Genomic DNA, 57,483 nt, shown 5'->3' on the forward strand with positions numbered 1-57,483 from the left:
CGCTGTTCTATCGGCAATTGATTCACCACTCGTGCGAGAGATTGCCGGCCGGCGATTCCGCACAGACCTCGGGCCGTCAGCAGTTTTCGCCCATTGGCTGATCATCACCAGACCGCGCATTATCGGCGTAAGCCCGCGCAGCGCGTGATTGTCAGCCCGTGATTCAGCGCTATTTTGACCAACTGCGCATCTCGCCACGCGGACATGACTCTGAACATTGCGCTTCAGGTAACCATTCGCCCAGGGCTTGCCGTGCCTAGCGGATCAGCCGGTGCTGAATCACGATTCGTGCGAGATTGCCGGCCGGCGAACCGCACAGACTAGGACCGTCAGCACCATGTCGTCCAGGCGCGAACCGCCAGCAATTCTTAGTTCAGACTCGGGCCGTCAGCATTAAGCGCCCAATTCAAGTCAGTTGCGTTGGCCCGCTTTCTTGCAAGAAGCGCGCCACACCGGGAACGCGGAGACGTCCGCCAACCTGGTGCCACCGGTGGCAGCATGCACCGCCGGCCACGCGACACGTGATGCAGGGTCATGACCTGACTCACGTGAATGACTTGAAAAATAGTTTGGCCCGTAGCGGAGAGTTTTTCCGTTACGGGCCATTTTTTGTGTGGCTGGGAAGGCGGCAGGCGTGAGTGCGATTGTTGCGGTGAGGTTGGCGGTGGCAGGTGTAAACTGTGGCTAGCAGGATTGTGGATGGAGGAGATTAATAATGACCAAGCCGTTGCAGGAAATGAGTCTTGAGGAATTATGGCAATTGTTTCCCATTGAGTTGAAGGCGCCGGATCAAAAATATGCGGCGTGGTATGAAGCAGCAAAGCAGAACTTGTTGGCGTTGCTGCAGGATTTTCACATCACGCGGATCAGCCATATTGGGAGTACGGCGGTACCGGGATTGATTGCCAAGCCCATTGTCGATATTTTGTTGGAGCTACCGGCTGGCTATGAGCAGGCCGCGTTGACCGAGCGCTTGACTGCTGCGGGGTGGTTATTGATGAATCAGCAGGCTGATGAGGAGCTGTTGGATTTTAATCGGGGGTATACGCCGGCGGGTTTTGCCGAGAAGGTGTTTCATTTGCACGTGAAGCCTGCCGGGGATTGGGGCGAGTTGTATTTCCGCGATTATTTGATTGCTCATCCGGATGTGGCCCAGGATTACGCGGCGCTGAAGAAGCGATTGAAGCGGGAGTTTGAGCATGATCGGGATGCTTATACCGATGGAAAAGGGGAGTTTGTGCGGCGGGTGACTGAGTTGGGGAGAGAGGAGTTTGCGGGGAGGTACCGGAACTAAGAAAAAGGGGCGTAATTAGTTGTAGATTGGAGCCTGAGGCAGTATGAGCTAGTATCAATTGAGCTTTGTTAGGTCTTACAAATTAAGATAAATGATGCTCCAGAAAAAATTGTCGCCGTGGCTCAAATCCAATGGTTGACGAGAGATAATATTTTGGATTAGCACTAGGAATTAAGTCGGGGAAAGTATTAAATAGAGCACAAAATTGGCAGGAAGCCCGGAATCCGGGCTTTTAATTTGCTTAAGAACCCAGTCATGCTTCATACTCCGTTTGTTTAAAGTGAGAAGATTTAGCTATTCACTTCGCAATAATTGGCCAATAATGGTAGATTTTGCCCACCGATTTTCCCGCTTTTTTGTATTATCGTGGAATAGTTAGTTGTTAACCATTCGTTGGAAGTAGATTGAACACAAGTGGCTGATCATAGTTTATTCGATAATTCATTTCACCCATTTCTACTTCTGAGCAATGTCTGATTATTTATCTTCATTAAAAAACTCCAGCATGGAAGAAGTATAAAGTTGATATGGAAGCGGCTTTGTCTATCTAAACTATTGATTCATGGTAAGATAGTGTCAATTATTGGCTAGAGAAATTAGGAGGTAACAGCTTGAATTCAGAACGAAAATCTGTACTTGAAATGACCGCAAGCGAGGCGCGATCGTTTTTCTCGAAGCCTCAAAGCTATGTGCCTATGTTGCTTCCTGAGTATTTTAACTTTGAACCCGTTCTAGATTATGCGAAAAGCGAACTTACAAAACATCAACTATCATCAATGATTGACAAAGACTGTTTGTTAACGGATGAGAAAGTTAATCACACTGTATTGTTAAATAAGGACGCTCGTTATGACTGGCGACCTGTCCAAATTATTCATCCGTTCTTGTATATCAACCTAGTGAACTTACTCACCGAGGAACAGAACTGGTCTGAGATTATTAGTCGATTCCAAGTATTTCAAACAGATAAGCATATTGAATGTATCAGCCTTCCTGTGGAGTCAGTTGGTGAAAACAATGATACTGCAGAAACAATTTTACATTGGTGGGAGGAAATGGAGCAGAACTCTATTGTCAAATCCTTAATGTATAAGTATTGCATAAGAACTGATATCACAAATTGCTACGGGTCTATTTATACACATTCGATTGATTGGGCAATTAGGGGTAAGGCGAAAGCTAAGGATGGCAGGAGAAATAACAAGGCACTTGGATTCAGGATTGATCGAGCAATTGAACAGATTCAGTGCGGACAGACTAATGGAATTCCTCAAGGCGGTGTGCTATTTAATTTTATCGCCGAGATTGTGTTGGGTTATTCGGACATGTTGTTAGCTTCGAGGATTAACAAAATTGGTAATCTTGAAGACTGGCATATTATTAGATATCGTGATGATTATCGAGTGTTTTCTAATAGTAAGGAGACCGCAGAGCAAGTTGTGAAGACGTTGTCTGATGTGTTGGTGGATTTAAACATGCATTTCAACAGCAAGAAGACTGGCATCACATCGGAAATAATTGAGTCTGCAATAAAACCAGATAAAATTTATTGGAATTCCAAAATCCCTGTGATTATGCCAATTATCTTCGATGGCAAACGTAAGAATGTCCAATATCAGTTGACCCTACAGAAACATTTGCTGGAAATTCTCTGGTTGTCAAAAAAATACCCGAACTCAGGTAGCATTACGAAGGCTCTTACCGCGTTCGCAAGACGATTGGATGGAATGGATAGTATCAATGATCAAGTTCTTCCCTTGATTAGCATCATAGCCGATATTGTTAGTCACAATCCCAGTGCTATTTCCTCAGGAATAGGCGTCTTAAGCAAGCTGATTTCAAAAACGCAGAATGACCCTGTAGCAGTTAGCCAGATAACGGATTTGATTATTAATAAGCTTCAGAATACGCCTAATCTTAACTATCTTGATGTATGGCTTCAGCGATTAACTATACTCAGTGATAAGACTAAAAATTTTTCAGAAAAATTGTGTGTGACTGTAACAAATCCCGATACTTCGATTTGGAGTTCTGCATTCTTCAGTGACAAAAGAATTTGTCTGCCACCTATAGTAGATATGGATGAAGTTAAATCAATCAAAGCTGAAATTGCAACAAATGTATTTGATGTATTTAGCGATTATGATTGAGTAAAATTATGTTGTGTTACTTGCTGTATCGGGTTAAACTTGGGCGCTTTGGCGATTCCCGCTTTGATTACTGACAAGAAATCAAGGCGGCGCGCAGTATTCTCATTCATAAGTCGATTTGCTGTTACAAGAGGGATAATTATTTAATGGATCAAACCCATACATGAAAAATCACTGAAAGTTATCTAAACATATCTTCGATTTTGAGCAATCATATGCGTTGGGCTCAAAAAGCTTTTACATAGTTGAATTTTTACAGGAGGAATAATGAAAATCTCTGAACTAACGTTGGAAGGGTTTGGCCGGCACTTGAAAACAACAATTAATTTTGGTGATGCAACATACTTAATTGGAGAAAACAATGTTGGTAAAAGTACGGTTCTACGTGCTTTAAAGATAATGCTATCAGCTACTAAGAGCTTGGATTTGGCGGATTATTTCTCATATAATAACGGAGACTCTGACGGATTGAATCATGTTCAACAAGTCAGAATGACGATGAGGATCGATGACCTACCCGCAGAAGCGAGTTCATGGCGAGGATTTAGAGGACGCGTGTTTGAAGAGAATAAACAAAGTGGGCACACTCACTTTATTGTCTATCGTAAAACATTTCCAATCGGTCAGTCTGTAGTTGTCGAGATGAAATCTAGACGATTTAGTTATGTGGGAGGTGTATCGGGTAAAGAAAAGAGCCTCGCTGACTTTGCAGGATATGCTGCGTTAGACAAAGAAGATCAAGCTAGATTGCTATCTGAACTCAGTAGCATTGATCCTAAACTGGTGAAAATCACAAATAAGTCAAGAGATGAAATAGAGGAGATTATTGACTCTTATTTCCCTGTTCGAAACTATAGTGATCAAGTTGAGTGGGATAAGAATCCTGGCGGATTTCAAAGTAATGTTGTTTCGAGATTACCAAGCTATTTATACATACCTGCTGCTGATGGAGAAGATGATCTTTCGCAAAAAGGTGCTTTGCAAAATTTACTAAATGAGATGTTCAGGGAAGTCAGAGATAAATCTAAAAATTTTGCGGAAGCTCAGATAGCTTTGGATAAGCTAGCGGATGAACTTAGCCCAGAAAATAAAAATTCTGATTTTGCTGATCTGATGAGTGCTCTGCAGGGAGTGGTTACTGAAGTATTCAGCGATGTTACTATCAATATTGCTGCTGAACTTTCGCAGCCAGATAATGCTATTAAACCGAGTTTTGATGTAAAGATTGGTAGCAATATTCAAACAGACAGTAAGCATCAAGGTACCGGAATTGTCAGATCAATTGTATTTGCTTTTCTCAGGTACAATGCTCGTCGCAGGCTCAACAATGAACGGCCAATTCTAGTAGGATTTGAGGAGCCGGAGCTGTTTTTGCATCCTAATGCAGTAAATCAGATGCGTTCTGTTATATATGATTTGGCTGAAAAAGAGGGTAATCAGATTATCTGTACAACTCATTCCCCATTAATGATTGACTTAACCCGTAAACCTAATCAGGTGTTGAATCATTTGACCTTGATTCATATAAAGCCGGATGATGTTGATATGAACGATCCAGAGGAAATTAAGCTGATTTGCAAGAATTCCAAAGTAAGGTCTCAAGTCATTAACGCAAGTTCTGCATTTCGGATGATATCGCAGAATGATCAACAATACGTTAAGATGCTATTAAAGATGGACGACTATATTAACCGGGCATTTTTTGCCAAAAAAGTGCTAATTGTTGAAGGAGATACTGAGGATATAATTCTACGTCTGAGTATCGATGATATGCCTGAAAATATGCGTATGAATGTACTTCAAAACTGGCAAATTGTGAAAGCCCGGGGGAAGGCTGCAATCATCTCCTTAGTGAGGTATTTTGAAGCCTTAGGCATCCATCCATACGTGCTGCATGATCTTGATGCTGAGACTCCGGCGGCAGAGAAATATAATCAGCCTATACTTGAGGCTCTGAAGAATGATGAATCGCATCGCTTTACAGATGATAACGACATTGAGGATGTTTTAGGTTTCGAACACCCACAACAAAACAAACCGTTCAAGGCTTTCGAAGAGTATGAGAATCTACCAATAATTTCGAACTCCCTTGGTTGGCAACGAGAACTACCAGAGCCCTGGGTGAATCTATTGGCGAAGATATTCGTATAGGATATTCGTTCTTTTGGGAATACTTTGTAGCCTAACTTGATGGAGAAATCAACATGGAAAATCATTTATTGTTTGCTGATGAGAAGGGACCACAGGAGCATATAAAAACGCAGGTATCCGAAAAATCTTCACGAAAGCTTGATGATCCAATGCGTCGTTTTGCAATGGGCAGCGACATGATGACTAACTATGTGATGGCGGTGGTTGATATTCCGGAAGCACAGTTAGGGGAAGTAGAGGATGAGTTTCTACGTAATGAGAAAAAATACCGCAAAGCTAGTCACAATTTCCAAGGAGAAATCAAAGGAGAAAGATTACTTAAAGGAAAACTATTTGAGACAGGTTTTACAAGTATGCGTGACAGAGAATTGAACTTTTATTTGCAAACTATGCAAATTCTAAAAGAACACAATGCAAAGGTTTGTATAGTTACTCAAAATAAGGTTTCGTCGATAATAACTCAGCGCCTCCATGATTGGATTCTTATATCCTGCAAACGAATGCATGTATCGTTTGCAATTTTTACTTATATTCTGGCCAAATACTTCACTTTAGAAGCTGGAGTCGGTGTGTTAGAAAAATGTCAAGAAAGGGAGATTAGTACATATCAACTGCTGAAAGCCATTAAATTCGATCTTCTCAACTATCTTCGGAGCCATTCGAGCAGTCCTCGATTAGTAAGCCAAATTAATTCGTATAAACAGATTCTTAAGGTGATTTCCAAATCTCTGAATATTAATACTCAAGATTCGGCTGACAATGTCGGGCACTTTGAGTGGGAAAAAGTTGACTTTTCTCTTGAGCTTTGGCTTGATGAACGGGATGGACTGAGGCAAGACAACTCGTATCATTTGTTTCTTGACCAAGGAATTAAAGCTTCATCATTCAATTCGAACCGATTTGAGAAAATTCAAGATGGTTGTCATTCAGACAGAATGGTTGGCATACGTCTGGCTGACCTCATAGCAACAATTACAGGACGCCTGATGTCTGAACTATCATTAGCCTCGCTATATGACCCCTCTGAACCAGAAAAGACAATTCGATTGGAAGAAAAATGGTTCAGTTTGACAAATGGCCAATTTAAGCTTGCCAGATCCCTAACAGATTTGATTATTAATACGGGCCTTCATTTCTCGTTTAATAATGATACCTATTTTGACGATGCTGTTCATTTGCAGGCGTACCTTGCGTTCATATCAGACTTCAAATCACCTGATTCTTTGAAGTTAAGTAAGGAAAAGCCAGAGCGAGAATTTGAAATATATGCAGAGTTGGCTGCAGCAAAATTTAATCAGATGCGTGCCATGCCCAATCAGATTCGTACACTTTTTGATGGGGAGCAAGACGCTATTGATCAAGGTTTCCTTAAACCGTTCTAGAGTTCACACTTTTGATGATTATTAATCCCCAATTATTTTCAACACATCTACAAACCTTCTTCCAGATGCCTGGCTTTCTCTTTTGAAATAAAGAAAAATACGTGTAACATGTGTTGTAAATTCAATTACAACCGGCGCATCATCTGAGCTGGCTCTAGGAAACAGTCATTACTGGTCAAAAATTTAAATGTCCATCAATGGCTCCACATCTTCACGCAGCGTCTTATCAAGATCCTGCTTAAACTGCTTCGTGTACTTAAATGGAAACTTCTCTTTCTTTTCCAGCGTTTCCTCGTATTTCTTCCAATCGAAAGTGTCCTTTACCTCGGTAAAGCCAGGCTGCTCTTCAATCGGTGCTTTAGAGTTGTAATGCCTTGCCATGTAATCGAGCCGATCTTCATTCACCATCCACTTACTTGAGAAATCATCCAGCACAGTGTTTAACTTGGAACCTAGTTCATGATTGAACTCATCCATTAAATCGCCAGATTGAAGCTGCCCAGCCTTAACTTTGCCCCATAAGTCACTGAGGATATCGGCAACCTGCGGATTGTTAGCGGAAAATTTATTAATCGAATCGATAATCTCTTCAGCATGTTTGTCACGCTGCTTTTCGCTCAAATTCCCAGCTTGTTCTGAATAGGAGGCAATTAACCTCATGATGTATGAGTAATCAATGATGTCAGATTTGTACAGTGACAATTCGTAGTCCATTTCGACCAGCTGTTGAACATCTTCGCCATCATCTGGATCAACTGCTTTCTTTTTGAGATGGTTAATGACGTTTTGATAATTGGCGTTGTATTCCGTGAAAAACTTATCATCAATATTCAGTGACTTTTTGATTTGGTCTGCATCGTACTCTGCATAAAACTTTGCATCTTGGTAGGCTTTTGCAAATGCCTGGAATGCCTTAGCAAATTCAGTCTGCTCAGTAGTAGTTGACTGTTCCGGTGTCACAGTATCCCAATTAGGGGCAATGCTCTTAAGTTTGGCAACGGCTTGTTGCAGTCTTTGCTTTGCCGGCAACCACTCAGGTGCCAGGGCGACTGATTCGCCACCTTTAGCATACAGTTTGATAGCTTCATCAACGCCACGCTGGAAACTGACAGGTGATTGGAAAGTGACAATCTGACCGTGTGGCTTGTCTTTCGCATCATACGTCCGGTTAGTCCGAGAGAAAGATTGGATTAATTCGGCTGCACTCATGACAGGCCGGTCTACAAATAAAGTGGACAATACAGGGGCATCAAAACCAGTAAGTAAGCGGCGGGCAACGATTACAATATCAAGCTGTTCGGCACGATTTTCATACTTGTTCTTCTTACGTGAAAGTCGCTCAGATAGGTCTGAGTTGTATGCTGAAATGCCTTTTTGATCATGCTCATAAGTTGTCCCGAACATTTCATTGTAATCATCGATAGCGGTGTACAGCTCTTCAGCCTTCGGGGTATCACCATCTTGGTTTTGATCTGCTGCCGAATAGGTGAGGGCAATCTTTGGAAAGCCATCTGGGGCTAGCTGTTTGATCCGCGTTTTCATCGCATCAGGTTTTTTGAGTATTTCCTTGAATCTCTTGTAGTACGCAATAGCTCGAGAAATATTGCCAGCTGTCAAAATTGCTTCGAATGTTCGGCCGGTACCTCTTTGAAAACCAAGCTTTTGGCTGCATCTGTTCAGAATATAATTGATCACATTATCCATATGCTCATTCGTATCGTAGTATGCAGACGGTAGTTCTTCCTCTTTCTTGGCGGGATCCCATGTCTCTATCTCATGAGTGCTCTTTCCAGTCGCCTGAGCCACGGCATCATTCAAATAAACATCATCGAAAGGATGTTGATAATCAGTCTGGAAATCTAAGACAGAGCCATCACGCAAAGCATCTTGGATATTATAGGTGGATAAAACCGGTCCAAATTGCTTTTCAGTCGTGTCTGGCAATTGACCCTTAACATCCTTCTTGTTTTCATCAAATATTGGGGTGCCCGTGAAGCCAAACCAGTCAGCGTGTGGGAAGAAAGTCTTAATATAAGACATTTGCTCAGCGGAAATTGATCGATGGCATTCGTCGACGATCATTTCCAAACGCAATCCCTGAAGATGCTTCGGATCTTTGCCATGGTATTTCTTCGCATAGACATCGATAAGATGACCTAGTTTCTGTGCAGTAGTCACAATAGCTGTCCGTTTTTTGTTAGCCAAGGCTGTAATTAATTCAGTCGTGTTGTCAGTGCCTTCAACCGTGAAATTTTCGAACCGAGAGTACGAAGCAAAGGTGTCTTTAGCCTGATCATCCAAATCGCGGCGGTCAACGATATAGACTGTGTGATCCACCGATGGAATCCACAATAATCGCTGACAAACTTTGTAGGCGGTTATTGTCTTACCCGACCCGGTCGTATGCCAAACAAAGCCTGATTGGCGGGCGATAGCTGACTCGTAGACAGCTTCTAACGCGTGAATTTGGTATGGCCGCATCAGCAATAGACGCCTGTGAGCGTAGTCGAGAACGGAGAAATGAGCGACCATTTTGTGACCCATTGGGATAGATAGAACTTGTTCTGCAAATGATTGAAGATCTTCAACGGGTTGATTGTCTTCATTCGACCAGCGAGTGAGAAATTTCCCGTTTAAATCTGTTGCAGCTGCTGGTGCGAAGTAGCGAGTGGTTGATCCGTTGGAGACGACAAACATCTGAACGCAAGAGAATAGACCGTGGAAATGGCCTTCACGAGTGTACTTTTTGATTTGAGTATAGGCGTCCATGTAGGTATGGTTTTGCGTTTTGAGCTCAATATGAATCATTGGGAGGCCATTAATCAAGAGGGTTACGTCAAATCGCCGGTCGGCGGAGTTGATTCCGTTGCCAGTTTTGTTTGAAATATATTGATTGATTATTTCATAAGAGCTAGAACCGCCAGCAATATCTCGAGCAACAAATACAATCAACGAAATGGTTTTGGCACTGGGATCATCAGGTTGAACATACACGTGAGCAATACCGTTTTCACCTTGCAACCACGATGCAGCATCAAAAGGAGAACTAAACTGAAGTTGTTGTTGAACTTGAGAAAACTCATAATCAGATAATGGTTTTCCCTTGAGAACATCTTTGTTCATCGCATTCAGCTTTTCCCGCAGATTATTCCAGAGTTCTGCTTCGGTCGTGATATCTGGACGATAGGTCCATTGGCCGATGTTTGAGCGAGTGTCTTTTACAAGCTGGTCAATGAGATTAGTTTCAATTATTGCCTCAGGACCAACTTCTTCTTTAAAGTAGACAGACATTAAGCTGTGCCTCGTTTCATTTCTTGCTTTTAATAGCCAATGACGTTTTGTTCGATGGTTGAGATTACTACCGGATCAATTTCAGCTATGTCCAGTGTATACGCGACATTGAGCCGAGGATTGAAGATGCCAACTGATTTCAAAAAATGGTAGATGGGTTGGTCAGAGTGCTTTGCCAACAAATAGTAGACCACAAGTTGCAGCGTGTACTTATTGAGTGGAGGATTCTTTGAGACTTTCATATCCCATAAGATCGTTTTGGACATAAAGTCTGCATCGCCTTTGTCAATTGTGCTGGTATAGCCGCCTTCGAAAGTCAAATCCGACGCAAGCAGGGGAGAAACATCCGTAAAAAAGGTGATTGCCCGATCTACCATAATCATCATGTTTTTACGAGTTTGCTCATTAGGTGCCTCCGGCTTGAGGTATTGCACAGCGCGAGGGCCAGCACGATAGTATGTGTCGAAGTAAGTAGTAAACTTTGTGGCTGCGTTCAGCGATTCTTCAGAAAAGTCCTTGATCTTTGGAATCAGTTCTTTAGCTTCGGCAATCATTGGCAGGCCAGGAGAATAACTTTTAGCTAATTGTAGGCCTTTGAGTGGAATATCGAAAGCCATTTTAACTTCACCAGTTTGTGCGTAGCGGGTGAGATAGTCCACCATTACGCCCATTGCTGCAGCCGAGAGGTTCTCGTCAGGGTATAACTTGCGATCATCATTGAAGTGCTGTTCATGCATGAATTTTGGCGGAATATAACCGCCACGGGGTTGCTTGATTTGTGCGATGCGTTGTGTAACAGAGACCATGTTAGGCCACCTTGATTTCTAATTATTAGACAAACATGTTATCGAGTGCCCATCTCTTGACTCGTTTTAGGTAGTTAATAACTGAAAGCTCCAAGTCGATGCGAGTTTCTAAACTTACAAAAAATTGGGCTATTTCACGCTGCTCTTCTATATCAGGATACGTAATATTCGCCAAACAAAGTTGCTCGTAGGAGAGAGTGGTACGAACACTGCCCGTGCTAAGAATACGACGTTCATTATTAAATTGAGAAGAATGCAACCATATCCATAGGAAGCTGTCATCAATATCACTGTTAGCCTGAAACGACACATAGAGGGGAGAAACAATTGAAACAGGGTCTCCGGCTTTTTTATATCCAATCGAACGGACATTGATTCTGGAAGGGTTGTAGACAAATGTTGTTGGACGAATTACATAATAGTTATGGGTATCTTTACTTGCAACCTCATAATCCTTAAATTGATCAGTTTGCTTAACTAGTCCATATTTGTTCGAGACGCTTTCAACAAGATTGAATTTATGGTCTCGATTTTTTTCGGTATTAGGCTTTAGAATATTCCCTAATTTCCTCGTAGTCCAATTCTCGTTATTATTTTTAATGTGGATCTGTGGACTGCTTTCTTTTGGCATGGGTAATAAATTACGCTTAGCCCAACGATACACTTTCTTTAGTGCTTCAGACTTTTGCTGATGAAGAGCGATAGTTTCTTCAATGCATAAAAGAAATATCGCAAGCTTATCTTGCTCCTCTCTTGGGGGCATATAAAACTTGTAATCCAGAACACTAGACTTTGAAATGTTTTGAACCTTCGTCCCACCACTTCGCAGTTCAAAATAGTGTTGATTACGATTAATTGCTTTGGACAGAAAAGCCGGATTTACATTTTTCTTATCAACCGAAAGTTGCGCGACACGTTGATTCAGCACATACCTGTGATTTAACGGGACTAATGCAGTCATTCCAACCGCACCGGGAGTTTGTTCACTTAATACCATCACCAAAGAACCAGCATCAAGAGCCTCGTCAGTAGAGGCGAGAAATTTGCCAGATGACTGTATTGTCCCTTCTTCACTCACTGACTTCAGAGTAATTAGCTCAAATGGTCCCTGACTTTGGACATTTTCTTCGTGAGCTGTGCCATTTTTATATTTTGTAATGTCCCCAAGCTTACGCTGTTCCCACTCGTCAGTAAAACCAACCACGCGAATAGAAGGCACTCGCTTTGTGCTTACATTCTTCTTATTCATTTAAATAAACCTCGAATCTTTTCAATTTCGGTTTGTTTTGCCTTATCTTGACCGACAAACTGGGAGAAAAGTTTGTTCAGCTTTTTGTTTTGCTGAGTGATTTCTTCCTGAGCCTTGGTAACATCGTCGACGAGCTGATTAACATTAACGGGTGGCTCTGGTATAAACGTGTCAACATACATTGGGATGTTCATATTGTAATCGTTCTCAGCTATTTTCTCGAGTGTTATAAGGTGACTGAACTCAGTTCCATCTTCGTTATATGTGACTGGTTTTCGGGCATTCAAAGTGTCCAGAATTTTTTGCGTATTCTTAGGATCCATTTCATTCTGATTCTTAGCTTTTCGAAATTCTTTAGATGCGTCGATGAATAACACATCGTTACCGTCGCGTTGCTTCTTGAGCACAATGACAACGGTGGGGATCGATGTATTATGAAAGATGTTTGCGGGCATGCCAATAACCGCCGAAATATTGCCTTTAGTTAGCAAAGCTTTGCGAATACGGCCTTCAGCTGCGCCACGAAACAAAACACCAGTAGCGAGTACGATTGCCATTGTGCCATTGCTCTTCAGATGATAGAGACCATGAGTTAGGAATGCGTAGTCGGCAGCACTTTTGGGAGCTACGCCGAATGGCTGGAATCTTGGGTCAGTCTCCATAGCCTTCGTTGGTTTCCACGACAGGCTGTAAGGTGGATTCATTGTCACAATGTCAAAGGTCGTTGGCTCATCGGAAGGCCAGTCAGCACCAAGTGTATTTCCCAAATTCAGATGTTGATTTGCAGTAGGAACATCATGGAGCATCATGTTCATACGAGCCAAATTGTATGGCGCCGTTTTCACGTCCTGACCGAAATATTGAATTGAGTCGGGGTGACTGTTATATCGCTTGGCATTCAGCAGCAAAGAACCTGAACCCATCGCGGGATCATAGACCGAGACACCTTGAACACTTTCACGACCTTTCATACCAATCTGCATCATCAGGCGGGAGACTGCTTGTGGCGTGTAGAACTCCCCAGCCTTTTTTGCTGATTCGGTTTGAAATTGAGAAATTAGGTATTCATAGGCATTGCCCATGATATCCATCCCGGTATCTTCAGCAAAATTGATCTGCTCCAGTGCACTCATCACATCACCGATTGTGGTGTTCCGTTCCTGCTCGGAACTGCCAAGTTTGGTGGCGTTAAGATCCAAGTCGTCGAACAATCCAGAGAATACTTCATCGGAGTCTTCCAAATCCTGTAATGCTTGAGCCAAGTCGGCCATTTGAAAGGTGTTGTGATTAACATCTTGGACGAGGTGATGAAAGGTCTTGTCCGGGGCAATCATGAAGCGAAGATCCGATTTTACGACGTCAACGACGTCTTTGGCATCAGGGTCTTTCAAGGCTTCTTCATATGCTTCTTGTGCGTTGTCGAGGTTGGTGAACTCAATGCCCAGACCTTCTGAGATTTTCCGTAAGAAGCGATCAGATTCATATTTATAAAAGATGAGACCTAACGTATAGTCTCGGTAATCGTTGGCTTCCATTCCAGAATTACGTAACGCATTGGCCGCGGCCCAGATTTTACTTTGTAGCTCTTGCGTGATTTGTGACTGTTCTTGTGAAGTCATCATTATATATTTCCAACTTTCTTCGTAATTATGGGTATACAGACTGATAAATCTTAAGGGAAATAAACTTTGCATGTGGTTCCGAGAATGGCACAAAAACCGCGCATTCAATACTCTATTATATCCTGAATGTAGATGAGATTTGGAGACGATTTTGAAATTATCTGCTATAGCTGAAAGTATTAGGAGTACTCTACGCATCAATAAATATTTGCTTAACTAACCTATGTCTGCCATGGACAATGTCTCTTTAGAGATGGCGGGTGTCAAGAGCACTCAACCTGAGTTAGATCATTAAGTGAAAGGAAATGTGTTTGCTTGCTGTTAGCTATGCTGTTTGACGTCAGTAGCAATTGAATTAAGAGTTTAAGAAATGCCATAAGCATGAGCGGTAGATTATCAATGAATATCAACTATCTCTAACGAGCATAACAATCATTTAAAAATAAGAAGAACTTGCTTGGCAAGCGAGACATATTCATACATACTAATATAACAAGGGGGGACACGATGAGGTCTAAAATACAATTTAATAAGGAGCTGGACATGCGGTTAATCCGTAACGAGATAGAAAGGCTCGGAATACAAGACGATCCAAAGCAAGACGTGTATCAGAAGAAGCGTTCAGATGGCTCACCTGCCGTTTCAACGATGAGAAGTCGGTATGGATTGAAATGGAAGGATGTCGTAGGAGAACTAGGATATACACTTAAGTCATACGCTGGCACTCAGTGGCGAGGAATGAGTGTAGACGATTTGAACAAGCTTGTCATTCAGGCCGCTATAAAATACAAAGCTTTCAAGGTTAATGACTATACTGCTTCGGTACCTGTGGAGGAGGCTCCTAGCATGCTATATATGTCTGAAGTGTCCAGCAAGAGCCAATGCTTGTGGCTCCTTGATGAAGCAATGCGAGCGTGTAATGTTGTTCCGAATCACAGAAATTGGAAGATATACAATGATACGCAGCTTTTAGGTGCCACACGGAGATTTATCAAAAGTAAAGCAATAACGACGAATCAAGAGTATAAGAATAGGCTGATCAGTGGGATGGCGCCGACATTGCCGTATTTGTCAGTTCGTTTCGGAAATCTGCCAGCTGCCTATTCTGCATACTATAGAGAATTTGGAGAGCCGATGTTCTTGCATCGAAAAAGAACATTTCAGAAATAAGGCGATTAGCGCTCACCGTAGGAATATACCAATCCAGTATCGACATTTAATTCTTGTGAGCATAGACGAGAGCTAACTGGTGTAATACAAAGAGCTCAACCGACTCGGGTAAGTATACGAAAGTATAGTTATTGTCGTGGAATACAACAAAATAAGATTGATATGGATAGTTTTTAATGCTTGAGTGTAAAAATCATAATGATACTCCCGTCATGAGCTTCATTATGATACATGTATTTCACAATTGGTAATGCTCTATATTGTTTTAGACTTTAAAGATGGAACATGTAGCTAATTAGCATAATGCCTAGACTAGGAGACAGACGTGGTTAGACTAAAGATCAAATCAATTAATGACTCATTATCCTTTCCAACTAAACAAGAGAAAGCAAAAGCTTCAAACCTTTTACAGAAGTCCGGAATTAGTTCAGCAAATATTAATTCTCTAATCAGTAACTTCTCCTCTGCCTTTTATTCGCTCGGTCCACTACAACAAATTAAGGTTATACAAGCTTTAAATGGTGTAAATAAATCCAAGTTCGATGAGGGTTGCTTAATTGAATTAGACTCAACTTCGGATGAGGAAGAGAATGTTTTTCGCCCGTTTACACATATTCGCTTTAAGAATGAAAACAATGCAAAGCAACTGTATCTCTACATCAATTACTTGGAATCGAGTCGAAATGTGCTTATTTCACTTCGCCTAACTTTGCTTGAACTTGATGCTTTTGAATCAAATATTGGACGTGGAATAACCAAGTTTAAGGTTCAAGACGATCGTGCACTAATAGAGTATCTACAGCAGATTGATGATGTGGATACGGTCCGATTACGTCAGTACGTTTATCATATTCGCAAATTTTGCACTTTTTACTCAGAACAAGTCATGATTACGCCTTCGTCCTCTGACCGGTTGCATGCTGATCGATTATTCCTAGAATCAGCTACAGCCAGCACGACCCGTGCCAATTTTGGCGTAAATTTCGACTCTCTTCGCCAAGCCAGTCAACTGGTAGACAACCCACAGTACTCAGTCGTTCCGCTGCTCCTTTATGAAGGCGTTAAGAGTAGTAATGACCCAGCCAAATCAGAAATATTAAACTTGAAGCAGAGCGACTTAAAAGGAAATAAGTTGCACATCTCGGGAACACGTGAGCGAGTAATCGAATTGTCAGACTATACTGTACAAGTGGTTAAGGACGCAATTCGTCAGGACGTTACAATGATGGTCAACAACACATTACACTTCATTGATTACCGTAGGTTGGTTGATGCAGGGATGATTCTGAAGACGACAGATACTGGACGAGGACGTTCACTCACAAAAAGTGGATTGCGTTCAAGAATCAGAATTTTTCAACAAGGCCTGTCTCAAGTGACTGCTGTACCCGAAAAAGAATTACCGCCGTCTTTTTTCTCGGATCTAGGTAAGCTTCAATATATTGAGAAATTAATCGAAGACAATGGTCTTAAGACTAATAAGGCTGTCTTTGAGATGGCGTTTCGTTTCGGTCTGGGCACGGGAAACCGTAATCTCGGAAATTGGCGATTACGGTATGAAGCCTATCGAAAAGATAAGGGTTAAAAATATGTTCTACTAAAAGGTGGTTGTTGCTATGTCCGATTTCACTAAAAAAGATTACACGGCCTACCTGTATCTCTAGCTGACCGACACCAATGAATAGTTCAATGACTGGAGGGTGGCATGCACTTAGGGACTCTGCTACCATACAAAGCTATATGTTGGTTTAAGCCCCTTGTCAGATCGTACTTTTACAAGTAAACTCCAATTGTTCATAATCTCGATACTCACATCAACTTGCGTGTCTAAGGCAGCGGAATTCGAAGGATAATCATGACTCATACCAAGCTCTCAAGCAATCTAACTCAAGAAACCATGATGCACACGCTCGACTGGGCCTACGAGAAAACCTTGACGGGTCTGCCTGGTCAAAAGAATATCCAAGAGTTGGTCGATGACTACCTCAGCAAATATTCCCCGGAAGTGGCCATCAAGCATCTGGTTAATTATCAGACCACTAAAGCAGCTACTTCTGGTTTTGTGACTGGGTTTGGTGGCATCATCACGATGCCGGTCACAATTCCGGCTAACGTTGCAACCGTCATTTTATTTCAGATGCGGATGATTGCAGCTATTGCGACGATTCGTGGATATGATCTGAAGAGCGATCAAGTTCAAACTTTTGTGTACGCAACGTTAGCAGGGTCATCCGTTGTAGATATTATGAAGAAGACGGGCGTTGTAATTGGCGACAAGATGCTACTTGGCGTGCTGAAGAAGATTCCTGGGCGTGCACTAACGAAAATCAATCAGGCAGTTGGATTTCGGATGCTAACCAAGTTTGGTACGAAAGGCTCAATCAATCTGGTTAAGGTGGTCCCAGTCGCTGGTGCTGCGGTCGGCGGCGTCATTGATACCCTTACGACTCGAACAATTGCTCGGCTAGCCGTTCATACCTTTACACCAACAGGAATTGATATCGGTGACGGGACTGTCATTCAGAAGACAAACCTATCTGACGATACTAACCAACCTCCAGCTTTCAAGGATTGAGCTAGTGTCACTGAAAGTAGCCTGAGCAAAATATGCCAGTACAACAAAGCGTGCCCACGTCAACTCTCTTGACGTGGGCACGCTTTGTTATATATGTGGTCAATCAATCTCTGATTGTTTCTAGACAAGCTGAACTCAACCCACAATCTGTCTAGCTCACCATACTCCCAAGCGCCTGCTGCGCCGCATATGCCTTTGCCCGCTTCACCAACAAGGCAAACAACCGCAACTCCGCGGCATCCTGCTGCCACAAATTCTCGGGGTGCCACTGCACGGCCATGATCTGCCGGTCTTGCTGATCGGCCAGCGCTTCGATCACGCCGTCCGGGGCGGTGGCCACCACCTGCAAGCCCGGCGCCACGCGCTTGACGGCTTCGTGGTGGCGGGAGTTGACATAGGCGCGCTCGCCGAGTAAGTTGGCGAGCTGCGTACCAGGTTGGATGCTGACGTGATGCGTCGGGTATTGGCCCGGCGCCGCCTGGGCGTGGCGAATGCTGACGTCGGGGTCTTGGCTGACGAGATCCTGATACAAGGTGCCGCCAAGCGTGACGTTGAGAATTTGCATGCCGCGGCAAATCGCCATGATGGGTTTGCCCGCGGCGACGGTCGCGCGAATCAGCGCCTGCTCGAAGCGGTCCTTGGGATATTCCGTGCTGCCAATCGACGGACTCGGCTCCTCGCCATACAGGGTGGGGTCGACATCCGGGCCGCCGGGCAGCAACAGGCCGTCGAAAGTCGCCACCGCCGCCTGGGCAAGCTCGGCGGCGAGGCTCACGTCGTCGGGAAACGGCAAGATGATGGGCAGGCCACCAGCTTTAATGATGGCCGTTTTGATGTCGCGCGGGGCGAAGTCGGCGTGGTTTTCGTTTAGAATTGGGCTCGGCGTCTCGAGCGCGTCGCCGGTCAGGGCAATGATTGGTCGCATAGAATTGTTCCTTTCTAAAAATCAGTTGCCCCTTACTTTAAATCATTTTGCTGGCCAGTCAAGGAAAACTTGGGCGAATTCTCGCACAACGACGCTCACCATTGCGGTTACGGGCCTAGACACCACCGGATTAATGTTATGATTAGGCATCATTAGGTTGGCCGTGGGGGTCAGCCTCAAGGAGGCGGGCCGCCTGCCCCAAGTGGCGGGTCGGCGAGAGAGTATGCAGCAACGCGCGGCGATTAATTTAGGCTTAGGTGGCTATTGTTGGGGACTGGCGGTATTCGTGCCGGTGTTATTTGTGGTGGAGAGGTTAGCGCCGCAACTGCTGCCCGAATTTGTCGGCACGGGACTCGCCATCTTGGGGATCGGCGGCCAGCTCGCCGCCAGCGTGGCGATTGTCAGCAACCGCCGCGCGGATCGCCAACTGGGCGGCGCGATGTTGGCCTTGCTGTGTCTGCCGATGTTGACGCTGGCGCTGTTGCCGGGTTTTGTGCAGTGGTGGTTCATGGCGCTGCTGGCGGTGGGCCTGTGGTTCGCCGGCCGAGCGCTGGTTGCTGCTCCCGTGGTGGCGCCGACTGCCGGCGGCTATCGCCAAACCAAAGCGCTGCGCCAGGCGGTGAACTTCAGCAAATTCAGCCGCCGGCGCCGGAAGCTGCCGCCGCTGCCCATGACGTTTTACCGTAGCGCGGCAGGGGCCTGGAGCTTGGTGGTGGTGCTGCCACTTGCGGTGGTGTTTTTCTGGGCGATTCTGGATGACGCGACGCATGGCGCCGGGCCGCACGCCACCATTTGGCTGATCATCGGCGCCAATACCGTGGCGTGGTGCGTTAGCATTCCCGCGCTTGTGCAGCGCATTCGCATTGCCGCCCCGGTGCTCACACTGACGGCCACGGCCTTGGTGTATCCAGGCAGCCACCATCGGCACCACGAGCTGCCTTGGGCGAGCGTGACGGCGCTGAAGCTGCACCACCAAACGGTCCAGACGCGCTATAACTCGCTTGAGCAGAATTTTCTGTTTGTGTACGTCCAGGACCCGGATCCGTACCTCGGTGCCGCCGCGCACCGCTCGCCAGCCCTGCAGTGGCTGCTGCGAATGGTGGTCAGCCAAACCGCGGCGAACTTCGAGGCGGATTTTCCCGGCTTGGCCTTAGCGTTGCCCATCGATCATCTCGGGGTGGACCCGCAGGCGCTGGTCGATTTTGTCACCCGCGTGTGGCATCACCAAACCATCGGCCACGATTGATTGGCGGGCTTAGTCGCCAAACCGCTGGGCAAAATGATGGCACTGCTGCCCGCGACGCGCGATGCCCTGTCAATCCAAGGTCAGCTTCCCTGCAAAATACCGGCTCGCCAATTTTTGGCGAGCCGGTTTCATTAGCTTCAGGATGTGCTTACCGATTGTCGCGGCTTGGCCGTTGGGGTGGCTGGCTTTGCGGCCGGCTTGGCGGTTCAGTCGGATTTTTTCTCAATTTGGCTTTGGCGCTTTTGGCGGTGGAACGTATTGTTGGCGGTGTAGACCCCGCAGATGATAACTGCCGCGCCGATCAGTTGCGCGCTGCTGAAGGCCTCGCCTAATAGCAACACGCCGGCGATAATCGAGACGACAGTTGAGATGCCGATGAACGAAGCCGTTTTGTTGACACCAATCTGCGCGATTGCGAAGTTCGATAGGAACAGAGCCAAGACTGAGCTGCCGATTCCTTGATACGCGACCGCAACGGCAAAACTCGGATGCTTCACCGGCAGGCTGAACAGCGCCTGCGGATTGCCGTGTTCAAGCGCTTCAATCAGCGCCATGGTGACAAAAACGACCGCCCCAGCCGTTAACATGATGTAGGTAATCTCGATGCCGGTGTAGGCTGAGGCTTTGTCCACATAGACGCTGTACAACGCGTAAGTCACTACGGCCAGTAGCAAGAATAAGTAACCAATCAGTGACAAACTGGCACTGGCCCCGGCAGCTAACACGGTCACGATCACGCCAATTAAAGTAATCAAGATGCCAATCACCTGCAGGCGTGTCGGGTATTTGTGCAAGAGCCAGGCCGAGGCCAACAAGGCAGCGACGGGGATGCAGGCCAAGAATACGCCGCTTTCCGATGCGGTGGTGTGGCTGATGCCGAATGTTTCGCCAATGAAGTACAGCACCGGGTCAAACAAGGCCACTAAGAGTAATGGGCGCAACCTTTTGCCTTTGAACGAGACGTGGATGACGCCGACCACAATTAAGCCGGACATGACGACGAAGGCGAGTAGAAAGCGCCAGCCGAGCAACGCTAATGGGCTGGCGACGGCGGTAGCTTGTTTGGTGAAAATGTAGCTCAGCCCATACAACACCTCACAGCCTAGCGCGGCAAAGCTACCAAGAACGAGACCGCCTGAGTTTCGTTTATGCATAAGAGGCCTCCGGGTTAGGTAAATATATAGTTGATTTTAACACATGACGGGTGATCACCACTGCGCCAAACCACGCGGCCCCTCACCAACAGGTGAGGGGCCGCGTGGTTTGAACGATCAGATTTAGCCATTCTCATTGACGCGAAACGGCAGCGAGATGCTGGAGCTGGCGCGGTCAATGTGGTAATTGACCACGGCGGTTGGCCGCTGGGTCTGGGCCATGTCGGCGCCGTGAATCACTAGCGCCAGTTGCCGCTCGGCCGGCAGGACGTAATGCGTCGGCTGCAGGTCGAAGTCAACAGTGAAGGCCTCGCCCGGCGTGATCTGCTGAATCTCGTAGGCGTTCTTGGGATTTTGCAGGTTGACGTGGCCGAAGGTGATCAGCTTGCTGGCGGTTTCGGCGGCGGGCTTGAACTCGACGATTTTATCCGTCTTGTAGTCGTAACCGAGCTGGTAGCCGGCGCCGTCGATCACGTCGGCAACGGTGCCGAAGCGCTTGGCCGGGCCGAGGTCGACGAGACGCACGGACAAGATGCCAGTCGGCGCGTCGATCCACAGCCGCAGGTGCACATGCGGCACGCCTTCCAGCACCCGCGTGTCGCTGGCCGGCGCTTGGGTCAGCCACAACCGCGCGTCGCGGTAGAGGCTGGCGGGTTTGATGATTTCGGCTTCGAACAAGTCGCTGGTTTGGTGCCGCGCCTTGAAGGTGCCCGTGGCGTTGTCGGCGAAGCTGGCGCGCTCGCCGGTGAAGTCGCCGAGCAAATCATACTGGCGGGTCTTGTGGGCGTGGGCGCTATGGCCGAAGTCGGCGTAGGTGTGCCAAGTTTCCGGCTCGACGTTATCCTGCACGGTGACGTTGGGCAGCTGCGCCGGCGCGTCGTTATCGACGCCTAGCAGCTCGTAAGACAGCCACAGGTTCATCATGTCGGTGAAGTCCAGCGACAGCACGTTGTTCAAGTAGACGTGTTGGCCTTGGTGCAAGAAGAGCTTCTTTTGAATCGGCAAGTCGCGCAGGCCATTCCAGAAGCGGATGACGTTGGCGGGTTTGACGTTCCAGTCGTTGAGGCCATGCACGCTGACGACATCGCAGCGAATGTTTTTCAGGTTGTTGCGATAGTTGCGCTCGTCCCACCAGGCGTTGTAGTCGCCGGTGGTGCGATCCTGCGCCTGGCCGATGGCGTCGAGCGTCTGGCTCCACTTGCCGCGCAGTTTCAGCATATCGCCGGCGGCTTTTTGCCGGGAAAAGGTATCGACGGCCAGCACATCGGCGTCTTCGCCTTGGTAGCCGCCGGGCGCGACGACCAGGCCGTTTTCGCGGTAGTAGTCGTACCAACTGGAAATGGCGGCTTCAGAAATCACGGTTTTCAGCCCGGCGACGCCGCTGGTGGCCGCTGCGATGGCCAGCGTGCCGAGGTAGGATTTACCGGTCATCGCCACCTTGCCGTTGCACCACCAGGCCTTGGTCTCGGTGGTGCCGGTGCGGGTGGTGAAGGCGCGGCGGGCGCCGGTGAGCCACTCGATGACGGCCACGGCGCTGGCGGTTTCGCTGACGCCGCCGGTGCTACGCACGCCATCGGAGCCGCGGGTGCCGACGCCGGCGGAATACACGGTGACAAAGCCGCGGCCGAGGAAGTAATCGTTCAGCGAGTAGATGCCATTCTCATCGGCATAGACTTCGGCCTTGCCTTCGCCAGTGGCGGTGCGGTGCGGCAGGTCGGGTTGGGGTGCTGGGTGATACGTCACGTCGGCCTTGGTGTGCGACTCGGTTTTCACCGCGAGCTTCGGGTCGGGGTCGTGGGTGACGGCGTCGACGTCATTGGTGCCGTGAAAATAAGGATTGGCCGTAAACAGCGCGGGCATCTTGATGCCGGCGTCGGTTTCCTTCGGCCGGAAAATCGTCGCCTCCAGCATGTCGCGCTGGCCGTCGCCGTCCGTGTCCAGGTCGGATTCAATCCACACGCATTCGCGCACCAGCTGCCGCGCGTCGAAGACGTTTTGGCTCTTGCCGTTGAAGAACAGGTAGCCGTCGTGATAATCCTTGAAAAAGCCGCGGTTAGCCAGGTCATCCAGCAGCGTGACTAGGTGCTTGGTGCGCGTGGTCAACAACAGGTAGATGGCCTGGAGAAAATCGGCGGTGTGGATCAGGTCCCGATCCACCACCGGCAGCTTGGTTTGCGCCATGAAGGTCAGGGGCGCGGTGAGCTGAAAGTCGGTGAAGGCCTCAAAGCCTAGCAGCTGCAAGCCGATGTTGTAAAACTCGCGGCGCGTCATCGTATGTTGCGGCGTCTGCAGCCAAGTGGCCAGGGTGTCGTAGTCGTCGACGGCAATGGCGGCTTGCGCGTCGGCGATCGCCTGCGGGCTGCTCGCCACGGGGAAGAGCTTGGCGTATGTGGCTTGAATGGTGGCGAAAAAGTCGGCGGCGGGGTCGGCAGGTAAGCCGATGGCGGCCAGCTCGCGGTATTGGGTGGCGGGGTCGGCGGTGATGCGAGCGAATTGATTTAATTTCATCATGGACACTCCTTATTTTCTCATATGTTAAGTGTAGCGTTGTGCGCCTGGCGATTCAACTGGCTAGCCGCTTGTGCGCTTTTTTTGACCACTTAGGCGAAAAGTATTTCATTGTCCAGATTAAAATTGTTTAATAAAAGTCGAGGCAAGGAGGTGATGCCAGATGAAGCTGCATATTGATTACGATGACGACTATCCAGACCCTGACATCACGATTCGCGCCGCCAAGGATTCGCCTGCGCTGGCGGCGTTGCTGGCGCGCTTGCAACCGCAGCCCAAGACGCTGGCGGTGTTCCAAGGCAACCGCGAACACTTCTTGCCGCTGGCCGACATTCTCTTCATCGAAACGGCGGAGCGCACGTTGCAGGTGCACACGAAAACAGACATCTACGTCATGCACACGTCGCTGGCCAGCGCAGCGGCAATGTTGCCGCCGACCTTCCAGCAAATCGCTAAGTCGACCATCGTCAACCTCGACGCCGTCAGCGCAGTCGAGCGGGCCATCGCCAATTGCGCGGTGAGCTTCTATGATTCCTACAAGCAAGTGTACGCGTCGCGGCGCTACTACAAGCAGCTGTTGCGCAGACTCGAAGAAACGAGGTCACCATCATGAACAAGAAAACTTATTCGGACATCTTCTGGGGCATGTTTTTCCTGATCGGCGCCGGGTTGCTGATTGCCAGCAAGCTCGGCTGGCTCGGCGTCACCATGGGCTGGTGGGGCTGGCTGTTCACCATCGTCCTCGTCGCGGCCCTGGTGCAATCCATCGCCAACCTCAGCGTCGGTGGCGTCGTGTGGTCGCTGGCGTTTTTGGCCATCATCTGGAACCGTGCGTTGGGCATCGCCACGCTGGTCCCGTGGACGGTGCTCGGCGTGGCGTTGTTGGTCCACATCGGCTTGAGCTTGGTGCTGCACCCGTTCTTGAAGCACCACCACAGCCACCTCATCATCATTAAAAACGGCCAGAACCTGACGCTGACGCATCAGCAAGGCCAGCCCAAAGAGGCGGTGAGCCGCGACCAAACCGTGGTCATCACCACCAAGCTCGGCAGCGTCACGCGCTACGTGCAAAGTCCAGATTTTCGCCTGGCGGACATCACCATCGGCCTCGGCGACGCCAAAGTCTACTTCGACAAGGCGACGATTCTGGCCGATCACGCGGAAATCGCGGTGACCGGCAGCCTCGGGGACTTGGATCTCTACATCCCCGCCAACTGGCACCTGCAGTCTGAACTCGAGAGTTTTCTCGGCGACGTCAAGGTCGTCGGCACCCCCAGCGACGCCGCGGGCCCGACGGTATATCTCACCGGCGGCTTCAAGCTCGGCGACATCAAGGTGCATTACATCTAACAGCCGCGCCAAGTCGTGGGATGGGAGGGAATTATGCGCAAAATTACCAAACAAATGGCCATCTTAATGGTCGTGAAATTCGCCGGCAACTTTGGCAGCGCGATGTTGAGTTTTGCCATCGGCTTGTACGTGCTCAAGCGCACCGGCTCGGCCTTGGGGATGGGCTTTACGATGATTACCGGGCCGGTCTTGAGCCTGGTCTTGACGCCGGTGGTGGGTTACGTGGTGGATACCTGGCATCACCGGCCGATCATGGTGGCGGCGCAGGTCACCACGAGCCTCGGCTTGTTAGGCTTCTTCTTCGCCTTTCGCGCGGCGCCGCAAGCCTATTTTCCCGAGGTGATTGGGCTGTTGATCGTGCTGCAGATCACGGACAACTTCTTGAGCACCGCGCTTTCCGCCAGCTTGGTGCAGCTGTTTGCCGACGCGCAGCTGCAGGCGGTGAATTCGTATAATCAGTCGATTCAGTCGCTGGCCAGTTTTCTGGCGCCAATCGTCGGGGCGGTGGTGTACACGCTGGTTAGCATCGGCAGCTTCGCCTTGATCGAAATCGGCTTCGAGCTGGTGGCGCTGGTGGGTATTCTGGCGTTTAAGTTTCACCCGGCGCCGGCCAGCACAACCACCCACGAGTCGGTGGGGCAGAACTTTAAGGCCGGGTTCGGCTATTTGCGCCAGCAAAAACTGATTTTTCTGCTGGGGCTGACGGCGGCGTTGATCAACTTCTTCTTTGCGGCGGTGAACGTCGGCGAGCCCTTCGTCTTGGTGCACGCGTTACGCTTAAGCAACTCGCAATACGGCATCACCGAATCCGCCTTTGCCGTGGGGATGTTCGTCGGTGGCATCGTGTTGAGCCAGGTCCATTTGCACAACCACCCGGTCATGGTAGCGTACCGTTTCATTATTCTGTTATCGCTGACGCTGATGCTGGTCGGCGTGCCGCTACTGATACCGTGGGACAATGGCATCAACACCTGGTTTTACGTCAGCGTGAATGCGGCTACCGGATTCTTCCTCGTGTTCACCAACACGCCGATGAGCGTCTTCATGCAGCAAACGATTCCGCAACACTTGCAAGGCCGCGTGTTCTCGTTGTTTAGCACCATGGCCACGCTGTTGATGCCACTGGGCACGTTATTGTATGGCGTGCTGTTCGATCACCTGGCGGCCCCGGCGATTTATGGCGTCACCGGCTTGTTGTTGATTGCCTTCACGGTCGCGGTGCTGGTGGGCTTGCGGCGGTTCGGGTTGGTCCCGGCACAAATTGACACGCCTTAACTGCTTCCATATAATAAATCTGTTGTGCGCCAGTAGCTCAGTTGGATAGAGCAATGGTCTTCTAAACCATCGGTCGCGAGTTCGAACCTCGCCTGGCGCAGCAGAATGTGACGGAACGCCTCGAGCTTGCTTGAGGCGTTTTTTGATGGGGTGGGTAAAAAAATAAGAACGCAGTGTGCGTTCTTATCGCTTTGGCAAAGTAGGCGGCTTATTTCTTCAGGTTGGTGTAAGTAATAATGAACGATCCCATCACTGATTTTGCCTTGTTGACTTTGACGGTGACAGTGTCGCCTTTTTTCACCTTCGGATTATCCGAGCTGACAAAGTTTAGATGCTTCCCAGTTTCCATGTTATAGCCAAACGCGCTGGCGGGTTCGTAGCCGGTGACCTTGAACTGGACCGTTTTTCCCTTGAGGTCCTTCCCCTTGTTGAGTGCCGTTTCCGCGGTGCTGGCTGTATAATCCGGTTTCGCAGCTTGACCGCAGGCGGCTAACGTCAACAACATCAACAACGCGGTCATTAATAAGACAATCCGTTTCTTCATCAAATCATTCCCCCAGACAGCTTTTTCCGTCGATCAGGATTGGACGTTAAGTGGTCGCTAACTCGTGAGCTTCAACACGACCTCACTGAGAATAATGGCGCCCCACATGACTGCTAGTCCCAGCCACATCAGCCGCAGCGGGCGGCGCGGCGGCTTACGGTGATGAAAAAATGCCTCACGACAGCCGAAGAAACCATACAAGGTGATGATCATGCCGATGCCGTCAATGCTGAGTAACCCGTAAATCATGCGGGACCTCCTTGGTGGGGCGGACCCCGGTGAGTTGCCGTCATTATAGCATCTCGGTTGGCCGGGCAGGGGCGAATGCGTCAGGACCGAGGCCGGCGAATTCAAAACGCCAAGAAATCAGGTGGCCGCCAGTTGCTCACTCCGGCGGCGGTGCCGGCGCGCCGGCATTCGGCGCCAGCAATTCTTGGCAGCGATTGCACGGGGCTAATCATGATTATGGCATTTGGGTTTGCAACCGCTTCATAACCTGGTATAATAAAGCTTGTAAAGGTGCTTACTTTTGGTCATGACTGTCTACGACTTTAGAATGAGTTTAAAGTTTTTGTTTGACAAGCGAATTTCTTGTGAGTATACTATCCTCATCGCTACCAAAAGACCATTCGCACCAGAAGGATGGAGGTAATATTTATGAAGTATCGGATTCAATTAGATACCAACAAGAATTTGTTCATCGCGATCGACACTGCAAACCAGAATCACCGCGGTACCGGCGTGACCATTGAACAAGCTGTTGCTCAACTGAATGCATAACTTTAAATCGCGTCGGCACATTGTGCCGGCGCGATTCTCGTTATATACTAAAGGTCCTTGGCAGGGGCATCCGGCGCGTCGCATCTCGACGCGTCTTTTTTGTGCTTAGCGCCTCGGGCGACGGCGTCGTTGCGCGCGTCGATACCACCGGTAGCCGCCGAGGCCAGCCGTCAGTGCCAGCGACCACACCAAGAGCCCGATGGTAAACCCGCTGGGGCCATCAAGGCGCTGGTTGACCACGAACAGGAACAAGGTGATCAAGCCGGCGACGACTAGGTTTACCGGTTGCGGGAGGCGGGCGACGGTGGTTACCACCAGGCCGGTGGTTAAGATGAAGACGGCGATGTTCAGTCCAAGCATACGGGCACCCCTTTCTGCAGGTCAGTATAGCAAGCGAGCATTTTCCCTTCAAGTGCGTAATATATATAGAAGAAACTCGGCCCGGGGGTGGCGCCGATAACTTTCCGTCGGTTCAACTAATTAAGCATGGTTAAGAATTCTGTTGCGGTGACAGCGCCGATTCTGTATGATGATGATAGATAAGTTAAGTATCCCTAACAAATTCAGGAGGTCCCCATGCTGACCATCAAGAACCTCACTGTTGCTTATGCCGCCACCCCTGTCTTCACGGATGTGGCCGTGACTTTCCCCGCGGGCAAAATCACGGGGATTATCGGGCCGAACGGTGCAGGTAAGTCCACGTTGATCAAGGCCATCCTCGGCTTGATCAAAGTGGCCAGTGGCACCGTCGCGTACAACGACCAACCCGTACAGGCCATGCGCAAGCGAATCGCCTATGTTGAGCAACGCAAAGACTTAGACCTGACGTTTCCGATCGACGTGCTGGCGGTGGTGATGACCGGCACGTACGCCAAACTCGGCCTATTTCGCAACCCCGGGGTAGCCGAACGCCAGGCGAGTCTGGCGGCGCTGGCGCAAGTGGGACTTTCCGAATTTGCCCACCGCCAGATTGGCCAGCTATCTGGCGGCCAACTGCAGCGCGTCTTTGTTGCTCGCGCCATGGTGCAAGAGGCGGACATCGTGATTTTAGACGAGCCGTTTGTCGGCATCGACTTGCCTAGTGAAGCGGCCATCATGGCGATTTTGCAGGCGTGGCGCGCCGCCGGGAAAACAATCATCGTCGTGCATCACGATTTGAACAAGGTGACCACGTATTTCGATGAGCTCGTCATCATGAACCACGGCATCATCGCCGCCGGCCCGGTTGCTGAAGTCTATACGGCGCGCAATCTCACCGCGGCGTTTTCCGCGGATTTGGCCAATGTCTTGTTCACCCCAGCGGAGGCGACCTCATGACCACACTGACTGAATTTTTCACGGCGCTGATGCGCTACGACTTTTTGCAAAGCGCGTTGCTGACGGCCGTCATGGTCGGCATCATGTCGGGCATCATCGGCAGCTTCATCATTCTGCGCGGGATGTCCTTGATGGGCGACGCGATTTCCCACGCCGTGTTGCCCGGGGTGGCGATCGCCTACATGCTGGGCATCAATATTTTAATCGGGGCGTCGCTGTTCGGCGTGCTGGCGGCGTTGTTGATTGGCTTTGTGGCCACCCACAGCAAGGTCAAGGCTGACACGAGCATCGGCGTGGTGTTTTCCGCGTTTTATGCCTTGGGCTTCATTCTGATTGCCATGGCGGAAAGCACCACCAATCTGCATCACATTTTATTCGGCAATATTTTGGCGGTGAGCAATCGCGACATCATGACCACGGCCGTTGTCTTTGCCATTGTCATCATGTTTGTGGTCGCCTTTTACAAAGAACTGCTGATTACCAGCTTCGATCCCACTTTCGCGCGGACCTATGGCTTGAACACGCAACTCATCCATTATGCCTTGATGCTCGTGTTGACCTTCGTCACGGTGTCGGCACTGCAAACCGTCGGCATCATCTTGGTGGTGGCGATGCTGATCACCCCCGCGGCCACGGCATTTTTATGGACGGCTCACCTGGGTAAAATGCTGGTGCTCGCCGCGGGGGTCGGCGCCGTGTCCTCGCTGGTGGGGATGTACCTGAGCTTCACCTTGAATTGGGCGTCTGGTCCGGCCATCGTGCTGGTCGCCGCGCTGTTATTCGCGCTGTCGTTTCTGTTTTCGCCAAAGCAATCGGTGTTGCCGCTGCGGCGGGTTAGGAGGAGCCAGTCATGAAGCGGATTGTGATCACGGCGCTATGCCTCGCCGGGTTTCTCGTCGGCGTCTGGTATTTTGTCTACGGCCGCTCGGCGGCCCCGGCGGCCAAGCCGGCCCACGCGCAGTTGCGCGTGGTGACGACCAACTCGATTCTCGAAGACCTCGTGCGCAACGTCGCCCAGGACCGCGTGGACCTGCATAGCATTGTCCAACGCGGCGTGGATCCCCACGAGTACGAACCGCGGCCGACAGATATTGCCGCGGCCACGGAAGCCGACGTGCTGTTTCATAATGGGTTAAACTTAGAAACCGGCGGCAACGGCTGGTTCAAGAAACTGGTGGCGACGGCGGGCAAGCAATTTAATGAAGAAGTCTTCGCCGCGTCCGATGGGGTGAAGCCGATGACGCTTACGACCAACGCCCAGCAGGTGGACCCGCACGCGTGGCTGGATCTGGCCAACGGCATGCAGTACGTCCGCACCATCACGGCCGTGTTGAGCCAAAAAGATCCCGCCAACGCCAGCTTCTACCGGGAAAATGCCACGCAGTATCTCGCCAAGCTCGCCGCGTTGCACCGGCGCGCCCAGGCGCAATTCCAAGCGATTCCGGCCAAGCAGCGCGTGTTGGTCACCTCCGAAGGCGCGTTTAAGTATTTTGCCGCGGCGTATCAGCTCACCCTGGCGTATATTTGGGAGATCAACACGGAAGCCCAAGGCACCCCGGAGCAGATGCAACGCGTCATCGCCACCATCCGGCGCGCCAACGTGCAGCACCTGTTCGTGGAGGCCTCGGTGTCGCCCAAGTCGATGAACAAAGTGGCCCAAGAAACCGGCCTCAGCATCCATGCGACGGTCTTCACCGATTCGCTGGCCAAACGCGGGTCGCCAGGGGACACGTATTATGAGATGATGGCCTGGAATCTCGAACACATTCAGGCGGGGTTGGCCGGGTAATCGGCTGTCAAGAAATTTTCTTGGCGAAGCTTGCGCCAGTGCTGGATTTTTGATACAATCAATCCGTTGTATTTGTCACCCCTCATCTGCAACCGCACAATGGTAGGCATCAAAGCATAGCGCCTAGCTTGGCGAGTACTCAGGGGAAAATGCCCACGGGCAAACAGGAGGTGCACAAGATGTACGCAATTATCAAAACTGGCGGTAAGCAATATAAGGCCGAAGTCGGCGAAGCGCTTTACGTCGAGAAGCTCGATGCAGAAGAAGGCGCAGCAGTGACCTTCGATCAAGTAATCTTGATCGGCGGCGAAGGCGATGCCAAGATTGGCACGCCAACGGTAGATGGCGCAACGGTGACTGGTAAGGTTGAGAAGCAAGGCCGCGAGAAAAAAGTCGTGACCTACAAGTACAAAGCCAAGAAACACCAACACCAGAAAAAGGGTCATCGTCAACCTTATACTAAAGTGGTTATCGACGCGATCAACGCCTAACGACGGAGAATCACATGATCAAAGCAACCTTTACCCGAGATGAGCACGGCGACATCGTGAAGTTTCTGATTACCGGCCACGCCGACCACGGCGACTACGGCAAAGACATTGTCTGCGCCGGCGTCTCCGCGGTGAGCATCGGCGCCATAAATGGCATCGAAGCGCTGGCCGGGTTCACGCCGCAGGTGGATGCCGATGAGGTCAACGGCGGGCATTTGTCCGTTGAGGCCACCGGCGACGCCACTGGCGAACAGAATCACATCGCGCAAATCTTGCTGGAGAACCTGGTCCTTTCGGTGCAAAGTATCGCGGATCAGTATCCCGATTATGTTCACGTCACCACACAGCAAGCCTAATTCTACATACGGAGGTGTATCCACATGTTACAGATGAACTTACAATTCTTCTCCCATCATAAGGGGGGCGGTTCCACTTCAAACGGGCGGAACTCCGCAGGCCGGCGCCTTGGTTCCAAGCGTGCCGATGGTCAATTCGTTTTGGCCGGCAACATCTTGTACCGTCAACGCGGCACGAAGATCCATCCAGGGGTCAACGTGGGTCGCGGTGGCGATGATACGCTGTTCGCCACAGCTTCAGGCATCGTGAAATTCGAACGCCTGGGCCGCGACAAGAAGCAAGTATCTGTTTATCCAGCCGCTGACGCTGAATAAATCCACGAAGCGCTCCCACCACTGGGGGCGCTTTTTTTCACGCGAAAGGACGCATGGCGATGACACGATTAAGCAAATTACAGGCAAAAATTCAGGCCAGTGACCTCGACGGTTTATTGGTCACGGACCCCGTCAACGTCGGCTACCTCACCGGGTTTACCGGCGACGAAAGCGGGCTGTTGGTCGGGGAAACCGGCGCGTGGTTCATCACGGACTCGCGCTTTACCACCCAGGCCAAGCAGCAGGTGACCAATGCAACATTGGTGATTCACACGCATGGCGTGTTGCGTAAAGCCGCCGAACTCGCCGACGACCAAGGCATGCAGGCGGTCGGGTTTGAAAGTGAGTACATGACCTTCGCCGACTACCAAAAACTCGGCGCCCAGTGTAGCTGGAACCCGACTACCAACCTGGTCGCTTCGCTGCGCGAGGTCAAAGACGACGAGGAAATTGCCAAAATCAACCAGGCCATCGCCATCGCCGAAGCCGGCTACCAACATGTCCTCGAAACGATTCACGCCGGGCAGACCGAGCTGGCCGTGGCCACGGACCTCGATTTCTTCATGCGCGGGCTCGGCGCCAGCGGCACCTCGTTTGACACCATCGTCGCGTCCGGTGCCCGCTCGGCCATGCCACATGGCGCCGCAACCGATAAGGTGATCGAAGCCGGCGACGTGATCACCTTGGACTGGGGCTGCATCTACGACGGTTACATGTCCGATTTGACTCGGACTTTTGCGGTAGGCACGCCCGATGATCGCATCAGCGAAATTTACCGCATTGTCTACGCCGCCAACCAGGCCGTCACCAAGCTGATGGCGCCTGGCGTCACCGGCCGGCAACTCAACGACTGCGCGCACAACTTTATTGACGAAGCTGGGTACGGCCAATACTTCGGTCACGGCACCGGCCACGGCATCGGGCTGTCGATTCACGAAGGCCCCGGCGCGTGGAATGGCTACCTCGACGTGCCGCAAGTGGCCGGTAACGTCGAAACCAACGAACCCGGGATTTATTTGCCGGGCATCGGCGGCGTGCGCATTGAGGACGATTTGCTGGTGACCGAAACGGGGAACGAAGTGTTGAGTACCCCGGCGCCGAAGGAGATTTTGGTGGTGGGGGAATAGGGCGCGGTTTTGCCTTTGCTCACCGGCCTTGTTCGTTCACGCCGCTCACTCACGGCTAACGCGGCGCGCTTGCGCTCGCCTGCTTGTTCGTTCGCTGCGCTCACTTCCGGCCTTGAATCAAGGACCTTGTTCGTTCGCTGCGCTCACTCACGGGTACCGTCACAAGCTTGCGCTTGTGACGGTACCTTGCTATGATTACACTAGTGTGAAACATACAATGGAGGATTCTGATGATTTCTGTAAACGACTTTAAGAACGGCCTGACCATCGAGGTTGATGGCGACCTGTGGCGGATCGTGGAATTTCAGCACGTGAAGCCGGGCAAGGGGTCTGCCTTTGTCCGCTCGACGCTGAAAAACCTGCGGACCGGTGCCGTTCAAGAAAAAACGTTCCGCTCGACTGAAAAAGTTGAAAAGGCGCAAATTGATACCAAGAGCATGCAGTACCTGTATGCCGACGGTGATTCCTACGTCTTCATGGACACCGAAACTTATGAACAGCTGACCTTGCCGGGCGATGAGATCCGGGAAGAATTGAAGTTCATGAAGGAAAACATGGAAGTGAAGATCATGATGCACGGCGGCGAAACGCTGGGCGTCGAGGTGCCGAACACCGTTGAGCTTGAGGTCAAGGCGACCGAGCCTGGCGTGCGTGGCAACACCAGCTCCGGCGGCACGAAGCCGGCGACGATGGAAACGGGCCTGGTTGTTCAGGTGCCATTCTTCGTCAATGAAGGCGACATGCTGAAGATCAACACCCAAGACGGGACGTACATTTCTCGCGCGTAGGCGTGAGGCAAGGAGGCAAGCGCATGGCTGAAGAAAAGAATATCATTTTGGCTAACCGCGAAAACGCCGCGGGGACGATTGAAATCGTGCCTGAGGTGCTCGAGGTGATTCTCGGCATCGCCGCCGTTCAAGTCGACGGCGTGTACCAGATGCGAGGCACGCTGGCGAGCCAGATCAACGAGTTATTTGGCCGCGCCAACCACGGCAAAGGGGTGACCCTGACGGTTGACGGCGACAAGTTGACGGCCGACGTCTACGTTTATTTGAACTACGGCGTGTCCGTGCCGAAGGTGGCCTTGGCCATGCAGACTCAGCTGCGCGAGCAATTGCTGTACATGACCGATTTGGCGTTGAACACGGTGAACGTGCACGTCGTCGGCGTCGTCCCGGAGAAGTTGCCGAAGGTCGATCCGGCCGACTTGTTCAAGGATGACGACAGCGATAGCGAAGGGGACGACTAAATGCGTAATCGTCACGAAATTCGTGAAGCGGCGTTTCAGTCGCTGTTCGCGTTGAATGCCAACCCCGAAGCCGACCACGCGGCGGTGTATGCCGACGTGCTGGCGCCCGGGGAGGAAGTGCCCGACTACCTCATGGAACTTGTCGATGGGGTGTTGGCGCACCAAGCCGAGCTCGATGAGGCAATCAGTGCCAAGTTGAAAAAAGGCTGGACGCTGAGTCGCCTGACGAAGACGGACCTGATCGTATTGCGCCTCGGCTTGTACGAGATTCAATACGAAACGGCGATGCCCGACAAGGCGGCGATCAACGAAGCCTTGGAAATCGCCAAGACATATAGCGATGAGCAAGCGGCGAAATTCATCAATGGGATTTTAGGCCACTTCGTCGCCAAGGCATAGAAGACGCCGGCGCGAAAGCACCGGCGTTTTCTAGTAGAATGGGAGGAAAGCCACATGACGATTCGCCTGGATGGCAATCAAACCGCCAACGCCTTGATGAACACTTTGCAGGGGCAAGTCGCCGCGCTGAAAACCGCGGGAGTGGTGCCGGGCTTGGCCGTGATTCTCGTCGGCGACGACCCGGCCAGCGCGATTTATGTCCGCAACAAGCGCCGCCGCGCCGCGGCCATTGGCGTCGCCAGCACGGTGTACACACTGCCGGCCACCGCGACGCAAGCCGAGTTGTTGGCGCAAGTGGCGGCGCTCAATGCCGACCCTAGCGTCGACGGAATTTTGGTGCAGCTGCCGTTGCCGCCGCAAATCGACGCGGCGGCGGTGATTGTCGCCATCGCTCCGGACAAGGACGTCGACGGGTTTCACCCGGTGAACGTCGGCCGGTTGTGGACCAATACGCCGGGCATCGTCGCCAGCACGCCGTATGGCATCATGGCGCTGCTGCACGCCTACGGAATTCACGTGGCCGGGTTGCACGCCGTCATCGTCGGCCGCAGCAACATCGTCGGCCGGCCGCTGGCGGGGTTGTTGTTGAATCACGACGCCACGGTGACCATCGCCCACCGGCAAACGGCGGGGTTGGCCGCGTTGACCCGCACCGCGGACCTCTTGGTGGTGGCGACGGGCCAGGCCAATTTGATCACCGCGGACATGGTGAAACCCGGCGCGGTGGTGGTCGACGTGGGGATGAATCGCGACGCGGCCGGCAAGCTTACCGGCGACGTGGACTACGCGGCGGTGGCGCCCAAGACGCGGGCAATCACGCCGGTACCCGGCGGCGTCGGGCCGATGACAATTGCGGCGTTGATGATGCAAACCGTCGCGCTGGCAGAAAGGCGAGCAAATGGCTGAACCAGAATACTTAACGGTGACGGCGCTGACCCAGTACCTCAAGCGCAAATTCGATTTTGATCCCTATTTGACGCGGGTGGCGGTCAGCGGCGAAATCTCCAACTTTCGGTTGCGGCAGAATCACCAGTATTTTTCGCTGAAGGACGACGGTGCCAAGATCAGTGCCGTGATGTTCAAAAGCGCCTTTGCCAAGCTGAAGTTTCAGCCGGAAGAAGGTATGAAGGTACTGGCGGTAGGCCGCGTGACCTTGTACCCCAACTCCGGCAATTACCAAATCGTCATCGACCGCATGGAACCAGACGGCGTCGGCGCGTTGTACCAGGCCTATGAGCAACTGAAGGCCAAGCTCGAAGCGGAGGGGCTGTTTGCCAAAAATCAGCGGCCGCTGCGCCAGTTTCCTAAGCGCGTGGCGGTGATCACCAGCCCCAGCGGCGCGGTGATTCAAGATATTCGCACCACCGTGGCGCGGCGCTACCCGATTTTGCAACTGGTGCTGTTTCCCGCCCAGGTGCAAGGCGACACCGCGGCCGCCGGGATTCGCGCCCAGCTCAAGCGGGTGCGGGCGATGGGGCCGTTTGACGCGTTGATCATCGGGCGCGGCGGCGGGTCCATCGAAGACCTGTGGCCGTTTAACGACGAAGCGCTCGCGCGCGACTTGGCCGACATGCCGATGCCCGTGGTGGCGTCGGTGGGGCACGAAACCGATTTTACCATCGTCGATTACGTCGCCGACAAGCGCGCGGCCACCCCGACGGCGGCCGCCGAGCTGGTGACGCCGGTGCCGTTGGTCGACGCGTTGAGTCGGCTGAGCGAAGACCGCACCCGCCTCGCCGCCGCCTTGATGCGCACGCTGCAAACCCTGACGCAGCGCCTGCACCGCGTTCAACAAAGCGTGGTGCTGACGCAACCCGAGCGGCTGTATGATCAGTATCTCCAGCGCGTCGACCAACTCGTGGCCCGGCGCAACGCGGCGATGCAGACGATTTTGCAGCAACAAGCCCACCGCCTGGCCATGGCCCAAGCGAGCCTCGCGCCGCGGCAGTTGGCGGTGCGGGTGGCGACGACGCAGGCCACCGTGCGGGCGGATCGCGGCCGGCTCGACCGCGCCGTCCAAACGCTGGTGGCCACCAAGCGCCAACAGCTGGCCGCCGCCGAGTTGGCGCTGGATCACCTCAGCCCGCTGAAGATTCTCGGCCGCGGCTACGCCTATGTCACCGCCCCGGATGGCCACATGCTGACGCGGGTGGCGGATTATCAAGTCGGCGCCACCGCCGAGATTCACGCGGCTGACGGCACGGTGCATGTGACGATTAACGAAAGGAAGCAAACCGATGGCTGAACCAACCTTTGAAACCAAATTGAGTCAACTCGAACAAATCGTGACCCAGCTGGAACAAGGCGACGTGCCTCTGGAAGAGGCGCTCAAGCAGTTCAAAACCGGCGTCACCTTAAGCGCCGAGTTGGAGAAAACGCTGAAGTCCGCGGAGCAAACGGTCACCGAAATGGTGAAGGACGACGGCACCACCGAGCCGTTTGACCCCGACCATGCTTAAGCCTGCGACCACGGCGCGCCAGCCGGCCTTAGAAGCCCGGCTGGCGGCGCATTTTGCTCAAATCGAGAATGCCCATTTGCGTGAGGCGATGGCTTATTCGGTGAACGCTGGTGGCAAGCGGCTACGCCCGTTGTTGTTGCTGGCGACGGTGGCGAGTTTCGGCGGCGACGTCACGGCGGCTTTGCCAGCCGCGGCGGCGTTGGAGCTGATGCACACCTATTCGCTGATTCACGACGACCTGCCGGCGATGGACAACGACGACTTGCGCCGCGGCCGGCCGACGAATCACAAGCAGTTCGGCACCGCCACGGCGATTCTGGCCGGCGACGCCTTGCAGGCCGACGCCTTGGCGCTGGTGGCGACCACGCCGGTGAGCGCCGCGCAACAGGTGAGCTTGGTCGCGCAACTGGCGAGGGCTGCCGGCAGCAACGGCATGGTGGCCGGCCAGGTGATGGACATGGACGGCGAGCACGAGCAATATGATTTGGCCACGCTGCGCCAGTTGCACCACCTGAAAACCGGCCGTCTGATTCAAGCCGCCGTCAGCATGGGGGCAACGATTGCCCAGACGCCGGCCGCGACCACCGCGGCCTTGGCCGAGTTTGCCCGGCAATTCGGCGTCGCCTACCAGATTGCCGATGACATCAAGGACGTCACCGAAACGGCCGCCGAGCTGGGCAAGACGCCGGGCAAGGACGTCGGTGAAGGCAAGAACACCTATGTGGCGCTGCTCGGCCTCACCGGCGCCCGGCAGGCGTTGGCCGACACGCTGGCGGCGGCCCAAGCGGCGTTAGCGCCCCTCGGCGACTTGCCGGAGTTGGCCGCATTTCTAACGATTTTTCAGCGAGAGGAAGCACTGTGACAACGACGAAAAAAGAACGCATCGACGTGATGCTGGTGGAACAAGGCCTCTTCACGTCGCGCGAACAAGCCAAGCGCGCCGTGATGGCCGGCGAGGTGTATGATCACAACAACGAGCGCCTGGACAAACCCGGCGTGAAGATTCCCGGCGACACCGAGCTGCACGTCAAGGGCAAGAAGATGCCTTACGTGTCGCGCGGCGGCTTGAAGCTGGCCAAGGCCTTGCGGGTGTTTGACCTCGACTTGGCCGGCAAAACGGTGCTGGACATCGGCGCGTCCACCGGCGGCTTCACCGACGTCGCCTTGCAAGCCGGCGCCAAGCTCAGCTACGCGCTAGATGTCGGCTACAACCAGCTGGCGTGGTCGCTGCGCGAAGATCCGCGGGTGGTGGTGATGGAGCGGGTGAACTTTCGCTACGCCAAGCCGGAGGATTTCACGCAAGGCCCCGTCGAGTTTGCCATGACCGACGTGTCGTTCATTTCCCTGCGGTTGATTTTGCCGCCGCTGCACGCCATCATTCAACCCGGCGGCCATGCCGTGGCGCTGATCAAGCCGCAGTTTGAAGCCGGCCCGACCCACGTGGGTAAAAAAGGCATCGTGCGCGACCCGGCGGTGCACCGCGCCGTCCTCGAGCGCATCGTCACCTTCGCCTTGGCCAATGGCTACAACGTGCTCGGCCTCGACTTCAGCCCGATCAAAGGCGGCGAAGGCAACATCGAATTCTTGATTCACCTACAACAATGCACCGGCGCCGGCAGCCAAGCCCCCGGCGTGGACATTGACGCCACGCTGCAGGCGGCTTACGCCGAGCTACGGCCCGGGCAACACAGCTAGGAGGGAGTCTCGTCATGCAAAAAAATGAACGCCAGGCGCACATTCGCCAACTGATTCAATCTGAAGTCATCGAGCGGCAAAGCGATTTTGTCACCCGGCTCAAGGCGCTGGGCGTGCCGGTGACTCAGGCGACGATTTCTCGCGACATCAAGGAGATGCAGCTGATCAAGGTGCCGGACGCGGCGGGCCACTACCGTTACGCGTTGCCGCCGGCCAAGCAGCTGCAGCCGGCCGACAAGTTGCGCCGCACGCTGATTGCCGCGTATCAAAGCGGTCAGCAGATGGATCAATTCGTCAACGTCAAAACCAATCCCGGCACCGCGCCGGCCATCGGCAATCTCATCGACCAGCTCAACGACGACCGGGTGTTTGCCACGGTGGCCGGCGACGCGTCGATTCTGATTATTTGCCGCGATGCCGCAGGGGCCGCCGGGGTGTTGGCCACGCTTGAAGGAATGGTGGGGTAACATGCTGCAGGAGCTCGTGATTCACGATTTTGCCATTATCGATCAACTCGAGCTGAGTTTTGCCTCGGGCATGACGGCGCTCACCGGGGAAACCGGTGCCGGCAAGTCGATCATCATCGACGCCGTCGGGCTGCTGGCCGGGGGCCGCGGCTCGGCGGATTTCGTGCGCACCGGCGCGGCCAAGGCGACGCTGGAAGGCCTGTTCACCGCGCCCGCCGATTCGGCCACGGCCGCGGTGCTGGCCACCTATGGTTTGACCAGCGACGACGACACGGTGTTGCTGCAGCGCGACATTTACGCGTCGGGCCGCAACCTCTGCCGGGTCAACGGGCGGCTGGTGAACACCGCCACGCTGCGCGAGGTCGGCGAAACGCTGGTCGACATTCACGGCCAAAACGAGCACCAACAACTCATGCACCCGGAGACTCACCTCGGTTTGCTGGATCAATTCGGCGGGCCGAGCTTGGCCAAGCGCGTGGCCCAATACCGCCAGGACTATGCCGCCTACGAGAAAGCGGCCGCGGCGCTGCGCAAGAAGCAGGCCAACGAGCAAGAGTGGGCGCAGCGGCTAGACATGTTGCAGTTTCAAGTCGCAGAAATCGCCGACGCCAAGCTGCAGCCAGACGAAGAAGACCAGCTCATCGCCGAGCGCGACCGGCTGGCCAACTTCCAGCGCATCAGCGACGCCTTGAACCAAAGCTATGCCGTGCTCACCGACGACGCGGCCAGTCCCGTCGACGCGTTAGGCACCGTGATGAGCAGCCTCCAAGGCGTCGCCGATTACGATCCGGCCTACGCCGCCTTGGCCGAGCAGGTGGCCGGCGCGTATTATGCCTTGCAAGACGTGCAAAGCGACTTGTCCCATCAGGTGGCGGCCTTGGAATTTGACGAAGGCCGGCTCGATGAGGTCGAGTCGCGCCTCGAGTTGTTGACGCAGCTTAAGCGCAAGTACGGCGACTCCGTGGCGGCGGTGATCGCATACGGCGAAAAAGCCGCCCGCGAACTCGCCGACATGCAGGCCACCGAGGCCGGCGCCAGCGGCTTGGAGGCCAGCGTGGCGCAACAAGCCGCCGCGCTCACGAAGGAAGCCGCGGCGCTGACCAAGGCCCGGCGCGCGGCGGCCACGACCTTGACCAAGGCGATTCACGCCCAGCTGGCCGCGCTGTACATGGCCAAGACGGTGTTCACGGTGCGCTTCACCGCGAAGCACGACTTCGGACCGGATGGTGCAGACACCGTCGAGTTTTACATTCAAACCAATCCCGGCGAGGCGGCCAAGCCCTTGGCCAAGATTGCCTCGGGCGGGGAGTTGTCGCGGCTGATGCTGGCGCTCAAGACGATTTTCGCCAAGTCCGCCGGCGTCACCAGTATTATTTTCGACGAGGTCGACACCGGCGTCTCCGGCCGCGTCGCCCAGGCCATCGCCACGAAGATCAGCACGATTGCCTTAAGCGAGCAGGTGCTGTGCATCACGCACCTGCCGCAGGTGGCGGCGATGAGCGACCACGAGTACCTGATTGCCAAAACCGTCAGCCACGGCCGCACCCGTACCACGGTGACGCCGCTGTCGGCCACCGAGCGGGTCGCGGAGCTGGCGCGCATGACCGCTGGCGAAACCATCACCGATCTGGCCAAGCAACACGCCCAGGAATTGTTGGCGCAGGCCGACACCATCAAGGCCAAGCTGCGCGCGGGCCATTGACGCACTCACGCAAAAAAAATAGGATTGAGGCCGCTTGGTCTCAATCCTATTTATGTCTACGCGGCAACGCGGTTAATATATCGCAGTTCCGCCAGCGCAAAGACACGCACCAGGTTACTGTGATACGCTTGAATTAGGAAGCGCTCACCGATGGGCCGCACGATGCGGCCGGACAGGGTGGTGCCATCTTGGAAGTGGAGCGTCACCAGGTACTGCTTGGCAAGGGCTTGGTTGACGAATTGCGTGAGCTGCGCGACCGGCATCACCTGGGTGGTGGCGGGCAACTCAAAGAACTGCTTAGATGTGGCGACCACGGCGTGCGTCACCGCGTGGAGCCGATTCGGTTTCGTTTGCATGTTTTGCATTGTGAGCACCTCGAACGTTTGTTTGTACCTTTATTATACGAACGTCTGTTCAGGAATGCAACCCATAGGAGGAAAAAGTTTGAAAGTAGCCGTGTGTTTTGGTGGCGGCGGCGTGCGCGGCGCGTTTCAAGCCGGCGTGTGGCAGGCCATCGCCGATCTCGTCACGCCGACATTTACCATCGGCAGCTCAATTGGGGCCATCAACGCCTTCGCGACGACGCGGCTGACCCCGCGGGAGTTAACGCAGTGGTGGCGCAGCCGCGCACCGCGTCACGTGCCGCCGCAGGTCACGCGGCAGCCGGCGTTTGCTGCGCTGATCAATACGCTCACCACGCTGCCCACCCGCCAACCGTGGCCCGCGCTGGCGCTGGCCACGCGGCTGGGGCGGCCGCGCCAAATCGTCGTGCGCAAGCTCGGCGGCGCGGACACGGCGACGTGGCTGTTGGCCAGCGCCGCGATTCCCGGCTGGCTGCGCCCGGTGCGCGTGGGCGACGCGCGCTACATCGACGGTGGGGTGCTCAACGACTTGCCGGTAGACATTGCGTATGACCTTGGCGCCGACTACGTGATTGCCATCGCGGCGGCCGGCTTGGGCCCGGTGCCCAAGCGCCAGGCCGACGTGTTGATCACGCCGCCGGAGTGGGCCAAGCACATGCTGAATTTTGCCCCGGCGCACCGCGAGCAGCTGCTGGCCGCCGGGGTGGCAGTCGGGCGCCGGCTGCGGGCGCGATTGGCGGTTGAAATTTCCCGCTGAAAAGTGCAGAATGGTGGTTAAACATTATGAAAGAGGTACAAGCATGCATGAACGGGGAATGCTAATTGTCCTATCCGGCCCAAGCGGCGTCGGCAAAGGGACGGTTCGGCAAGCCATGCTGGCTGGTAACTACCGAGATTTTCAGTATTCGGTATCGATGACGACTCGCCAGAAGCGGCCGGGAGAAGTCGATGGGGTGGATTATTACTTCCGCACCAAGGAAGAGTTTGAGCACGAAATCGCCACTGGCGGCATGCTCGAATATGCCCAGTACGTCGGCAATTACTACGGCACTCCGCTGAAGTATGTGAACCAGACCCTCGACCGCGGCAAGGACGTCTTGCTGGAAATCGAGGTCAAAGGGGCCATGCAGGTCCGGGAGAAATGTCCGGATGGCGTCTTCATCTTTTTGACCCCGCCGGATCTGTCCGCGTTACGCTCGCGGCTGGCCGGACGCGGCACCGAAGATGAAGCGACGATCGACTCGCGCATCAAAAAGGCCGCGACGGAAATCGCCATGATGGAAAACTATGACTACGCCGTCGTCAACGACAAGGTCAACCTCGCCGTGCGCCGCATCGAGCGCATCATCGAAAGCGAGCACCTGCGCGTTCCGCGCGTCATCGATCGCTACAAGGGCATGTTGGCCAAGGCCGACGCCGTGAACTGAACTCAAAGGAGAGCACATCCATGATTATTTATCCTTCTATTGATAAGCTGCTGGCCAAGGTGCCGTCTCGGTACTCCCTGGCCGTCTTGGCCGCCAAGCGCGCCCATGAGCTGGAAACCAGCGGCATCCGCACCTTGCCGGATTACAAGTCGAAGAAAACCGTTGGCCAGGCGCTTGAAGAAGTAGCCGCCGGCGATGTGATCATCGACCCAGACTCCAAGTTGCTGGAACGCGACGCCGAAAAGCTCGACCACGAACCGGGTAACGAAGAATAAGTGCCAGCCTGCCGCGTGCAGGCTTTTTTGTTGGCCGCAATAACTCTGGTATAATAAGGCCCAGAACGAAACGGAGGCGCGAGATGACAGGCAAACACATTGGACTCTTTATCACCGGCGGGATTGCCGCATACAAGATGCCGGCCTTGGTGCGCGCATTAATTCGCGCCGGCCACGAGGTGAAAACCGTGGTGACGCCGAGTGCACTCGAGTTCGTCACCGCCGCCAGCCTCGCCACCGTGTCCAAACACGCGGTGCTCACCGACGCCAACGCCACCGCCGACCCGACCCATGTCGCCCACGTCGCCTTGGCCCAGTGGCTGGACCTCGCGGTGGTGGTGCCAGCCACGGCCAACACGATCGCCAAGCTGGCGCATGGCCTCGCCGATAACATCGTGACCACCAGCCTCCTGGCGTTTAACGGCCCGAAGCTGGTGGTGCCGGCGATGAACGACCAAATGTGGTTGAACCCGCTGACTCAGGCCAACGTGGCGACGCTGGCGCAAGCCGGCTACCACATTTTGCCTCCCGCCACCGGCTTCTTGGCGGAAGGATACAGTGCCGTGGGCCGCATGCCGGACCTGCCGGTGATCGAAGCGGCGATTGCCACGCTGCAGCCGACTGCTTGGCTGGCGGGCAAGCGCGTCTTGGTGTCCGCCGGCGGCACGCGCGAGCGGCTAGACCCGGTGCGCTACCTCACGAACGACTCGTCCGGCAAAATGGGCACCGCGCTGGCCAACGTCGCCGCGGCGGCTGGCGCCGCGGTGACGCTGGTGACCACGGCGAGCCAACCGGTGCTGCCTAACGTCAAAGTGCAAGCCGTCGCGACGGCCGCAGAACTGGCCGCCGCGATGCAGACCGAGTATGCGGCGGCCGACATCGTGATCATGGCCGCGGCCGTGGCGGATTTTCGCCCGGCCCAGTCTGCCGATCACAAGTTGAAAAAGGCGACGCCGACTGCCGGCATGACGCTTGAATTGGTGGCTAATCCCGACATCCTCGCCGGCCTCGGCCAAACCAAGACGCATCAATACCTCGCCGGCTTTGCCGCGGAAACCGACGACTTGATCCAAAACGCGACGGCCAAGCTGGCCAAAAAAGGCGCCGACCTCATCGTTGCTAACGAAGTTGGCCACGGCCGCGGCTTTAATGCCCCGGACAACGCCGCCGTTTTGTTGCGGCCACACCGCGCACCCGTGACCTTGGCCATGCAGCCGAAGGTCGAGTTAGCCGCGGCGATTTTGCGGGCGATTGCCCAGGATTTGGAGGGGCGCTAGTGCCAGTGGCAAAAGTCATCGTGGATGTGCCAACGATGCAAACCAATCGGCCTTATGATTATGAGATTCCGACCGCCTTGGCCGAGTCCGTCCAGCCGGGGATGCGCGTGTGGGTGCCATTCGGTCACCGCGACGTCGCTGGCATGGTCGTCGCCATTGACGCCGCGCCGACGTTTACCGGCGAGCTGAAGTCCATTTCCAGTGTGCTCGACCCCGCGCCGGTGCTCAACGCCGAATTGTTGGCGCTGGCGCACTGGCTGGCCGACACCACCTACGCGTTTTGGATCTCGTGTATTCAAACGATGCTGCCGACCATGCTCAAGGTCGACACGGATAAAACCGTCACCGCCGCCACGCCAGCCGGTGAGGCCATGCTCACCGCGCCTGAGGTCAGCCTCACCGCCATGACCGACCAAACCGAGTTGGCTAAGCTGCTGCGCGGCGTGGCCAGCGGCGACTTGGTGGTACATTACCGCCGCCACGACCGGGCCAAGGTGAAAACCGAGACTCACGCCGTGCCTTTGCTGACCCCAGCCGAATATAGCAAGGCCGCCGCTGCGTTGCGGGCAAATGCCACGCAACAGCGCGCCTTGCTGCAAACCCTGAGCGACTGGGCCGCCGCCGGCCAGCAGCCGGCCATCGCCGAGAGTCAACTGCCGCGGGCGCCATTCACCGCCGCGGCCAAGCGCGGCTGGGTGCGGCTGGAGGAGCGCGAAGTGTATCGCGATCCTTATCCGGAGTTGCGCGGGGCCAAGCTCACCACGCCGCTGCCGTTAACCGCCGACCAACAGCCGGTGGTGGCGACGGTGACGGCGGCGGTGGCCGCGCGCCGGGCGGAAACTTTTTTGCTCGAAGGGGTCACCGGCTCCGGGAAAACCGAGGTGTATCTGCAAATCATCGCCCAGGCGATTGCCGCGGGCCGCACCGCGTTGATGCTGGTGCCGGAAATCGCGTTGACGCCGCAAATGGTGCACCGGGTCACCGGGCGCTTCGGGCGCCAAGTCGCCGTGTTGCATTCCGGGCTCAGTGACGGCGAGAAGTTCGACGAGTGGCGGCGCATCCAGCGCGGTGAGGCGAAAATCGTCGTCGGCGCGCGCTCGGCGGCGTTTGCCCCGCTGACCAACATCGGCGTGTTCATCATCGACGAGGAGCACGAAACCAGCTACAAGCAAGACGACGCGCCGCGCTACCACGCCCGCGATGTCGTCTTGCACCGCGCGGCCACGTTTGGCGCGCCGGTGGTGCTGGGCAGCGCGACGCCGAGTCTGGAAAGTCGCGCCCGGGCGGAAAAAGGCGTGTACACCTTGCTGCGCCTGCCGGAACGGATTAACCAGCAACCGATGCCGCCGGTGACGATCATCGACATGCGCGACGCGATGAAAAAAAGCGGCCAAGAAGATTTTTCTCAGGAATTGCTGACGGCCTTGCAAGACCGCGTGGCGCGCCACGAACAAAGCGTGCTGTTGCTCAACCGCCGCGGGTTCTCGAGCTTCGTGATGTGTCGCGAGTGCGGGTATGTGGTGCAGTGTCCCAACTGCGACATCAGCTTGACGTTGCACATGGACACGCACACCTTGCGCTGCCATTACTGCGGCCACGAGGAGCCGATTCCGCACCGCTGCCCGAGCTGCGGGTCGACGAAGATTCGCTACTACGGCACCGGCACGCAAAAAGTCGAGGCCAAGCTCAACGAATTGCTGCCGGAAGCGCGGGTGCTGCGCATGGACGTCGACACGACGCGCAAGAAGGGCGGCCACGCCAAGCTGCTGGCTAAATTCGGCCGGCACGAGGCGGATATTCTACTCGGGACGCAGATGATTGCCAAGGGGCTCGATTTTCCCGACGTCACCTTGGTCGGCGTAATCAACGCCGACACCGGCTTGGGCCTGCCCGATTTTCGCGCCAGTGAGCGCACCTTTCAGCTACTGACGCAGGTCAGTGGGCGGGCGGGGCGCGCCGACAAGCCCGGCAGCGTGATCATTCAGACCTTCAATCCCGACCACTACGCGATCACCTACGCCAAGCACCACGACTACGAGGGGTTCTTCCGGCGCGAAATGGCGATTCGCCACCTCGGCCACTACCCGCCGTATTACTTCACGATTAAGCTCACCGTCAGCCACCAAAGTGCCGAGCAGGCGGCCAAGGCGATTTATTCGCTGGCCAAAACATTGAAGGCCGGCCTGACCCCGGCGGCCATCGTCTTGGGGCCGACGCCTGGGGCCATCGCGCGGCTGAAGAATCGCTACTATTATCAAATCGTCGTGAAGTACACACGCGAGCCAAAACTCGCCGCCACGCTCACCCAGATTCTCGATTCGACGCAACAAAGCGGCCGCCAAGGCTTTCAAGTGGCCATCGACCGCGAGCCGCAAAGCTTCGTGTAACGTGGCCAACATAAAGGAGTTTAGCATGACATCAATTATTTTCATGGGCACCCCGGAGTTCGGCGTGCCGATTCTCACCGCCTTGGCGGCAAAATACGACGTGGTCACCGTGATCACGCAACCCGATCGGCTGGTGGGGCGCAAGCAGCGCCTCCAGCAGTCACCGGTGAAAGTCGCCGCCACCAAGCTCGGCATTCCCGTGTTGCAGCCGGAAAAACTCAGCGGCAGCCCCGAACTGGACCAAGCCATCGCCTTGGCCCCGGACCTCATCGTCACCGCCGCGTATGGCCAGTTTTTGCCGACGAAGTTCCTGAAGGCGGCCAAGATTGCCGCGCTGAATGTCCACGGGTCGCTGCTGCCAAAGTACCGCGGCGGCGCGCCGATTCAATACAGTATCATTAACGGCGACGCGGTAACCGGCGTGACCATCATAGAAATGGTCAAGGCCATGGACGCCGGCGACATCTACGCCCAAGCAACCCTGCCGCTGACGCGCGCCGATGATACCGGCACCGTTTTCGCCAAGCTCAGCCTGATGGGCCGCGACTTGTTGCTCGAGACGCTGCCGCAAATCATCGCCGGCACGGCCACCAAGCGGCCACAGGATCCGGCTTTGGTGACCTTTAGCCCGACGCTAACCAAGGAGCAGGAACACCTCGACATCACCTTGCCGGCGCCGCAGCTCGACCAATGGGTGCGCGGCTTGCGGCCGGCGGTGGGCGGCTACGTTTACCTGAACGGTGAGCGCGTCAAGCTGTGGGCGATCACGCCGCAGGCAGCGGCGACCACCGCCGCGCCTGGTGTCGTCGTCGAACGCAGCAAGAAGCGCCTGGTGGTGGCGGCTGGTGCGCAGACCAGTTTTGCCATCGACGAATTGCAGCCGGCGGGCAAGAGCCGCCAGCCGATTGCCGCGTTTTTAAACGGCGCCGGTCAAGCCATCAAAGAAGGAGACCTCATCATTGGCAATGCCCAATAATGCTCGCGCCGTGGCGCTAGCGGTGCTGGAAAAAGTCAGCAAGCAAAATAGCTATTCGAACCTCGCCCTCGACGCGGCGTTGCGCCAGGCGCACCTGGACCAACGCGACGCCAACCTCGCCACCACGATTGTGTATGGCGTGATTCAACACAAGCTGACACTGGAGTACATCCTCAAGCCCTTCGTTGCCGGCAAAAAACTGGCGAGCTGGGTGATGCCGTTGCTGGAAACGGCGGTGTTTCAGCTGCGCTACCTCGACAAGGTGCCGGCCCGCGCGGTGTTTTACGAAACCACCGAGTTGGCCAAGGCGCGCGGCAACGCCGGCGTGGCCAAGCTGGTCACCGCCGTGATGCATCAGGTGCAGCGCGCAGGCGAGCCGGATTTTGGTCAAATCGCCGACCCGCTTGAGCGCCTCAGCATCGCCAGCTCCACGCCGCGCTGGCTGGTGGCCAAGCTCACCGACCAACTCGGCCCCGAGCGCACCGCCAGCATCTTGCACAGCATTAACCAACCCGCCGCCGCGTCGCTGCGCGTGAATACCACGAAAACGACGCCGGCCGCGCTGCAAGCCGCCTTGGCCGATCGCGTGCCGGAACTAACGCCGAGCGAGATTTCCGCCGTGGGGCTGGTGGCCCCAGGCGGCCACCTCGCCGGCTTGCCGGAGTTTGCCGCGGGCGACTTCACCTTGCAAGACGAAAGCTCGCAGCTCGTCGCCCCGAGCCTGGCGCTGCAGCCAGGCGACCACGTGCTCGACGCCTGCGCCGCGCCAGGGGGTAAGACGACGCACATCGCGCAGTACCTCGACGCCGCACAAGGCGGGCAGGTCACGGCGCTGGATTTGCATCCGCACAAGGTCAAGCTGATCGCCCAAAACGCCGCGCGCCTCGGCCTGGCCGACCGCGTGAGCGCGCGGGCGATGGACGCGCGCGCGGTAGCGTCGGCGTTTGCGCCAGAGAGTTTTGACGCCGTGCTGGTCGACGCGCCGTGCTCCGGGCTGGGGCTGATGCGCCGCAAGCCCGAGATTCGCTACGAGAAGCAGCCGGCAGACCTGACGCATTTGCACGACATCCAGCTGGCCATCCTCGCCGGCGTGGCGCCGGTGGTGAAAATAGGCGGGCGGCTGACTTACAGTACGTGTACAATGGTACGTGAGGAAAATCAGGACGTGGTGGCCGCCTTCTTGGCCGCCCATCCCGGGTTCAAGCAGGTGGCCGTTCCGACCGCCAAGCCGCTGGCCGCGCACAGTGCGCCGGCCTTGCAGCTGTTCCCAGATGATTACGGCACGGACGGGTTTTTCATTGCCAGTTTTGTGCGGGAAGCATAGGAGAGTTCATGGAATTCGCATACCGAACCGACATTGGTCAAAAACGGCCGAATAATGAAGATTACGTCGGGTTGTTCACCAACCGCGGCCAGGCGATGCTCGCCATCGTCGCCGATGGCATGGGCGGGCATCAAGGCGGGGATGTGGCCAGCGAAATGGCCGTGTCCCACATTGGCTACGCCTTTGAAAACACCACCGCCGCCGACATCTCCGAGTTGGTGCGGTGGCTGGTCTTCGAGCTGCAACAGGAAAACAGCCTGATCTTAGAAAAAGCCAACCAATTCGCTGATTTGTCCGGAATGGGCACGACGCTGGTGGCCGTGATCATCTCCGGCAACCGCTTCGTGGTGGCCAACATTGGCGACTCCCGCGGGTACTTGTACCGCGGCGGGCACCTGGTGCAAATCACCGAGGACCACAGCCTGGTCAACGAGCTGGTCAAATCCGGCGAGCTGACCCCGGCGCAGGCGCGGAAGTTTCCGCGCCGCAACGTCATCACCCGCAGCCTTGGCGTGGCCGATTCCGTCGACGCCGACGTGACGATTTACGACATGGAGTATCAGGATTACTTGTTGCTGTGCTCGGATGGCTTGACCAACCAGGTGAGCGACGACCAGCTGGCCAATATTTTGGCTAGCGGGATTCCCATCGGCACCATGGCCGGGCAAATGGTGGCCGCGGCCAATGCCGCCGGCGGCCCGGATAACATCACCGCACTCATCATTCATCAGGATTGGAGGGGACAGGCATGATTGAACCTGGCGTCGTCTTAGACGAACGATACAAGTTAATCCGCACGCTAGGCGAAGGCGGCATGGCCAACGTCTACCTGGCCCGCGACCTGATCCTCGACCGCGATGTGGCGGTGAAGGTGTTGCGGCTGGATCTGCAAGACGACCCGGACACGCTGCGGCGCTTCCAGCGGGAGGCGCATGCCACCAGCGAATTGGTGCACCCCAACATCGTGGCGATTTACGATGTCGGCGAGGCGTCCGGCCAGCAATATCTGGTCATGGAGTACGTGCAAGGCACGGACTTGAAGAAATACATCGTCGAGCATTTTCCGATTCCGTACCAGCGCGTCGTGGAAATCATGACCCAGGTGCTGTCGGCGGTGCAAGCCGCGCATGACCACAACATCATCCACCGCGACTTGAAGCCACAAAACATCCTGATTGCCCAAGACGGTACCGCGAAGATTTCCGACTTCGGCATCGCCGTGGCGTTGTCCGACAACTCGATGACCCAGACCAACTCGCTGCTCGGCTCCGTGCACTACCTTTCGCCGGAACAGGCGCGCGGCGGCATGCCCACCAAGCAAAGCGACATTTATGCGCTGGGAATTATCCTGTTTGAAATGCTGACGGGCACCGTGCCGTTTGAAGGCGATTCGGCCGTGGCTATCGCCCTGAAGCACTTCCAAGAGGACATGCCAAGCGTGCGCGATTTTGACCCGCGCATTCCCCAAGCCTTGGAAAACGTGGTGATCAAGGCCACCGCCAAGGATCCGTTGAACCGCTACACCAGCGCCGACGCCATGGCCAGCGACCTGCGCACCGCCTTGAGTCCGGCCCGGGCGCACGAGGAAAAATACGTGCCGCCGGTCGCCTCCGACCTCGACGAAACCAAGATTATTCCCGCGGCCGCCGCGGCTGCAGCTGCCACCACGCCGGCGACGCCAGTCGAAGCGGCCACCAAGGACGATAGCCCGGTGACGCCGGTGACCAAAGTGTTGAGCAACAAGGCCAAGTGGAAGCGGCGGCTGCCGTTTATCATCGCCGGCGTCGTGGCGGCGGCCTTGATCGGTTTGCTGATTGCCGCGTTTGTCGGCGGCCCCAGCGACACCACCGTGCCCGACCTGCGGGGAATGACCACCACCCAGGCCAAGTCCGCCTTAGCCAACAGCAACCTGAAGCTCGGCAAGATCACCAAGCAGTCCAGCACCAAGGTCGCCAAGAATCGCATCATTAAAAGCGACCCGGCGCAAAACACGGATCTCAAGGAAGACAGCAAGGTCGACATCGTCATCAGCAAAGGCGTGAAGAAATTTACGCTGAAGGATTACGTCGGCCAGGACTACGACGATGTGAAAAAAGATCTCGAAGACCGCGGGTTCACCGTGTCGAAGCTGGAAACGACTTCGGACACCGCCCCAAGCGGCCAAATCACGGATCAAGACATCGCCGCCGGCAAGAAGGTTGTGCCAGGCGACACGACGATAACCTTCACCGTGTCCTCCGGTTCCAGCAAGTTTGCCGTCGCCAATTTGGTCGGCAACTACACCGAGTCCTCGGCGCGTGATTACGCCGAAACGCAGGGTCTGACGCTGAAGGTCGATTCCGAATACGACGATAATGTCGCCAAGGGCATGGTCAGCCAGCAGAGCCCGGCGCCGGGCACGATGTTGGCGCGCGGCGACACCTTGACCATTACCGTCAGCAAGGGGGTTGACCCGAGCAAGGCGGAATCCAACAAGGAGGTCACCATTCAAGACCTCACCGGCTTCGGCCAGAACTTGGCGCAACGCTACGCCGATGACAATGGGTTGAAATTAGCCGTCACGGACGATTATTCTGATACGGTGGCAAAGGGCCAGGTGGCCAGTCAATCCCCGGCCAAGGGGACGAAGCTCAAGCCGGGGGAGACGATTAACGTCGTGATTTCCAAGGGACCAAAAACCACGGAAGAATCCAGCAGCAGTAGCAGCGATTGACCAAAGGAGGCAACCACGTGACAGAAACTTTAAAGGGCCGGGTCATTCGCCAAATCAGTGGCTACTACGATATCGCGGTAGGCGACCAAGTCTATCGCACGCGCGGCCGCGGCCAGCTGCGGCAAAGCAAGCTGCGGCCGGTGGTCGGCGACTGGGTGGCCTTCACCCCGACGGCTGACGGCCATTCCGACGGCAGCATGACCCAAGTGTTGCCGCGCCAAAACGCGTTGGTGCGCCCGCCGGTGGCCAATGTCGACGCCGCCATCTTGGTGGTGGCGGCTGTCGAACCGGATTTTTCCTTGAATCTGCTGGATCGCTTCCTTGTGTATCTGGAAGGCAAGCAGATTCACGCCAGCATTTACCTCACCAAAACCGACCTCGCCACGCCGGCGCAACTGGCGCAAATCACCACTTGGCTGGCCGGGTATGCGGAGATTGGCTACGCGAGTTTTCACAGCGAGCCGCCGTTTGCGCCGGCGACGATGGCGGCGGTGCAGGCGACGTTTGCCGACAAGCTGACGATTTTCACCGGGCAAACCGGCGCGGGAAAGTCGACGCTGCTGAATCATCTGGTGCCGGGGCTGACGCAAGCCACCGGAGCCATCAGCAAGGCCTTAAACCGCGGCAAGCACACGACGCGTACCACCGAGTTATTCATGGCTAACGGCGGCTTGGTCGCCGACACCCCGGGCTTTTCCAGCCTGAGTCTGTTGGACGTCGAGCTCACCGAGTTGCGCGACCGGTTTCCGGAGTTCGTTGCGGTGGCCGGGCAGTGCAAGTTCCGCGGCTGCCAACACGTTGCCGAGCCCGCGTGCGCGGTGAAGGCCGCGGTGGCGGCCGGGACCATCATGCCGAGTCGCTATGAGAATTATTTACAGTTTCGCAGTGAGCTGGCCGGCAAGCGGCCGGTTTATCGTAAACAATAAGTTGCGCAAATCGCGCCAGGAGGATTTTTCAATGAAGATTGCACCGTCGATTTTAAGCTCTGACTATGTGAACATGGAACGCGACATTCATGTCGTGGAGGAAGCCGGCGCCGACGTCATTCACGTCGATATCATGGATGGCCATTTCGTGCCGAACCTGAGCTTTGGCCCTGGCATCGTCAGCGCCTTGCGCCCAATCACCAACTTGCCGCTGGACGTTCACCTGATGGTCACCGATCCGGACATGTGGATCGAACCCTTCGCCAAGGCCGGTGCGGATACCATCATGGCCCACGTCGAGGCCACGCCACACATTCACCGCACCTTGCAGTTGATGAAGGCTAGCGGCGTGAAGGCCGGCATCGTCGTCAACCCCGGCACGAGCCTGAGCACCATCGACGAATTGCTACCGAATGTTGACCAGGTGCTGGTGATGACCGTGAACCCCGGCTTCGGTGGGCAAAAATTCCTGCCTGAAATGGCCGACAAGGTGCGCCGGCTCAGCGACATGCGTAAGGCCCGCGGCTTGCAGTTTGACATCGAAGTCGACGGCGGCATCAGCGACCAAACCATCGAAAGTTGCCTGACCGCAGGCGCCGACATCTTCGTGGCCGGCTCCTATGTCTTCAGCAAGGGCGAACCCGCCGCGCAAATCGCCAAGCTGCGCGCCTTCGAACACTAATGACCCGGCTGAATCTGATGCTCGGCGGGCCGGTTGAGGAGTTACCGGCCAACTGGGCGAGTCTGCCAGGAGATTGGGTCGGCGTCGACCGCGGCACCTTGCATTTGCTCAACGCCGGCATCACGCCAGTGTTTGCCGTGGGGGATTTTGATTCGCTCACTGCCGCCGAGCACGCGCGGGTGACTTCGGCGGTGGCGGACATCACGGCGGTGCAGCCGGAAAAAGACGACACCGACACGGAGCTGGCCGTGCAGCTGGCCTTAATGGATCATCACGCCGATGCGGTGACGCTGGTGGGCGCCACCGGCGGGCGGTTGGATCATCTGCTGGCGAATCTCTATGTGCCTGCCGAGGCGCGGTTTCAACCGTTTGCTGCGCAAATCAGTCTGGTGGATCACGACAATCTGGCGTACTTTCTGGCCGGCGGCACCCGCACATTTTCGCCACAAGCCGGGTATGATTATATCGGGATCGTGCCGCTGATGGGCGTGACGGGGCTGACCATCACCGGCGGCAAGTACACGCTGCGCGACTGGTCGTCACAAACGCCATTCGCCTGGGCCTCCAACGAATTCGTGGGGACGCAGCCGATCACGGTGAGCCTGACTGCCGGGGTAGTGGCTGTGATATACAGCCGTGACCGGCGGGGGCAACAAGTGGATAATTAAACACACGCCTGACTCGGCCGAGTCAGGCGTGTTGTCGGTTCTGGATAATTTTCGGCACAAAAAAACGAGAACAAGATTGTTCTCGCTAGCGGGTTAGACCCGAGTCACTTTACCTGATTTCAATGCACGAGCGGAAACCCACACGCGCTTTGGCTTGCCATCAACTAAAATGCGTACCTTTTGAAGATTTGCTTTCCAAGCACGCCGACTGGAGTTCAAAGCGTGAGACCGCTTATTGCCGAAAGTCGTGTGGCGCCCGGTGATTACGTCCTTTGCCAAAGTGAGACCCTCCTTGCTACTTCGCTACCTGCGAATTTTTCACTAGACTAACTTATCATACGGACAGGGCATTTGCAAGCTCTGCTAAGGAAGAATACTTGACAGCTAGGCGAAGAACTCGACGAAATCAAAAATAATCACGGCCACCGCGATCACGCCGTACAGGCCGGTCAGCCACCAGCGTTGCTGCCGCCCGTAGGAAAGGGTCCCCAGCAAAAAGACGATGGGCAACAGCACCATCATGATCGGCTGCAACGCCGGCATCACCACGGCAATCAAGAGCAAGCCGATGGCGACGGTGTTGCCGATAGAAGTAAAAATCGAATCCAATGCGTCGAGAAATTTCACGGGTCGGCCTCTTTCTGGATTAATATCTCCTAGCATAGCACGGCAGCCGAGTCGCGAATAGACCGAACTTCGTGTGACCCGCAGCGGCCGGGTAGGCGGAAAGTGGCCCGAAACCGGCTATTTGCCAAGCAAAAACCTACCGCAAAAATCGCCTCGGAACGCAGTGCTGGCGCGGGTTTGGCTGATTACTCGGTAAATATCAGGGCCGCTCACGTGCAGACAGGTGGGTAGTTCTGCGTGGCAGCGGCGTATGCATCGTTTAACAGCGCATGATTTTTGCGGTCCGGCCGCGCCTTTCTTTGAGCGCCAAGGGATACGTCGATTTTTTCGCGGTGCGCCCGGGCTTGGCAAATAGAACGGATATGCAGGAATTTCAAAGTGCCCATCGAGTTCATACAGAAAATATTCAGTGGGCAAATCGGGGGCTGGCGTGGTGCACAGGGTGGGCATTAATCGCGACCAGCAAATTTTTCGGTTGGGTGGTCAGCCAATCAAGTTTTGCGTATTCTAAATTTGAGGTGAGTTGTGGCCAATTCTGTTGGCACCGTTGCCCGTGATTCGCGCGGCGCGGCGAAATATGCTAAACTATCGTAGAAATGCGACGGGATTTTTGCGCCGTAATTGTGCTCGCAACGGCAAGCGACTGCACACAAGTCCCCCCTGCGCACTGACTGGCAAAACCCGCCAGTCACCACGCAGGCGGCGCTTGTGCTCCGTCACTTACCCGCCGTTGCTCACTACTTGCTCTAATTGTGCTTGCAACGGCAGCGAGCTACACAGAGGACCACCTGGTCACCGAAGCGCACAACCCGCGCTTCACCGCTCAGGCGGCGCCTCTGCGCCACTCGCTAACCGCCGTTGCTCACGACTTGCTCTAATTGTGCTCGCCGGTGCAAGAAACTGCGCGTAGGTCCACCTGAGCTCGAAGCACACAACCCGTGCTTCAGCGCTCAGGCGGCGCCTACGCTCCGTTTCTTCCCGCACCGGCTCACTACTTGATAGGAGGACTTTTTCATGGCGGTTAAAATCAAGACCAAGTTTGGCACGATCGATATCGCGAATGGCGTGATTGCCACGGTCGTCGGCGGCGCTGCCACCGACATTTATGGCATCGTGGGGATGGCCAGTCGCAATCAGATTCGTGACAATCTCAACGACATCTTGAAGCGCGAGAATTATTCGCGCGGCGTTGTCGTGCGCCAGCAGGACAACGGGGTGACGGTGGAGGTCAACATCATCGTCGGCTATGGCACCAAGATTTCCGAGGTGTGCCGCAATGTCCAAGAAAAAGTGAAGTATAATCTTGAAACGATGCTTGGCGTCACGGCTAACGCGGTGACGGTGATCGTACAAGGCGTGCGCGTTCTCGGCGACGATTAATCACCGATTCGACAAGCGCATTGAGGAGGAAACACCGAGTGGAAGTTACGACGATTAGTGCGGCTAAATTTCAGGACATGATCCGGATGGCGGCCCACCGTATTAATAAAAATGCTGAGTTTGTTAATTCATTGAATGTTTTTCCCGTGCCGGATGGCGATACCGGGACGAACATGAACCTGACCTTTCAAACCGGAGCCAAGGCCGTGTTGGAAGCCGACGCCGATCATGTCGGGCAACTCGCCAAGCACCTGGGCAAGGGCCTGTTGATGGGCGCCCGCGGGAACTCCGGGGTGATTTCGTCCCAGCTGTTCCGCGGCTTTGCCAAAAGCGTGGAGCCCAAGCAGACGCTGACGGCACAAGATTTAGCCGACGCGTTTGCCAGCGGTGTCGAAACTGCGTACAAGGCCGTGATGAAACCCGTTGAAGGCACGATTCTCACCGTGGCGCGCGAGGCGGCCAAGGCCGGCTTGAAGGCGGCCAACCAGTCCAGCGACACGGTGGTCGTGATGGACGCCGTGGTCAAAGGCGCCAAAAAAGCGCTGGCCAAGACGCCAGACTTGTTGCCGGTGCTCAAGGAAGTCGGCGTGGTCGACTCCGGTGGCCAAGGCCTGGTCTTCATTTATGAAGGTTTCCGCGAAGGGCTCACCGGCGACGGCGACGTCAACGCGTATGTGCCAAGCGAGGCGGAAATGGACGAAATGGTTAACGCGACGCATCATCAAGACGCGCAGACCCAACTCGATCCCGCCGACATCGTTTACGGTTACTGCACGGAAATGATGGTCAACCTCGGCGAAGGGGATAACAAGAAGCCATTCGATTACGAAAGCTTCCGCAACTACTTGAACGACCTCGGCGACTCCACCTTGGTAGTGGCCGACGAAGAAGTCGTCAAGGTCCACGTCCACACCGAGCATCCAGGCACCGTGTTCCGTTACGGCCAGCAGTTTGGCACCTTGGCGAAAATCAAGGTCGACAACATGCGCCTGCAACACGAAAGCATCATTGAGCGCAACGAAGCCAAGCCGGCTGCCCCGCAGCCGCTGGCGGCCTTTGGGGTCGTGGCCATCGCCGCCGGTAAGGGCCTGGGCGAATTGTTCAAGAGCCTCGGCGTCAGCTACGTGTTAAACGGTGGCCAAACCATGAACCCAAGCACCAACGATATTTTAGAGGCGATTACCGCCGCGCACGCCAAGCAAGTCGTCGTGCTGCCGAACAACGGCAACATTTTCATGGCGGCCGAAGAAGCGGCGAAGGCGGCCGAATTGCCAGTCGCCGTGGTCAAGTCCAAGACGATTAACCAAGGCCTGACCGCGATGTTGGGGTATAACCCTGAGGCCGACCTCGACAGCAATGTGGCAAACATGACCGCCGAGCTCGGCAACGTGATTTCCGGCTCCGTTACCCAGGCGATTCGCGATACCACCATCGACGGGCTGGAGATTCACGACGGCGACTGGATGGGCATCATCGACGGCGCCATCAAGATTACCGACGCCGACCGGCAGCAGGCGACGATCAACATGATCAACGCCATGCTGGATGACGATAGCGAAATCGTGACCGTCATCATCGGCGATTCTGGCACCCAAGACGAGGCGGACGCCATCAGTGATGC

At 54.6% G+C, this 57,483-nt stretch carries 57 protein-coding genes and 1 tRNA gene (1 of these 58 running past the window's edge); 45 read left to right on the forward strand and 13 right to left on the reverse strand.

Features of this window, described 5'->3' with window-relative positions; genetic code table 11:
* Positions 1-715: 715 nt before the first annotated feature.
* The 4 genes from FD02_RS00740 to FD02_RS00755 all read left to right on the forward strand — a co-directional run bounded on the left by FD02_RS00740 (position 716) and on the right by FD02_RS00755 (position 6,977).
* Positions 716-1,294 carry a GrpB family protein gene (locus tag FD02_RS00740; RefSeq protein WP_054722592.1) on the forward strand — a complete coding sequence of 193 codons (579 nt, stop codon included), beginning with the start codon at positions 716-718 and terminating at the stop codon, positions 1,292-1,294.
* 611 nt (positions 1,295-1,905) lie between these two features.
* Complete coding sequence (locus FD02_RS00745) at positions 1,906-3,444, forward strand: RNA-directed DNA polymerase (protein WP_056949864.1); 1,539 nt, start codon at positions 1,906-1,908, stop codon at positions 3,442-3,444.
* A gap of 267 nt (positions 3,445-3,711) precedes the next feature.
* Positions 3,712-5,595 carry an AAA family ATPase gene (locus FD02_RS00750; protein ID WP_056949865.1) on the forward strand — a complete coding sequence of 628 codons (1,884 nt, stop codon included), beginning with the start codon at positions 3,712-3,714 and terminating at the stop codon, positions 5,593-5,595.
* A gap of 53 nt (positions 5,596-5,648) precedes the next feature.
* Positions 5,649-6,977 (forward strand): hypothetical protein, encoded by a 1,329-nt coding sequence (locus FD02_RS00755; RefSeq protein WP_054722599.1) that lies wholly within the window; start codon positions 5,649-5,651, stop codon positions 6,975-6,977.
* A gap of 183 nt (positions 6,978-7,160) precedes the next feature.
* On the opposite strand, the gene FD02_RS00760 is transcribed toward FD02_RS00755, so the two are convergent.
* The 4 genes from FD02_RS00760 to FD02_RS00775 are packed head-to-tail and all read right to left on the reverse strand — an operon-like array spanning position 7,161 to position 13,945.
* Positions 7,161-10,268, reverse strand: a complete 3,108-nt coding sequence (locus FD02_RS00760) for a type I restriction endonuclease subunit R (protein WP_056949866.1) — start codon at positions 10,266-10,268, stop codon at positions 7,161-7,163.
* 29 nt (positions 10,269-10,297) lie between these two features.
* The gene (locus tag FD02_RS00765) at positions 10,298-11,074 is read right to left on the reverse strand and encodes a hypothetical protein (RefSeq protein WP_056949867.1); all 777 of its coding nucleotides are present in this window, start codon (positions 11,072-11,074) and stop codon (positions 10,298-10,300) included.
* Between the two features lie 25 nt (positions 11,075-11,099).
* Positions 11,100-12,323, reverse strand: a complete 1,224-nt coding sequence (locus tag FD02_RS00770) for a restriction endonuclease subunit S (protein ID WP_056949868.1) — start codon at positions 12,321-12,323, stop codon at positions 11,100-11,102.
* The gene (locus FD02_RS00775; RefSeq protein ID WP_235806650.1) at positions 12,320-13,945 is read right to left on the reverse strand and encodes a type I restriction-modification system subunit M; all 1,626 of its coding nucleotides are present in this window, start codon (positions 13,943-13,945) and stop codon (positions 12,320-12,322) included. The genes FD02_RS00770 and FD02_RS00775 overlap by 4 nt, the downstream gene beginning before the upstream one ends.
* Positions 13,946-14,488: 543 nt before the next feature.
* Between FD02_RS00775 and FD02_RS00780 the strand changes: the two genes are divergently transcribed.
* The 3 genes from FD02_RS00780 to FD02_RS00790 all read left to right on the forward strand — a co-directional run bounded on the left by FD02_RS00780 (position 14,489) and on the right by FD02_RS00790 (position 17,690).
* A complete protein-coding gene (locus FD02_RS00780) occupies positions 14,489-15,115 on the forward strand; it encodes a hypothetical protein (protein WP_156408196.1) in 627 nt (208 codons plus the stop codon).
* A gap of 325 nt (positions 15,116-15,440) precedes the next feature.
* Positions 15,441-16,700, forward strand: coding sequence for a hypothetical protein (locus FD02_RS00785; protein WP_054722615.1), 1,260 nt, complete (start codon positions 15,441-15,443; stop codon positions 16,698-16,700).
* A gap of 270 nt (positions 16,701-16,970) precedes the next feature.
* Positions 16,971-17,690, forward strand: coding sequence for an EcsC family protein (locus FD02_RS00790; protein WP_054722617.1), 720 nt, complete (start codon positions 16,971-16,973; stop codon positions 17,688-17,690).
* 151 nt (positions 17,691-17,841) lie between these two features.
* Here FD02_RS00790 and FD02_RS00795 read toward each other — a convergent pair whose 3' ends face one another.
* Positions 17,842-18,615, reverse strand: a complete 774-nt coding sequence (locus FD02_RS00795; RefSeq protein ID WP_056949869.1) for a gamma-glutamyl-gamma-aminobutyrate hydrolase family protein — start codon at positions 18,613-18,615, stop codon at positions 17,842-17,844.
* 223 nt (positions 18,616-18,838) lie between these two features.
* On the opposite strand from FD02_RS00795, the gene FD02_RS00800 reads away from it, so the two are divergent.
* The gene (locus FD02_RS00800; RefSeq protein WP_056949870.1) at positions 18,839-19,861 is read left to right on the forward strand and encodes a hypothetical protein; all 1,023 of its coding nucleotides are present in this window, start codon (positions 18,839-18,841) and stop codon (positions 19,859-19,861) included.
* Positions 19,862-20,067: 206 nt separating this feature from the next.
* Here FD02_RS00800 and FD02_RS00805 read toward each other — a convergent pair whose 3' ends face one another.
* Positions 20,068-21,015, reverse strand: a complete 948-nt coding sequence (locus tag FD02_RS00805) for a DMT family transporter (RefSeq protein WP_056949871.1) — start codon at positions 21,013-21,015, stop codon at positions 20,068-20,070.
* A 123-nt stretch (positions 21,016-21,138) separates the two neighbouring features.
* Positions 21,139-23,523 (reverse strand): Xaa-Pro dipeptidyl-peptidase, encoded by a 2,385-nt coding sequence (locus tag FD02_RS00810; RefSeq protein WP_056949872.1) that lies wholly within the window; start codon positions 23,521-23,523, stop codon positions 21,139-21,141.
* Between the two features lie 163 nt (positions 23,524-23,686).
* Between FD02_RS00810 and FD02_RS00815 the strand changes: the two genes are divergently transcribed.
* The 4 genes from FD02_RS00815 to FD02_RS00830 all read left to right on the forward strand — a co-directional run bounded on the left by FD02_RS00815 (position 23,687) and on the right by FD02_RS00830 (position 26,248).
* Positions 23,687-24,136 carry a LytTR family DNA-binding domain-containing protein gene (locus FD02_RS00815; RefSeq protein WP_054723345.1) on the forward strand — a complete coding sequence of 150 codons (450 nt, stop codon included), beginning with the start codon at positions 23,687-23,689 and terminating at the stop codon, positions 24,134-24,136.
* Positions 24,133-24,873, forward strand: a complete 741-nt coding sequence (locus tag FD02_RS00820) for a LiaF domain-containing protein (protein WP_054723346.1) — start codon at positions 24,133-24,135, stop codon at positions 24,871-24,873. The genes FD02_RS00815 and FD02_RS00820 overlap by 4 nt, the downstream gene beginning before the upstream one ends.
* A 33-nt stretch (positions 24,874-24,906) precedes the next feature.
* Positions 24,907-26,148 carry an MFS transporter gene (locus FD02_RS00825; RefSeq protein ID WP_054723347.1) on the forward strand — a complete coding sequence of 414 codons (1,242 nt, stop codon included), beginning with the start codon at positions 24,907-24,909 and terminating at the stop codon, positions 26,146-26,148.
* A gap of 26 nt (positions 26,149-26,174) precedes the next feature.
* A tRNA-Arg gene (locus FD02_RS00830) sits at positions 26,175-26,248 on the forward strand.
* A 108-nt stretch (positions 26,249-26,356) separates the two neighbouring features.
* Here FD02_RS00830 and FD02_RS00835 read toward each other — a convergent pair.
* Positions 26,357-26,692, reverse strand: a complete 336-nt coding sequence (locus tag FD02_RS00835; protein WP_056949873.1) for a hypothetical protein — start codon at positions 26,690-26,692, stop codon at positions 26,357-26,359.
* A gap of 57 nt (positions 26,693-26,749) precedes the next feature.
* Positions 26,750-26,941, reverse strand: coding sequence for a hypothetical protein (locus FD02_RS00840; RefSeq protein ID WP_054723348.1), 192 nt, complete (start codon positions 26,939-26,941; stop codon positions 26,750-26,752).
* Positions 26,942-27,349: 408 nt separating this feature from the next.
* On the opposite strand from FD02_RS00840, the gene FD02_RS11590 reads away from it, so the two are divergent.
* Positions 27,350-27,472, forward strand: coding sequence for a hypothetical protein (locus FD02_RS11590; protein ID WP_263849119.1), 123 nt, complete (start codon positions 27,350-27,352; stop codon positions 27,470-27,472).
* Positions 27,473-27,577: 105 nt separating this feature from the next.
* Here the strand turns inward: FD02_RS11590 and FD02_RS00845 are convergent, their stop codons facing one another.
* The gene (locus FD02_RS00845; protein WP_056949874.1) at positions 27,578-27,832 is read right to left on the reverse strand and encodes a hypothetical protein; all 255 of its coding nucleotides are present in this window, start codon (positions 27,830-27,832) and stop codon (positions 27,578-27,580) included.
* Between the two features lie 216 nt (positions 27,833-28,048).
* Here FD02_RS00845 and FD02_RS00850 point away from each other — a divergent pair, with 216 nt between their 5' ends.
* The 17 genes from FD02_RS00850 to recN all read left to right on the forward strand — a co-directional run bounded on the left by FD02_RS00850 (position 28,049) and on the right by recN (position 40,838).
* Positions 28,049-28,789: a metal ABC transporter ATP-binding protein gene (locus FD02_RS00850; RefSeq protein WP_054723350.1), complete on the forward strand. Its 741-nt coding sequence runs from the start codon at positions 28,049-28,051 to the stop codon at positions 28,787-28,789.
* Positions 28,786-29,643 (forward strand): metal ABC transporter permease, encoded by an 858-nt coding sequence (locus FD02_RS00855; RefSeq protein WP_056949875.1) that lies wholly within the window; start codon positions 28,786-28,788, stop codon positions 29,641-29,643. Before FD02_RS00850 ends, FD02_RS00855 begins: the two co-directional genes overlap by 4 nt.
* Entirely contained in the window at positions 29,640-30,578 is a 939-nt protein-coding gene (locus FD02_RS00860; protein ID WP_056949876.1) for a metal ABC transporter solute-binding protein, Zn/Mn family, read from the forward strand. Before FD02_RS00855 ends, FD02_RS00860 begins: the two co-directional genes overlap by 4 nt.
* 179 nt (positions 30,579-30,757) lie before the next feature.
* On the forward strand, positions 30,758-31,069 hold the full coding sequence (gene rplU, locus FD02_RS00865) for a 50S ribosomal protein L21 (RefSeq protein WP_056949877.1): 312 nt from the start codon (positions 30,758-30,760) through the stop codon (positions 31,067-31,069).
* Positions 31,070-31,083: 14 nt separating this feature from the next.
* Entirely contained in the window at positions 31,084-31,425 is a 342-nt protein-coding gene (locus tag FD02_RS00870) for a ribosomal-processing cysteine protease Prp (protein ID WP_056949878.1), read from the forward strand.
* Between the two features lie 24 nt (positions 31,426-31,449).
* Positions 31,450-31,740, forward strand: a complete 291-nt coding sequence (rpmA, locus tag FD02_RS00875) for a 50S ribosomal protein L27 (protein ID WP_054723351.1) — start codon at positions 31,450-31,452, stop codon at positions 31,738-31,740.
* Between the two features lie 59 nt (positions 31,741-31,799).
* A complete protein-coding gene (locus FD02_RS00880; RefSeq protein WP_056949879.1) occupies positions 31,800-32,867 on the forward strand; it encodes a M24 family metallopeptidase in 1,068 nt (355 codons plus the stop codon).
* Between the two features lie 230 nt (positions 32,868-33,097).
* Positions 33,098-33,655: an elongation factor P gene (gene efp / locus FD02_RS00885; RefSeq protein WP_056949880.1), complete on the forward strand. Its 558-nt coding sequence runs from the start codon at positions 33,098-33,100 to the stop codon at positions 33,653-33,655.
* Positions 33,656-33,678: 23 nt separating this feature from the next.
* On the forward strand, positions 33,679-34,116 hold the full coding sequence (locus tag FD02_RS00890; protein WP_056949881.1) for an Asp23/Gls24 family envelope stress response protein: 438 nt from the start codon (positions 33,679-33,681) through the stop codon (positions 34,114-34,116).
* Complete coding sequence (gene nusB, locus FD02_RS00895; RefSeq protein WP_056949882.1) at positions 34,117-34,515, forward strand: transcription antitermination factor NusB; 399 nt, start codon at positions 34,117-34,119, stop codon at positions 34,513-34,515. It begins immediately after the preceding gene.
* A 54-nt stretch (positions 34,516-34,569) separates the two neighbouring features.
* Positions 34,570-35,421, forward strand: coding sequence for a bifunctional methylenetetrahydrofolate dehydrogenase/methenyltetrahydrofolate cyclohydrolase FolD (folD, locus tag FD02_RS00900; RefSeq protein WP_056949883.1), 852 nt, complete (start codon positions 34,570-34,572; stop codon positions 35,419-35,421).
* Positions 35,414-36,760: an exodeoxyribonuclease VII large subunit gene (gene xseA, locus FD02_RS00905; protein ID WP_056949884.1), complete on the forward strand. Its 1,347-nt coding sequence runs from the start codon at positions 35,414-35,416 to the stop codon at positions 36,758-36,760. The genes folD and xseA overlap by 8 nt, the downstream gene beginning before the upstream one ends.
* Complete coding sequence (locus FD02_RS00910) at positions 36,753-36,974, forward strand: exodeoxyribonuclease VII small subunit (RefSeq protein WP_054723784.1); 222 nt, start codon at positions 36,753-36,755, stop codon at positions 36,972-36,974. The genes xseA and FD02_RS00910 overlap by 8 nt, the downstream gene beginning before the upstream one ends.
* Positions 36,967-37,836, forward strand: coding sequence for a polyprenyl synthetase family protein (locus FD02_RS00915; RefSeq protein WP_056949885.1), 870 nt, complete (start codon positions 36,967-36,969; stop codon positions 37,834-37,836). Before FD02_RS00910 ends, FD02_RS00915 begins: the two co-directional genes overlap by 8 nt.
* Positions 37,833-38,669 carry a TlyA family RNA methyltransferase gene (locus FD02_RS00920; RefSeq protein ID WP_054723753.1) on the forward strand — a complete coding sequence of 279 codons (837 nt, stop codon included), beginning with the start codon at positions 37,833-37,835 and terminating at the stop codon, positions 38,667-38,669. The genes FD02_RS00915 and FD02_RS00920 overlap by 4 nt, the downstream gene beginning before the upstream one ends.
* Before the next feature lie 14 nt (positions 38,670-38,683).
* A complete protein-coding gene (locus FD02_RS00925) occupies positions 38,684-39,136 on the forward strand; it encodes an arginine repressor (protein ID WP_056949886.1) in 453 nt (150 codons plus the stop codon).
* 1 nt (position 39,137) lies between these two features.
* Positions 39,138-40,838 carry a DNA repair protein RecN gene (recN, locus tag FD02_RS00930; RefSeq protein ID WP_056949887.1) on the forward strand — a complete coding sequence of 567 codons (1,701 nt, stop codon included), beginning with the start codon at positions 39,138-39,140 and terminating at the stop codon, positions 40,836-40,838.
* Between the two features lie 56 nt (positions 40,839-40,894).
* On the opposite strand, the gene FD02_RS11240 is transcribed toward recN, so the two are convergent.
* Positions 40,895-41,194 (reverse strand): hypothetical protein, encoded by a 300-nt coding sequence (locus FD02_RS11240; protein WP_235806651.1) that lies wholly within the window; start codon positions 41,192-41,194, stop codon positions 40,895-40,897.
* An 88-nt stretch (positions 41,195-41,282) separates the two neighbouring features.
* On the opposite strand from FD02_RS11240, the gene FD02_RS00940 reads away from it, so the two are divergent.
* The 12 genes from FD02_RS00940 (at position 41,283) to FD02_RS00995 (ending at position 53,855) form a co-directional block, all read left to right on the forward strand.
* A complete protein-coding gene (locus FD02_RS00940) occupies positions 41,283-41,957 on the forward strand; it encodes a patatin-like phospholipase family protein (protein ID WP_056949888.1) in 675 nt (224 codons plus the stop codon).
* A gap of 43 nt (positions 41,958-42,000) precedes the next feature.
* Positions 42,001-42,627 (forward strand): guanylate kinase, encoded by a 627-nt coding sequence (gene gmk, locus FD02_RS00945; protein ID WP_054723741.1) that lies wholly within the window; start codon positions 42,001-42,003, stop codon positions 42,625-42,627.
* A 20-nt stretch (positions 42,628-42,647) separates the two neighbouring features.
* A complete protein-coding gene (gene rpoZ / locus FD02_RS00950) occupies positions 42,648-42,902 on the forward strand; it encodes a DNA-directed RNA polymerase subunit omega (protein ID WP_054723743.1) in 255 nt (84 codons plus the stop codon).
* Positions 42,903-42,985: 83 nt separating this feature from the next.
* Positions 42,986-44,179: a bifunctional phosphopantothenoylcysteine decarboxylase/phosphopantothenate--cysteine ligase CoaBC gene (gene coaBC / locus FD02_RS00955; RefSeq protein WP_056949889.1), complete on the forward strand. Its 1,194-nt coding sequence runs from the start codon at positions 42,986-42,988 to the stop codon at positions 44,177-44,179.
* 35 nt (positions 44,180-44,214) lie between these two features.
* Positions 44,215-46,566 (forward strand): primosomal protein N', encoded by a 2,352-nt coding sequence (gene priA / locus FD02_RS00960; RefSeq protein WP_056949959.1) that lies wholly within the window; start codon positions 44,215-44,217, stop codon positions 46,564-46,566.
* A gap of 25 nt (positions 46,567-46,591) precedes the next feature.
* On the forward strand, positions 46,592-47,542 hold the full coding sequence (fmt, locus tag FD02_RS00965) for a methionyl-tRNA formyltransferase (protein WP_056949890.1): 951 nt from the start codon (positions 46,592-46,594) through the stop codon (positions 47,540-47,542).
* A complete protein-coding gene (rsmB, locus tag FD02_RS00970) occupies positions 47,532-48,866 on the forward strand; it encodes a 16S rRNA (cytosine(967)-C(5))-methyltransferase RsmB (RefSeq protein WP_056949891.1) in 1,335 nt (444 codons plus the stop codon). Before fmt ends, rsmB begins: the two co-directional genes overlap by 11 nt.
* Positions 48,867-48,874: 8 nt before the next feature.
* Positions 48,875-49,618: a Stp1/IreP family PP2C-type Ser/Thr phosphatase gene (locus tag FD02_RS00975; protein ID WP_056949892.1), complete on the forward strand. Its 744-nt coding sequence runs from the start codon at positions 48,875-48,877 to the stop codon at positions 49,616-49,618.
* Positions 49,615-51,579, forward strand: coding sequence for a Stk1 family PASTA domain-containing Ser/Thr kinase (gene pknB, locus FD02_RS00980; RefSeq protein WP_056949893.1), 1,965 nt, complete (start codon positions 49,615-49,617; stop codon positions 51,577-51,579). The genes FD02_RS00975 and pknB overlap by 4 nt, the downstream gene beginning before the upstream one ends.
* Positions 51,580-51,596: 17 nt before the next feature.
* Positions 51,597-52,505: a ribosome small subunit-dependent GTPase A gene (rsgA, locus tag FD02_RS00985; protein WP_054723079.1), complete on the forward strand. Its 909-nt coding sequence runs from the start codon at positions 51,597-51,599 to the stop codon at positions 52,503-52,505.
* A 31-nt stretch (positions 52,506-52,536) separates the two neighbouring features.
* Entirely contained in the window at positions 52,537-53,187 is a 651-nt protein-coding gene (gene rpe / locus FD02_RS00990) for a ribulose-phosphate 3-epimerase (protein WP_056949894.1), read from the forward strand.
* Positions 53,187-53,855: a thiamine diphosphokinase gene (locus tag FD02_RS00995; RefSeq protein ID WP_056949895.1), complete on the forward strand. Its 669-nt coding sequence runs from the start codon at positions 53,187-53,189 to the stop codon at positions 53,853-53,855. Before rpe ends, FD02_RS00995 begins: the two co-directional genes overlap by 1 nt.
* Before the next feature lie 93 nt (positions 53,856-53,948).
* Here FD02_RS00995 and rpmB read toward each other — a convergent pair whose 3' ends face one another.
* Both rpmB and FD02_RS01000 read right to left on the reverse strand, forming a co-directional pair.
* Positions 53,949-54,134, reverse strand: coding sequence for a 50S ribosomal protein L28 (rpmB, locus tag FD02_RS11020; RefSeq protein ID WP_082603255.1), 186 nt, complete (start codon positions 54,132-54,134; stop codon positions 53,949-53,951).
* Positions 54,135-54,239: 105 nt separating this feature from the next.
* The gene (locus FD02_RS01000) at positions 54,240-54,482 is read right to left on the reverse strand and encodes a hypothetical protein (RefSeq protein ID WP_054723078.1); all 243 of its coding nucleotides are present in this window, start codon (positions 54,480-54,482) and stop codon (positions 54,240-54,242) included.
* A 752-nt stretch (positions 54,483-55,234) separates the two neighbouring features.
* Here FD02_RS01000 and FD02_RS11595 point away from each other — a divergent pair.
* From FD02_RS11595 to FD02_RS01010, 3 genes are all read left to right on the forward strand, one after another.
* A complete protein-coding gene (locus FD02_RS11595) occupies positions 55,235-55,360 on the forward strand; it encodes a hypothetical protein (RefSeq protein WP_268871588.1) in 126 nt (41 codons plus the stop codon).
* Positions 55,361-55,496: 136 nt separating this feature from the next.
* Positions 55,497-55,862: an Asp23/Gls24 family envelope stress response protein gene (locus FD02_RS01005; RefSeq protein ID WP_054723077.1), complete on the forward strand. Its 366-nt coding sequence runs from the start codon at positions 55,497-55,499 to the stop codon at positions 55,860-55,862.
* Between the two features lie 38 nt (positions 55,863-55,900).
* Positions 55,901-57,483, forward strand: the 5' portion of a protein-coding gene (locus FD02_RS01010; RefSeq protein ID WP_056949896.1) for a DAK2 domain-containing protein. 85 nt of this gene lie beyond the right edge of the window; only the first 1,583 of its 1,668 coding nucleotides appear in the window; it begins with the start codon at positions 55,901-55,903; its stop codon lies off the right edge, out of view.

This window comes from Lacticaseibacillus nasuensis JCM 17158 (assembly GCF_001434705.1).
In the GTDB taxonomy this organism is placed as follows: domain Bacteria; phylum Bacillota; class Bacilli; order Lactobacillales; family Lactobacillaceae; genus Lacticaseibacillus; species Lacticaseibacillus nasuensis.

Coding starts and splice junctions, on each gene's coding strand:
- FD02_RS00805 (WP_056949871.1), bottom strand. CDS start 21,015: ATGCATAAACGAAACTCAGGCGGTCTCGTTCTTGGTAGCTTTGCCGCG.
- nusB (WP_056949882.1), top strand. CDS start 34,117: ATGCGTAATCGTCACGAAATTCGTGAAGCGGCGTTTCAGTCGCTGTTC.
- FD02_RS00855 (WP_056949875.1), top strand. CDS start 28,786: ATGACCACACTGACTGAATTTTTCACGGCGCTGATGCGCTACGACTTT.
- FD02_RS00790 (WP_054722617.1), top strand. CDS start 16,971: ATGACTCATACCAAGCTCTCAAGCAATCTAACTCAAGAAACCATGATG.
- rpe (WP_056949894.1), top strand. CDS start 52,537: ATGAAGATTGCACCGTCGATTTTAAGCTCTGACTATGTGAACATGGAA.
- folD (WP_056949883.1), top strand. CDS start 34,570: ATGACGATTCGCCTGGATGGCAATCAAACCGCCAACGCCTTGATGAAC.
- FD02_RS00775 (WP_235806650.1), bottom strand. CDS start 13,945: ATGATGACTTCACAAGAACAGTCACAAATCACGCAAGAGCTACAAAGT.
- FD02_RS00760 (WP_056949866.1), bottom strand. CDS start 10,268: ATGTCTGTCTACTTTAAAGAAGAAGTTGGTCCTGAGGCAATAATTGAA.
- FD02_RS00780 (WP_156408196.1), top strand. CDS start 14,489: ATGCGGTTAATCCGTAACGAGATAGAAAGGCTCGGAATACAAGACGAT.
- priA (WP_056949959.1), top strand. CDS start 44,215: ATGCAAACCAATCGGCCTTATGATTATGAGATTCCGACCGCCTTGGCC.
- efp (WP_056949880.1), top strand. CDS start 33,098: ATGATTTCTGTAAACGACTTTAAGAACGGCCTGACCATCGAGGTTGAT.
- FD02_RS00910 (WP_054723784.1), top strand. CDS start 36,753: ATGGCTGAACCAACCTTTGAAACCAAATTGAGTCAACTCGAACAAATC.
- FD02_RS00795 (WP_056949869.1), bottom strand. CDS start 18,615: ATGCGACCAATCATTGCCCTGACCGGCGACGCGCTCGAGACGCCGAGC.
- fmt (WP_056949890.1), top strand. CDS start 46,592: ATGACATCAATTATTTTCATGGGCACCCCGGAGTTCGGCGTGCCGATT.
- FD02_RS00975 (WP_056949892.1), top strand. CDS start 48,875: ATGGAATTCGCATACCGAACCGACATTGGTCAAAAACGGCCGAATAAT.
- xseA (WP_056949884.1), top strand. CDS start 35,414: ATGGCTGAACCAGAATACTTAACGGTGACGGCGCTGACCCAGTACCTC.
- FD02_RS00740 (WP_054722592.1), top strand. CDS start 716: ATGACCAAGCCGTTGCAGGAAATGAGTCTTGAGGAATTATGGCAATTG.
- rpoZ (WP_054723743.1), top strand. CDS start 42,648: ATGATTATTTATCCTTCTATTGATAAGCTGCTGGCCAAGGTGCCGTCT.
- recN (WP_056949887.1), top strand. CDS start 39,138: ATGCTGCAGGAGCTCGTGATTCACGATTTTGCCATTATCGATCAACTC.
- FD02_RS00835 (WP_056949873.1), bottom strand. CDS start 26,692: ATGAAGAAACGGATTGTCTTATTAATGACCGCGTTGTTGATGTTGTTG.
- FD02_RS11590 (WP_263849119.1), top strand. CDS start 27,350: ATGAAGTATCGGATTCAATTAGATACCAACAAGAATTTGTTCATCGCG.
- FD02_RS00880 (WP_056949879.1), top strand. CDS start 31,800: ATGACACGATTAAGCAAATTACAGGCAAAAATTCAGGCCAGTGACCTC.
- rplU (WP_056949877.1), top strand. CDS start 30,758: ATGTACGCAATTATCAAAACTGGCGGTAAGCAATATAAGGCCGAAGTC.
- FD02_RS11240 (WP_235806651.1), bottom strand. CDS start 41,194: ATGCAAACGAAACCGAATCGGCTCCACGCGGTGACGCACGCCGTGGTC.
- FD02_RS00770 (WP_056949868.1), bottom strand. CDS start 12,323: ATGAATAAGAAGAATGTAAGCACAAAGCGAGTGCCTTCTATTCGCGTG.
- gmk (WP_054723741.1), top strand. CDS start 42,001: ATGCATGAACGGGGAATGCTAATTGTCCTATCCGGCCCAAGCGGCGTC.
- FD02_RS00800 (WP_056949870.1), top strand. CDS start 18,839: ATGCAGCAACGCGCGGCGATTAATTTAGGCTTAGGTGGCTATTGTTGG.
- FD02_RS00755 (WP_054722599.1), top strand. CDS start 5,649: ATGGAAAATCATTTATTGTTTGCTGATGAGAAGGGACCACAGGAGCAT.
- coaBC (WP_056949889.1), top strand. CDS start 42,986: ATGACAGGCAAACACATTGGACTCTTTATCACCGGCGGGATTGCCGCA.
- FD02_RS00765 (WP_056949867.1), bottom strand. CDS start 11,074: ATGGTCTCTGTTACACAACGCATCGCACAAATCAAGCAACCCCGTGGC.
- FD02_RS00925 (WP_056949886.1), top strand. CDS start 38,684: ATGCAAAAAAATGAACGCCAGGCGCACATTCGCCAACTGATTCAATCT.
- FD02_RS00890 (WP_056949881.1), top strand. CDS start 33,679: ATGGCTGAAGAAAAGAATATCATTTTGGCTAACCGCGAAAACGCCGCG.
- pknB (WP_056949893.1), top strand. CDS start 49,615: ATGATTGAACCTGGCGTCGTCTTAGACGAACGATACAAGTTAATCCGC.
- FD02_RS00860 (WP_056949876.1), top strand. CDS start 29,640: ATGAAGCGGATTGTGATCACGGCGCTATGCCTCGCCGGGTTTCTCGTC.
- FD02_RS00820 (WP_054723346.1), top strand. CDS start 24,133: ATGAACAAGAAAACTTATTCGGACATCTTCTGGGGCATGTTTTTCCTG.
- FD02_RS00815 (WP_054723345.1), top strand. CDS start 23,687: ATGAAGCTGCATATTGATTACGATGACGACTATCCAGACCCTGACATC.
- FD02_RS00750 (WP_056949865.1), top strand. CDS start 3,712: ATGAAAATCTCTGAACTAACGTTGGAAGGGTTTGGCCGGCACTTGAAA.
- FD02_RS00810 (WP_056949872.1), bottom strand. CDS start 23,523: ATGAAATTAAATCAATTCGCTCGCATCACCGCCGACCCCGCCACCCAA.
- rpmA (WP_054723351.1), top strand. CDS start 31,450: ATGTTACAGATGAACTTACAATTCTTCTCCCATCATAAGGGGGGCGGT.
- FD02_RS00995 (WP_056949895.1), top strand. CDS start 53,187: ATGACCCGGCTGAATCTGATGCTCGGCGGGCCGGTTGAGGAGTTACCG.
- FD02_RS00825 (WP_054723347.1), top strand. CDS start 24,907: ATGCGCAAAATTACCAAACAAATGGCCATCTTAATGGTCGTGAAATTC.
- FD02_RS01005 (WP_054723077.1), top strand. CDS start 55,497: ATGGCGGTTAAAATCAAGACCAAGTTTGGCACGATCGATATCGCGAAT.
- FD02_RS00840 (WP_054723348.1), bottom strand. CDS start 26,941: ATGATTTACGGGTTACTCAGCATTGACGGCATCGGCATGATCATCACC.
- FD02_RS00845 (WP_056949874.1), bottom strand. CDS start 27,832: ATGCTTGGACTGAACATCGCCGTCTTCATCTTAACCACCGGCCTGGTG.
- rsmB (WP_056949891.1), top strand. CDS start 47,532: ATGCCCAATAATGCTCGCGCCGTGGCGCTAGCGGTGCTGGAAAAAGTC.
- FD02_RS00915 (WP_056949885.1), top strand. CDS start 36,967: ATGCTTAAGCCTGCGACCACGGCGCGCCAGCCGGCCTTAGAAGCCCGG.
- FD02_RS00870 (WP_056949878.1), top strand. CDS start 31,084: ATGATCAAAGCAACCTTTACCCGAGATGAGCACGGCGACATCGTGAAG.
- FD02_RS00850 (WP_054723350.1), top strand. CDS start 28,049: ATGCTGACCATCAAGAACCTCACTGTTGCTTATGCCGCCACCCCTGTC.